This window comes from Streptomyces sp. NPDC018026 (assembly GCF_044327745.1).
In the GTDB taxonomy this organism is placed as follows: domain Bacteria; phylum Actinomycetota; class Actinomycetes; order Streptomycetales; family Streptomycetaceae; genus Streptomyces; species Streptomyces rubrogriseus.
Map to the genome: position 1 here is coordinate 832,837 of NZ_JBIRFY010000002.1, position 57,671 is coordinate 890,507.

The 57,671-nt window shown below is 70.2% G+C and carries 44 protein-coding genes, 1 other RNA gene and 6 pseudogenes (2 of these 51 only partly in view); 32 read left to right on the forward strand and 19 right to left on the reverse strand.

Features of this window, described 5'->3' with window-relative positions:
* Together ACH4D3_RS09345 and ACH4D3_RS09350 are read right to left on the reverse strand one after the other, a co-directional pair.
* Nucleotides 1-468, reverse strand: partial view of an ABC transporter permease gene (locus tag ACH4D3_RS09345; protein ID WP_398318507.1) — the 5' portion only. Its footprint begins 249 nt before the window's first position; 468 of the gene's 717 nt are visible here — the first part of the coding sequence; the start codon lies at nucleotides 466-468; its stop codon lies beyond the left edge, outside the window.
* Nucleotides 465-1,391, reverse strand: coding sequence for an ABC transporter ATP-binding protein (locus ACH4D3_RS09350; RefSeq protein ID WP_398318510.1), 927 nt, complete (start codon nucleotides 1,389-1,391; stop codon nucleotides 465-467). Before ACH4D3_RS09350 ends, ACH4D3_RS09345 begins: the two co-directional genes overlap by 4 nt.
* A gap of 203 nt (nucleotides 1,392-1,594) precedes the next feature.
* Here ACH4D3_RS09350 and ACH4D3_RS09355 point away from each other — a divergent pair, with 203 nt between their 5' ends.
* Nucleotides 1,595-2,461 (forward strand): MaoC/PaaZ C-terminal domain-containing protein, encoded by an 867-nt coding sequence (locus ACH4D3_RS09355; RefSeq protein WP_398318513.1) that lies wholly within the window; start codon nucleotides 1,595-1,597, stop codon nucleotides 2,459-2,461.
* Between the two features lie 160 nt (nucleotides 2,462-2,621).
* On the opposite strand, the gene ACH4D3_RS09360 is transcribed toward ACH4D3_RS09355, so the two are convergent.
* Together ACH4D3_RS09360 and ACH4D3_RS09365 are read right to left on the reverse strand one after the other, a co-directional pair.
* Nucleotides 2,622-2,789, reverse strand: coding sequence for a hypothetical protein (locus tag ACH4D3_RS09360; protein WP_398318516.1), 168 nt, complete (start codon nucleotides 2,787-2,789; stop codon nucleotides 2,622-2,624).
* Between the two features lie 97 nt (nucleotides 2,790-2,886).
* Complete coding sequence (locus ACH4D3_RS09365; RefSeq protein WP_398318519.1) at nucleotides 2,887-4,164, reverse strand: hypothetical protein; 1,278 nt, start codon at nucleotides 4,162-4,164, stop codon at nucleotides 2,887-2,889.
* A gap of 208 nt (nucleotides 4,165-4,372) precedes the next feature.
* Between ACH4D3_RS09365 and ACH4D3_RS09370 the strand changes: the two genes are divergently transcribed.
* The 3 genes from ACH4D3_RS09370 to ACH4D3_RS09380 are packed head-to-tail and all read left to right on the forward strand — an operon-like array spanning nucleotide 4,373 to nucleotide 7,457.
* Entirely contained in the window at nucleotides 4,373-5,242 is an 870-nt protein-coding gene (locus ACH4D3_RS09370) for a Nif3-like dinuclear metal center hexameric protein (protein ID WP_398318522.1), read from the forward strand.
* A complete protein-coding gene (locus tag ACH4D3_RS09375; RefSeq protein WP_398318950.1) occupies nucleotides 5,239-5,982 on the forward strand; it encodes a zinc ribbon domain-containing protein in 744 nt (247 codons plus the stop codon). The genes ACH4D3_RS09370 and ACH4D3_RS09375 overlap by 4 nt, the downstream gene beginning before the upstream one ends.
* Nucleotides 5,983-5,993: 11 nt before the next feature.
* Nucleotides 5,994-7,457: a bifunctional RNase H/acid phosphatase gene (locus ACH4D3_RS09380; protein ID WP_398318524.1), complete on the forward strand. Its 1,464-nt coding sequence runs from the start codon at nucleotides 5,994-5,996 to the stop codon at nucleotides 7,455-7,457.
* Here the strand turns inward: ACH4D3_RS09380 and eda are convergent.
* The 4 genes from eda to ACH4D3_RS09400 form a co-directional block, all read right to left on the reverse strand.
* A complete protein-coding gene (eda, locus tag ACH4D3_RS09385) occupies nucleotides 7,432-8,091 on the reverse strand; it encodes a bifunctional 4-hydroxy-2-oxoglutarate aldolase/2-dehydro-3-deoxy-phosphogluconate aldolase (RefSeq protein ID WP_398318527.1) in 660 nt (219 codons plus the stop codon). The genes ACH4D3_RS09380 and eda overlap by 26 nt on opposite strands.
* Before the next feature lie 73 nt (nucleotides 8,092-8,164).
* Complete coding sequence (yaaA, locus tag ACH4D3_RS09390) at nucleotides 8,165-8,947, reverse strand: peroxide stress protein YaaA (protein ID WP_398318530.1); 783 nt, start codon at nucleotides 8,945-8,947, stop codon at nucleotides 8,165-8,167.
* A 39-nt stretch (nucleotides 8,948-8,986) separates the two neighbouring features.
* A complete protein-coding gene (locus tag ACH4D3_RS09395) occupies nucleotides 8,987-9,601 on the reverse strand; it encodes a hypothetical protein (protein WP_398318533.1) in 615 nt (204 codons plus the stop codon).
* Nucleotides 9,598-10,359 (reverse strand): MerR family transcriptional regulator, encoded by a 762-nt coding sequence (locus tag ACH4D3_RS09400; RefSeq protein WP_398318536.1) that lies wholly within the window; start codon nucleotides 10,357-10,359, stop codon nucleotides 9,598-9,600. The genes ACH4D3_RS09395 and ACH4D3_RS09400 overlap by 4 nt, the downstream gene beginning before the upstream one ends.
* 131 nt (nucleotides 10,360-10,490) lie before the next feature.
* Between ACH4D3_RS09400 and ACH4D3_RS09405 the strand changes: the two genes are divergently transcribed.
* The 12 genes and pseudogenes from ACH4D3_RS09405 to ACH4D3_RS09460 all read left to right on the forward strand — a co-directional run bounded on the left by ACH4D3_RS09405 (nucleotide 10,491) and on the right by ACH4D3_RS09460 (nucleotide 20,169).
* Nucleotides 10,491-11,063 carry a Uma2 family endonuclease gene (locus ACH4D3_RS09405; RefSeq protein ID WP_398318539.1) on the forward strand — a complete coding sequence of 191 codons (573 nt, stop codon included), beginning with the start codon at nucleotides 10,491-10,493 and terminating at the stop codon, nucleotides 11,061-11,063.
* 24 nt (nucleotides 11,064-11,087) lie between these two features.
* Nucleotides 11,088-11,927, forward strand: coding sequence for an AraC family ligand binding domain-containing protein (locus ACH4D3_RS09410; RefSeq protein WP_398318542.1), 840 nt, complete (start codon nucleotides 11,088-11,090; stop codon nucleotides 11,925-11,927).
* A 19-nt stretch (nucleotides 11,928-11,946) separates the two neighbouring features.
* Nucleotides 11,947-12,774: pseudogene (locus ACH4D3_RS09415) on the forward strand (DMT family transporter); the annotation flags it as partial.
* A 67-nt stretch (nucleotides 12,775-12,841) separates the two neighbouring features.
* Nucleotides 12,842-13,245: RNase P RNA component class A (gene rnpB, locus ACH4D3_RS09420), an RNA gene on the forward strand.
* A gap of 199 nt (nucleotides 13,246-13,444) precedes the next feature.
* Nucleotides 13,445-13,849, forward strand: coding sequence for a hypothetical protein (locus ACH4D3_RS09425; RefSeq protein ID WP_398318545.1), 405 nt, complete (start codon nucleotides 13,445-13,447; stop codon nucleotides 13,847-13,849).
* 295 nt (nucleotides 13,850-14,144) lie between these two features.
* Nucleotides 14,145-15,818 carry a DUF262 domain-containing protein gene (locus tag ACH4D3_RS09430; protein WP_398318548.1) on the forward strand — a complete coding sequence of 558 codons (1,674 nt, stop codon included), beginning with the start codon at nucleotides 14,145-14,147 and terminating at the stop codon, nucleotides 15,816-15,818.
* Between the two features lie 415 nt (nucleotides 15,819-16,233).
* Nucleotides 16,234-16,500 (forward strand): annotated as a pseudogene (locus ACH4D3_RS09435) (AAA family ATPase); the annotation flags it as partial.
* A gap of 196 nt (nucleotides 16,501-16,696) precedes the next feature.
* The gene (locus ACH4D3_RS09440) at nucleotides 16,697-18,478 is read left to right on the forward strand and encodes a chromosome segregation protein SMC (protein WP_398318551.1); all 1,782 of its coding nucleotides are present in this window, start codon (nucleotides 16,697-16,699) and stop codon (nucleotides 18,476-18,478) included.
* Entirely contained in the window at nucleotides 18,475-18,936 is a 462-nt protein-coding gene (locus tag ACH4D3_RS09445) for a hypothetical protein (RefSeq protein WP_125632138.1), read from the forward strand. The genes ACH4D3_RS09440 and ACH4D3_RS09445 overlap by 4 nt, the downstream gene beginning before the upstream one ends.
* Before the next feature lie 56 nt (nucleotides 18,937-18,992).
* Entirely contained in the window at nucleotides 18,993-19,322 is a 330-nt protein-coding gene (locus ACH4D3_RS09450; RefSeq protein ID WP_398318554.1) for a plasmid mobilization protein, read from the forward strand.
* Nucleotides 19,319-19,804, forward strand: coding sequence for a hypothetical protein (locus tag ACH4D3_RS09455; protein ID WP_398318557.1), 486 nt, complete (start codon nucleotides 19,319-19,321; stop codon nucleotides 19,802-19,804). Before ACH4D3_RS09450 ends, ACH4D3_RS09455 begins: the two co-directional genes overlap by 4 nt.
* Nucleotides 19,805-19,869: 65 nt before the next feature.
* Nucleotides 19,870-20,169 carry an NIPSNAP family protein gene (locus ACH4D3_RS09460; RefSeq protein ID WP_398318560.1) on the forward strand — a complete coding sequence of 100 codons (300 nt, stop codon included), beginning with the start codon at nucleotides 19,870-19,872 and terminating at the stop codon, nucleotides 20,167-20,169.
* Here ACH4D3_RS09460 and ACH4D3_RS09465 read toward each other — a convergent pair whose 3' ends face one another.
* Together ACH4D3_RS09465 and ACH4D3_RS09470 are read right to left on the reverse strand one after the other, a co-directional pair.
* Entirely contained in the window at nucleotides 20,170-23,709 is a 3,540-nt protein-coding gene (locus tag ACH4D3_RS09465) for an AAA family ATPase (protein ID WP_398318563.1), read from the reverse strand.
* A gap of 200 nt (nucleotides 23,710-23,909) precedes the next feature.
* Nucleotides 23,910-24,368: an ATP-binding protein gene (locus ACH4D3_RS09470; protein ID WP_398318566.1), complete on the reverse strand. Its 459-nt coding sequence runs from the start codon at nucleotides 24,366-24,368 to the stop codon at nucleotides 23,910-23,912.
* A gap of 167 nt (nucleotides 24,369-24,535) precedes the next feature.
* Between ACH4D3_RS09470 and ACH4D3_RS09475 the strand changes: the two genes are divergently transcribed.
* The 6 genes from ACH4D3_RS09475 to ACH4D3_RS09500 all read left to right on the forward strand — a co-directional run bounded on the left by ACH4D3_RS09475 (nucleotide 24,536) and on the right by ACH4D3_RS09500 (nucleotide 33,086).
* Nucleotides 24,536-25,411: a Scr1 family TA system antitoxin-like transcriptional regulator gene (locus tag ACH4D3_RS09475; RefSeq protein ID WP_398318569.1), complete on the forward strand. Its 876-nt coding sequence runs from the start codon at nucleotides 24,536-24,538 to the stop codon at nucleotides 25,409-25,411.
* Nucleotides 25,408-25,602, forward strand: a complete 195-nt coding sequence (locus ACH4D3_RS09480; RefSeq protein ID WP_398318572.1) for a DUF397 domain-containing protein — start codon at nucleotides 25,408-25,410, stop codon at nucleotides 25,600-25,602. Before ACH4D3_RS09475 ends, ACH4D3_RS09480 begins: the two co-directional genes overlap by 4 nt.
* A gap of 404 nt (nucleotides 25,603-26,006) precedes the next feature.
* The gene (locus ACH4D3_RS09485; RefSeq protein ID WP_398318575.1) at nucleotides 26,007-27,500 is read left to right on the forward strand and encodes an N-6 DNA methylase; all 1,494 of its coding nucleotides are present in this window, start codon (nucleotides 26,007-26,009) and stop codon (nucleotides 27,498-27,500) included.
* Complete coding sequence (locus ACH4D3_RS09490) at nucleotides 27,497-29,005, forward strand: N-6 DNA methylase (RefSeq protein ID WP_398318577.1); 1,509 nt, start codon at nucleotides 27,497-27,499, stop codon at nucleotides 29,003-29,005. The genes ACH4D3_RS09485 and ACH4D3_RS09490 overlap by 4 nt, the downstream gene beginning before the upstream one ends.
* Nucleotides 29,002-30,150, forward strand: coding sequence for a restriction endonuclease subunit S (locus ACH4D3_RS09495; RefSeq protein WP_398318580.1), 1,149 nt, complete (start codon nucleotides 29,002-29,004; stop codon nucleotides 30,148-30,150). The genes ACH4D3_RS09490 and ACH4D3_RS09495 overlap by 4 nt, the downstream gene beginning before the upstream one ends.
* Nucleotides 30,147-33,086: a type I restriction endonuclease subunit R gene (locus ACH4D3_RS09500; protein WP_398318583.1), complete on the forward strand. Its 2,940-nt coding sequence runs from the start codon at nucleotides 30,147-30,149 to the stop codon at nucleotides 33,084-33,086. Before ACH4D3_RS09495 ends, ACH4D3_RS09500 begins: the two co-directional genes overlap by 4 nt.
* Before the next feature lie 156 nt (nucleotides 33,087-33,242).
* Here the strand turns inward: ACH4D3_RS09500 and ACH4D3_RS09505 are convergent, their stop codons facing one another.
* From ACH4D3_RS09505 to ACH4D3_RS09520, 4 genes are all read right to left on the reverse strand, one after another.
* On the reverse strand, nucleotides 33,243-34,604 hold the full coding sequence (locus ACH4D3_RS09505; RefSeq protein WP_398318586.1) for an AAA family ATPase: 1,362 nt from the start codon (nucleotides 34,602-34,604) through the stop codon (nucleotides 33,243-33,245).
* On the reverse strand, nucleotides 34,601-36,112 hold the full coding sequence (locus tag ACH4D3_RS09510) for a hypothetical protein (protein WP_398318589.1): 1,512 nt from the start codon (nucleotides 36,110-36,112) through the stop codon (nucleotides 34,601-34,603). The genes ACH4D3_RS09505 and ACH4D3_RS09510 overlap by 4 nt, the downstream gene beginning before the upstream one ends.
* A complete protein-coding gene (locus ACH4D3_RS09515) occupies nucleotides 36,109-37,227 on the reverse strand; it encodes a hypothetical protein (RefSeq protein ID WP_398318591.1) in 1,119 nt (372 codons plus the stop codon). The genes ACH4D3_RS09510 and ACH4D3_RS09515 overlap by 4 nt, the downstream gene beginning before the upstream one ends.
* A 73-nt stretch (nucleotides 37,228-37,300) precedes the next feature.
* A complete protein-coding gene (locus ACH4D3_RS09520; RefSeq protein WP_398318593.1) occupies nucleotides 37,301-38,209 on the reverse strand; it encodes a hypothetical protein in 909 nt (302 codons plus the stop codon).
* 134 nt (nucleotides 38,210-38,343) lie between these two features.
* Between ACH4D3_RS09520 and ACH4D3_RS09525 the strand changes: the two genes are divergently transcribed.
* The 4 genes from ACH4D3_RS09525 to ACH4D3_RS09540 all read left to right on the forward strand — a co-directional run bounded on the left by ACH4D3_RS09525 (nucleotide 38,344) and on the right by ACH4D3_RS09540 (nucleotide 47,544).
* Nucleotides 38,344-39,984 carry a PD-(D/E)XK nuclease family protein gene (locus ACH4D3_RS09525; protein WP_398318596.1) on the forward strand — a complete coding sequence of 547 codons (1,641 nt, stop codon included), beginning with the start codon at nucleotides 38,344-38,346 and terminating at the stop codon, nucleotides 39,982-39,984.
* Entirely contained in the window at nucleotides 39,981-41,156 is a 1,176-nt protein-coding gene (locus ACH4D3_RS09530; protein WP_398318599.1) for a hypothetical protein, read from the forward strand. Before ACH4D3_RS09525 ends, ACH4D3_RS09530 begins: the two co-directional genes overlap by 4 nt.
* A complete protein-coding gene (locus ACH4D3_RS09535; protein WP_398318602.1) occupies nucleotides 41,149-44,589 on the forward strand; it encodes a signal recognition particle in 3,441 nt (1,146 codons plus the stop codon). Before ACH4D3_RS09530 ends, ACH4D3_RS09535 begins: the two co-directional genes overlap by 8 nt.
* An 84-nt stretch (nucleotides 44,590-44,673) precedes the next feature.
* A complete protein-coding gene (locus ACH4D3_RS09540) occupies nucleotides 44,674-47,544 on the forward strand; it encodes a pPIWI_RE module domain-containing protein (protein ID WP_398318605.1) in 2,871 nt (956 codons plus the stop codon).
* Between the two features lie 349 nt (nucleotides 47,545-47,893).
* Here ACH4D3_RS09540 and ACH4D3_RS09545 read toward each other — a convergent pair whose 3' ends face one another.
* From ACH4D3_RS09545 to ACH4D3_RS09560, 4 genes and pseudogenes are all read right to left on the reverse strand, one after another.
* Nucleotides 47,894-48,547 carry a 3-oxoacid CoA-transferase subunit B gene (locus ACH4D3_RS09545; protein WP_398318608.1) on the reverse strand — a complete coding sequence of 218 codons (654 nt, stop codon included), beginning with the start codon at nucleotides 48,545-48,547 and terminating at the stop codon, nucleotides 47,894-47,896.
* Nucleotides 48,548-48,549: 2 nt separating this feature from the next.
* Nucleotides 48,550-49,245 (reverse strand): annotated as a pseudogene (locus ACH4D3_RS09550) (CoA transferase subunit A); the annotation flags it as partial.
* 1 nt (nucleotide 49,246) lies between these two features.
* Nucleotides 49,247-49,654 (reverse strand): annotated as a pseudogene (locus tag ACH4D3_RS09555) (diguanylate phosphodiesterase); the annotation flags it as partial.
* Between the two features lie 114 nt (nucleotides 49,655-49,768).
* Nucleotides 49,769-50,320 (reverse strand): annotated as a pseudogene (locus ACH4D3_RS09560) (MFS transporter); the annotation flags it as partial.
* Here ACH4D3_RS09560 and ACH4D3_RS09565 point away from each other — a divergent pair.
* The 4 genes and pseudogenes from ACH4D3_RS09565 to ACH4D3_RS09580 form a co-directional block, all read left to right on the forward strand.
* Nucleotides 50,319-51,432: pseudogene (locus tag ACH4D3_RS09565) on the forward strand (PHB depolymerase family esterase); the annotation flags it as partial. The pseudogenes ACH4D3_RS09560 and ACH4D3_RS09565 sit on opposite strands and share 2 nt — an antisense overlap.
* Before the next feature lie 466 nt (nucleotides 51,433-51,898).
* On the forward strand, nucleotides 51,899-52,087 hold the full coding sequence (locus ACH4D3_RS09570; protein ID WP_398318611.1) for a hypothetical protein: 189 nt from the start codon (nucleotides 51,899-51,901) through the stop codon (nucleotides 52,085-52,087).
* Between the two features lie 365 nt (nucleotides 52,088-52,452).
* A complete protein-coding gene (locus ACH4D3_RS09575; RefSeq protein ID WP_398318614.1) occupies nucleotides 52,453-53,577 on the forward strand; it encodes an N-6 DNA methylase in 1,125 nt (374 codons plus the stop codon).
* Entirely contained in the window at nucleotides 53,574-54,851 is a 1,278-nt protein-coding gene (locus ACH4D3_RS09580; RefSeq protein WP_398318617.1) for a hypothetical protein, read from the forward strand. Before ACH4D3_RS09575 ends, ACH4D3_RS09580 begins: the two co-directional genes overlap by 4 nt.
* A 38-nt stretch (nucleotides 54,852-54,889) precedes the next feature.
* On the opposite strand, the gene ACH4D3_RS09585 is transcribed toward ACH4D3_RS09580, so the two are convergent.
* Nucleotides 54,890-55,939, reverse strand: a complete 1,050-nt coding sequence (locus tag ACH4D3_RS09585; protein ID WP_398318620.1) for an LLM class flavin-dependent oxidoreductase — start codon at nucleotides 55,937-55,939, stop codon at nucleotides 54,890-54,892.
* Nucleotides 55,940-56,252: 313 nt separating this feature from the next.
* Between ACH4D3_RS09585 and ACH4D3_RS09590 the strand changes: the two genes are divergently transcribed.
* Nucleotides 56,253-57,269, forward strand: a complete 1,017-nt coding sequence (locus ACH4D3_RS09590) for a glycoside hydrolase family 11 protein (RefSeq protein ID WP_398318623.1) — start codon at nucleotides 56,253-56,255, stop codon at nucleotides 57,267-57,269.
* A gap of 31 nt (nucleotides 57,270-57,300) precedes the next feature.
* A protein-coding gene (locus tag ACH4D3_RS09595) for a polysaccharide deacetylase family protein (protein WP_398318626.1) crosses the window boundary here: on the forward strand, nucleotides 57,301-57,671 show its 5' portion. 640 nt of this gene lie beyond the right edge of the window; only the first 371 of its 1,011 coding nucleotides appear in the window; its start codon is at nucleotides 57,301-57,303; its stop codon lies beyond the right edge, outside the window.

Sequence of the window (57,671 nt, forward strand, 5' to 3'; positions counted from 1 at the left end):
GCCCGTGGTCTGCCCGGTCAGCCGGTAGCCGTTGCCCAGCCCCAGCAGCGTGAACGGCACCGACCCGAGCCACAGCAGCAGCGCCAGCGCCGCCCACTGCCAGGCGTGCAGCCGTACGCCGTTGAGCAGGCCGCCCGCGGCGAGCACGGCGGTGATCGCGGGCAGCACGGTGACCGATGCGGTCAGGGCACGGCCCACGACCACCTGGTGCGGGCGCATCGGAGTCACCCGCAACTGCCGCAGCCAGCCGATGGCCCGGTCCTCGGCGACCCCGCCGCCGGTGTTGAGGGCGGAGCCGACCGCGCCGTACGCGGCCATGCCGACCATCGCGCCGGTCTTCCACTCGCCCGCGTCGCCCCCGAGGTTGGTGAACAGCAGGTACATCAGCACCGGCATGGCGATCCCGCCGACGACGAAGCCGGGGTCGCGCAGGGTGCGGCGCGTCTCAAGGATCAGGTAGTCCCTCATCGCACGCTCTCCTTCTCCGGCACCGGTGCCGCGGTCGTCAGGGCCAGGAACGCGTCGTCCAGGGACGCGGGGGCGACCTCCAGGCCGCGTATCGCGCCGAGCCGCGCGAGGGCGATCACGGTCGCGTCGGAGTCCTCGGTGCGCAGCAGCGCGCGGTCCCCGCGCACCTCCATCGAGCGGACCCCGGGCAGCAGCGTCAGGTCCTCGGTGGCCCGCCCGGCCAGGTCGAAGGAGACGCGGCTGCCGCCCGCCGCCCGGCGCAGCTCGTCACCGGTGCCGTCGGCGACGATCCGTCCCCGGTCGACGACCAGGATCCGGTCGGCGTGCGCCTCGGCCTCCTCCAGGTAGTGGGTGGAGAACAGGACCGTGCTGCCGCGCCGGGCGTACGCCCGCATCGACTGCCAGAAGGCGTGCCGGGCCTCCACGTCCAGGGCCGCCGTCGGTTCGTCCAGGACCAGCAGGTCGGGGCGGCCGGCCAGGGCGAGCGCGAACCGCACCCGCTGGGTCTGCCCGCCGGACAGCCGGTCCACGCGCCGCCCGGCCAACCGCTCGATCCCGGCCAGCTCCAGGGCCTGCCCGACCGGCATCGGCGCCGGATAGCGGCCGGCCACGAAGGCCACCAGCTCGCCCACCGTGACCCTGGGCACCGCCCGCGCCTCCTGGAGCATCGCGCCCACCCGGCCGGCTCGCACGGCACGCTCCGGAGATCCGCCGAACAGCTCCACGGTGCCCGCGTCGGGCGGGCACAGCCCGAGCAGCAGCGCGATCGTCGTCGACTTGCCCGCGCCGTTGCGGCCGAGCAGCGCGACCGTCTCGCCGCACCCGATGCGCAGGTCCACGCCGTCGACGGCGCGGACGTCGCCGTAGGCCTTGGCCGCTCCCGTGAAGGCTACGGCGGGGGTGGTGCCCTCTGTCGGTCTCATACCGGTGACGCTACGGAGTCGGCCCGGACGGGCGGCAGATGCGGTTGTCCGGAGTCGGCGATGACAAATGTCATGGGCGGCCGGCGTCCCGTACGGTCGGGGCTGTCCGTGATCGTCGTCGTGCCCGGGGTGGTGTGTCCGGGTCGTCGTGCCCGGGGCGTTGTGTCCGGTTCGTCGTGCCCGGGAGGAGCAGGAGGGACACCATGCCCATCGACGCAGCCGGGGCGCTCGCCGCCGCACCCCGGGTCCGTGAGATCGCCTGGGACCACAAGGACGTCCAGCTCTACCACCTCGGCATCGGCGCCGGACGGCCCGCCACCGACCCGCGCGAGCTGCGCTACACCCTGGAGTCCCGGCTGCACGTCCTGCCGAGCTTCGCGACGGTGGCCGGCGGCGGCGCCCCGGGGGTGATCGGCACCCTGTCCGCACCCGGCGTCGACGTCGACCTCGCCCGCGTCCTGCACGGCGGGCAGCGGCTGCGCCTGCACCGGCCCGTCCCGGTGCGGGGCCGGGCGAGCGCGGCCTCGCGCGTCGTCGCCGTGCACGACAAGGGCACCGCGGCCGTCCTCGTACTGCGCACCGAGGTCACCGACGCGGACGGGCCGCTGTGGACCGACGAGGCCGAGGTCTTCGTACGCGGGGAAGGCGGCTGGGGCGGTGACCGGGGCCCGTCCGGGCGCCCCTCGCCACCGCCCGCCGACCCGCCGGACCAGGTCGTGGAACGGGCCGTACGGGAGGACCAGGCGCTGCTCTACCGGCTCTCCGGCGACTGGAACCCCCTGCACGCCGACCCGGAGTTCGCGGCCCGGGCCGGCTTCGAACGGCCCGTGCTGCACGGCCTGTGCACCTACGGCGCCACACTCAAGGCGGTCGTCGACACGCTGCTGGACGGCGACGTGACCCGGGTGCGCGACTACCGCACGCGGTTCGCCGGGGTGGTGTACCCGGGGGAGACGCTGCGGGTGCGGATGTGGCGGACCGCCGGGACGGGGGAGGCGCGGGTGGCGGTGAGCGCCGTGGAGCGCGACGACGCGCCCGTCCTCGCCGACACGGTCGTCCGGTACGGGTGACGACAACCGGAAGGCCACAACTGGGAGACGGCAACCTGAAGACGGCAACCTGAAGACGACGACGGCCCCGTCCGCCGGATGCGACGAACGGGGCCGGAGCCGCTTGCTTTCGTGTGCGCCTGTGCCTGGGCTGTGCCCGTGCTTGTCCTTGCGCGGGCCGTCAGGCGGCCGTTTCGGACTCCTCACCCGGCTTGCGGTGGCGGCCCTTGGGGGTCACCACGCCCTCCTGGCTGGAGACCGGTCCGCGGTGCTTGCCGTGGCCGGTGTCGGTCTCGGGAACGTCGGCACCGGCGGCCTGCATCGGCTGGGTCGTGCTGGCGTCGTTCATCGGAAGGAATTCACCCCGTCAACATGATCTTTCCTACAGCCGGGCGAGTCTAACCGGCACACCTCGGGTCGAATCCAGGCGGCCACGCCAACCGGCACTACTTCGTTACAAGCCGTGCCAACGGGGCCTGTTGCAGCGGTACGGGGCTGGGTCGCTCGGGTGTGGAGGCGCGCGTCGACGGGTCCGCCGCACCGGGGTCCCCGGACTCGTCCGGACCCGATTCCTCCGCATCCTCCGCATCCTCCGAAGCCGTCACATCCCCAGAGTCCCGCGGGTCTCCCAGGTCCCCCGGGGCTCCCGCATCTCCCGCGTCGTTCGCCTCCTCGGTCCGTCCGCCGCCCGCGTCGGGTGCGGCCAGCCGGGCCACGCCGCACGGCGACTGCGGTGTGGAGCAGGGCAGCCGCAGCTCCCCGTCCGGGGTCCACAGTCCGGCCCCCGTCAACCAGCCCTCGGGGGCGGGCAGATGCCGTACCTGCCGTTCGGCGGGCCGCCACACTCCGACCCAGCTGCCGAACGCGCCGTCCACCCGCAGCGCCACCGCACAGCGTTCCGGGGTGAGCACCTGCCCCGGCTGGATCGCGAACGGCGTCACGACGCAGTCCGGCATGCGCAGGCACTCCGGGAAGCGCACCGGCAGCGTGCTGCCGAGCACGCCCCAGCCGAGCCGCTCGCGCCCAGGCGAGGCGGCGTCCGAGCCGATCAGCACCAGCCCGCTGTCGGGGTCGGCCAGCAGGAGCCGGTCGTCGCTGTCCGCGGCGATCTGCAGCAGCGGCGAGACCTCGCCGCCCCGTTCCAGGTCCACCACGACCGCCTTGGTGCGCCCGCCGGTCTCCCGGTCCACCGCCAGCATCCGGCCCGTGCGGTCCAGCCACACCCCGCCCGAGCAGCGGCCGGGGATCTCGGCCACCCGCTCCGGTCCGAAGGCGCCGCCCGCGACCTGCCACAGCACCGTCGCCCGCGGACCGGCCGCGAGGGCGTACGCCCGCTCGCCGCCCGGGGCCGGCGGCAGCAACCGCAGTCCGGTGGTGTCCGCCGGGCACTCGACCGCGCCGAGCGGCAGCTCGCCGGTGCCGGGCCCGGTCGGGTACAGCAGCGCGAAGACGTGCCGTCCGGCGGCGACGCGGTGCACCAGGACCCGCCCGTCGCCCATCGGCTGCACCTCGGTGCCCGCCTCCTCGGGCTGGTTGCCCGGCAGCGGCACCGCGTACGGCTCGGGGCCGTCCAGGGTCCAGCGCTCCGGGTACCAGGAGTCGCCGTCCTGCCCGCTCCGGGCGAGACGCGCGGCGTAGGCACCCGCCGCGGTGATGCTGCAGCCCGCCCGCGGGGCACCGCTGTTCCCAGGGTCCGCCGAGGGCTCGATCGCACAGGCCGTCATCGTTCGGTCACCTCCGGCGACGAAGCTAGTTTTCGTACGCACGGGCGGGGGACCGGAGCGGCCCCCATCACACATACGTGTGTCACAGGAACGATTCGCCTGAGGGAAGGGCACGGTGTGTGCTGCGCCGGACCGGCCGGTCGCGGGGGCGGGCGGGTAGTGCGTCCGCGGGTACAACGGCGCAGGACCTCCAGGTAGCCTTGCAGGCGTGCCCCGTCTGTCAGAAGTCATCGCCGCGCTGGACAACCTGTGGCCCGCCGAGCGGGCCGAGTCCTGGGACGCGGTCGGCACCGTCGTGGGCGAGCCCGACCAGGAGGTGTCCCGGGTCCTGTTCGCGGTGGACCCCGTCCAGGAGACCGTCGACGAGGCGGTGAAGCTCGGCGCCGACCTGCTCGTCACCCACCACCCGCTGTACCTGCGCGGGACGACCACGGTCGCGGCGTCCACCTTCAAGGGCCGCGTGGTGCACACGCTCATCAAGAACGACATCGCCCTGCACGTCGCCCACACCAACGCCGACACCGCCGATCCGGGCGTCTCCGACGCGCTGGCCGGCGCCCTCGACCTGAACGTCGTACGGCCCCTGGTGCCGGACCCGAGCGACCCCGAGGGGCGCCGGGGCCTGGGCAGGGTGTGCGAGCTGACGCATCCCCTGACGGTCCGCGAGCTGGCCGCCCGCGCCGCCGAGCGGCTGCCCGCCACGGCGCAGGGCATCCGGGTCGCCGGCGACCCGGAGGCGACCGTGCGCACCGTTGCCGTCAGCGGCGGCTCCGGCGACAGCCTCTTCGACCACGTGCGGGCGGCCGGTGTCGACGCCTTCCTCACCGCGGACCTGCGCCACCACCCCGCTTCCGAGTTCTCCGCGGACCGCGCGGCCCGTCGTCCCCTCGCGCTGCTCGACGCGGCGCACTGGGCCACCGAGTGGCCCTGGTGCGAGCTGGGTGCCGCCCAGCTCGACGAGATCTCCGACCGCAACGGCTGGGACCTCAGGGTCCACGTCTCGAAGACGGTCACCGACCCCTGGACCGCCCACGTGGCGTCCGCCCCGACCTCTAGCGCAATGGGAGCCCCCAACTGAAAGCCGCGCCCGCCGACCAGATCCGACTCCTCGACGTCCAGGGCCTCGACACGCGGCTCCAGCAGCTCGCGCACAAGCGCCGGTCCCTGCCCGAGCACGCCGAGATCGAGTCGCTGACCAAGGACCACACCCAGCTGCGCGACCTGCTCGTGGCCGCGCAGACCGAGGAGAGCGACTGCGCCCGCGAGCAGACCAAGGCCGAGCAGGACGTGGACCAGGTGCGCCAGCGCGCCGGCCGCGACCAGCAGCGCCTGGACTCCGGCGCCGTCACCTCCCCGAAGGACCTGGAGAACCTCCAGCGCGAGATCGCCTCCCTCGCCAAGCGCCAGGGCGACCTCGAGGACGTCGTCCTGGAGGTGATGGAGCGCCGCGAGTCCGCGCAGGAGCGGGTCGCCGAGCTGACCGAGCGGGTCGGCGCGGTCCAGGGCAAGATCGACGACGCCACCGCGCGCCGGGACGCGGCCGTCGAGGAGCTGGACGGGGAGGCGGCCTCGGTGACCAAGGAGCGCGAGGTCATCGCGGGCTCCGTCCCGGACGACCTGCTGAAGCTCTACGACAAGCTGCGCGAGCAGCAGGGCGGCGTCGGCGCGGCCAAGCTGTACCAGCGCAGCTGCCAGGGGTGCCGCCAGGAGCTGGCCATCACCGAGCTGAGCGAGATCCGTTCCTCGGCGCCCGACACGGTCGTACGCTGCGAGAACTGCCGACGCATCCTGGTGCGTACGGCCGACTCCGGGCTGTAGGCGGCGGTCCGGTGGCTGACCAGGCGCCGCGTCCCGCGCGGGAGTTCGTCGTCGAGGCCGACGGCGGGTCGCGGGGCAACCCGGGGCCCGCGGGCTACGGCGCGGTGGTCCTCGACCCGGCGACGGGGGAGGCCCTGATGGAGGCCGCCGAGTACCTCGGCGTGGTCACGAACAACGTGGCCGAGTACCGGGGCCTGCTGGCCGGCCTGCGCGCGGCCGCGGCACTGGACCCGGACGCCGCGGTGCACGTCCGCATGGACTCCAAGCTCGTGGTCGAGCAGATGTCGGGGCGCTGGAAGATCAAGCACCCCGACATGAAGCCGCTGGCGGCCGAGGCGGCCCGCGTCTTCCCGCCCGGCCGCGTGACGTACGAGTGGATCCCCCGCGCCAGCAACAAGCACGCCGACCGCCTGGCCAACGAGGCGATGGACGCGGGCGCGCGCGGCGAGGTGTGGTCGCCGTCCGACTCGACGGCGGAACTGGACGCGGCCGCCGCCGCAGACCGCGCCGCACCCGCCGGGACCGAAGGCGGCGACGGGGGCGATGGGGGCGACGGCGGGGACGGTGGGGAGTCCGCCCCGGACGGGGGCGGAGTGGCGGCGGGCGAGCGCCTCGCGCGGGCGGCCCGGGCCGGCGTCGAAGCCGCGTCAACCGATGCGGGACCGCGCGCCCCCATCGGTGCTCCCCCCATCGGTGCTCCCGCCACCGGCGCTCCCCGCACCGGCGCTTCCGGCACCGGGGCTTCCCGCTCCGGGGCTTCCGGCTCCGGTGTCGGCGCCGAGACCTCGGGCGAGGCCGACGTGCGGGCCGCGAAGGCCGTGGCCTCGCCCGGCTGGGGGCCGCCCGACATGGGTGCCCCCGCCACCTTCGTCCTCCTGCGGCACGGGGAGACGCCGCTCACCCCGCAGAAGCGGTTCTCCGGGAGCGGCGGCAGCGATCCGTCCCTGTCGTCCGTCGGCCGGGAGCAGGCCGAGAGGGTCGCCGCGAGCCTCGCCCGGCGCGGCACGATCGAGGCGATCGTCGCCTCGCCCCTGGCCCGCACCCGGGAGACCGCCGGCATCGTCGCCGCCCGCCTGGGTCTGGAGGTGGCGGTCGAGGAGGGGCTGCGCGAGACCGACTTCGGCGTGTGGGAGGGGCTGACCTTCGGCGAGGTGCGCGAGCGCCACCCCGCGGACCTGGACGCCTGGCTGGCCTCCCCGGACGCGGAGCCGACCGGGGGCGGCGAGAGCTTCGCGGCCACCGGCGCCCGGATCGCCGCCACCCGCGACAAGCTCGTCGCGGCGTACGCGGGCCGCACGGTGCTGCTGGTCTCCCACGTGACGCCGATCAAGACGTTCGTGCGGCTCGCCCTGGGCGCCCCGCCCGAGTCGCTGTTCCGGATGGAACTGTCGGCGGCGTCGCTGTCGGCGGTGGCGTACTACGCGGACGGCGGCGCCAGCGTCCGCCTGTTCAACGAGACGTCCCACCTGCGCTGAGCCCGGCCGCCTCGCGGGCCAGAGCCGCCACGCGCGCCCAGTCCCGGTCGGCCACCGCGTCCTTGGGCAGCATCCAACTGCCCCCGACGCAGCCGACGTTGGGCAGTGCCAGGTACTCCGGCGCGGAGGCCGGGGTGATGCCGCCGGTCGGGCAGAAGCGCGCCTGCGGCAACGGCGCGGCGAGCGCCTTGAGATAGGCGGTGCCGCCCGCCGCCTCGGCCGGGAAGAACTTCATCTCCCGCACCCCGCGCTCCAGCAGCGCCACCACCTCCGACGTGGTGGACACCCCCGGCAGGAACGGCACCCCGGACCCCCGCATCGCCTCCAGCAGCGCGGGCGTCCACCCCGGGCTGACCAGGAACCGCGCCCCGGCCGCCACGACCTCGGCGACCTGCTCCGCGGTGACGACCGTGCCCGCGCCGACCACCGCGTCCGGCACCTCGGCGGCGATGGCCCGGATCGCGTCGAGGGCGACCGGCGTCCGCAGCGTCACCTCGATCGCGGGCAGCCCACCGGCGACGAGCGCCCTGGCGAGCGGCACGGCGTCGGCGAGGTCGTCGACGACCACGACGGGCACGACGGGCGCGAGATCCAGCACCGAGGCGGCGGGGGAGGAGGGCAGCGGAGAACTCATGCCCTCATCGTGCCGCCGAAACGCACTCTCTGCAATCACCGTTGCAGTGCACGCAACGGCATCGTTCGACCGCTCAGTGGACCTCGTCCACGAGCACGTCCAGCGACCACGGCCGTCCGGCCCTCGCGGGCGCCTCTGCTTCGACCTCGTACCCCAGGTCCCGCAGCGCCTCCACCAGCTCCGCCGGTCCCTCGGGCGCGGTCCCGGCCGCCAGCAGGCTCCGTACGATCCGCCCCTTGGTCGCCTTGTTGAAGTGGCTGACCACCTTCCGGGTCGGCGCGTGCAGCACCCGCACGGTCGCCGTGCGCGCGGCGACCTCGCCCTTCGGCTTCCAGGCCGCCGCGTACGCCGCCGAACGCAGGTCCAGCACCAGCCCGCCCCCGGCCGCCTCCGGCAGCACCTCGGCCATCGGCGCCCGCCAGTGCGCGCCCAGCGCCCCGAGACCGGGCAGCTTCACACCCATCGAGCACCGGTAGGAGGGGATCCGGTCGGTCACCCGCACGGCACCCCACAGTCCCGAGAACACCAGCAGCGACCTGGCCGCCCGCCGCTTGGCGGCGGCGTCCAGCGAGGCCAGGTCCAGCGCGTCGTACAGCACACCGGTGTAGATCTCCCCGGCCGGACGCGCACCCGCCGTCAGCAGCTCCATGTTCTTGGCGACCTCGCCGCGCAGCCCCTCGCTCAGCCCGAGTACCTCGCGCGCCTTCTCCTCGTCGCCGGCGCACAGCTCCACCAGCTCGCCGAGGACGGCCTCCCGGGCCGCGGTGAGCCCCGGCAGGGACAGCGACCCGGTCTTCAGCGGGGCGCCCCGGCCGGACGCGGCCTTCCCCTCGGACGGCGGCAGCAGGACAAGCACACGTACTCCTTCACATCGGGCCGGCTCCCCAGCCCCCGGTCAGGGTACGGCGTCCCCCGCCCGCGCCCGCTCGACGGCCCGTACCAGGGCCCCGGGGTCGTCGGCGTGACACCGCACCACGCGCACCTCGCGCCGGCGCCCGAAGAAGGAGACGTGGGCGACGGGCTCGGCGAGCTCGACGGTGACGGAGGTCTGGGACCCCACGGCGAGAGCGAGTTCCCCGTCGGCGGGCTCGTGCGTCGTGCGCAGCTCGCGCCGGACGGAGGTGATCCGCTCCAGCGGTATCCGCAGATCGACGTGGAGGGCCCGGCGGATGCGCAGCACGCCCGCACCCGGGTCCAGAACATGCGGCCGGACCACGGACGCGGCGTGCAGCCCGACCACCATCACGACGGTGTACACGTTCAGCACCAGCATCACATGGTGCACGGCGGGCCAGTCCCGCAGCAGCACGGACATCATCACGGACTCGACGACACACACGAACCCGAACCCGGCCATCATCACGCCCTGCCCCCGCGCGTACCCGAAGACGGCCCCGCCGGGCACCACCCCGTGGGCCCGCCGGGCGGCCCACAGCCACAGGCTCGCCCACAGCCGCAGCTCGTGCCGGACCAGCAGGGACGGAAGCGCGGTGAAACCGTTGCCCCTCACGGCCGCCGTCCCCGGGAGGCGATCTCCATGGCCTGCCGGACCGCCTCCGCCTGGGCCGGGGCGAAGTCGGCGTACAGGGCGCGCAGCAGACCGTGGCCGGGGTCGAGGTCGAAGCCCTCCTCAGGCAGCAGCTCGGCGGGCATGCAGTCGGCGAGTACGCGGGCCGCCTCCGCCACGCGGGGGTCGTCGGCGCCGGCGTCGGCCAGCTCGTCGAGCAGCGCATAGGCGCGGCGGGCCCGGGCCGCCGCCTCCGGCGAGTCCAGGGCGCCGCGCATCGCGGCCAGCAGCCCGTCCCGTTCCTCGGGGGCGACGGTGCTCTCCAGCAGCGCCAGCATCTCCCGGTCCCGCAGGGCCATCGGCGAGCCGGACACGTCCCCGATCCCGGCGAACAGCCCGGCCAGCTCGGGCGAGACCGGCCCCTCGGGCGGTACCCCGCCCTCCGCCTCCAGCAGCGCCCGCAACCGCGCCCGACGGTCCCGGATCGCCGCCTCCTGCCGCGCGAGATCCGCGTCCAGCTCCTCCAGCACCTCGGTCAGGTCCTTCCCGGCCTCGTCCGCGAGCACGTCCCGCACCTCCGCGAGCCCGAGCCCCAGCTCGGTCAGCCGCCGGATCCGGGCCAGCACGACGACGTGCCGCAGGGTGTACGTCCGATACCCGTTGGCCAGCCGCTCCGGCTCGGGCAGCAGGCCCTGGTGGTGGTAGTGCCGCACGGTCCGCGTGGTGACGCCGACCACATCGGCGAGTTCTCCGATCCGCATGCCCCCAGTAGAAACGTTGACGTTGCGACAGGGTCAAGCGACCACGATCGAGGGAACCGATCGCCTGCTCGCGGACAGCGGCGGAGTGGCTGCACGATCATGGCCGGCGAGGAACGAAGGGGAGGTCCGCCTTGGCGACGACGCATGATCCGATCTCACAGCGGCTGCTCGTGGAATGGTTCGTCGAGCTGCAAGCTCCCACGGGCTTCCGGGCGGAACTCGTCGAGGGCAAGTTCGCCCTCACACCGCCGCCGGACGGACATCATGAGCACTGCATCAGCCGGATCCTGAGCCAGATGCACAGGCGGTCGCGAGCCGCGCTGCAGTTCTCCGCGCACAAGGGCCTGACCTTGCAGAACGCGGAAGGACAACCCCTGGACCACGTGATCCCGGACGGCACCTTCGTCCCCCGCGAGCTTCGGCTGTTCCGCGGGGCAGCGCCCTGGATGCCGTGCAAAGGCGTCACCCTGGTGCTGGAGGTGACGTCCCCGTGTCGGCGGACCGACCGCGAGACCAAACACCGTGCGTACGCGCGTGGCGGCATTCCGTTCTACCTGCTCGTCGACCGTCAGGAGTCGTCGGTCACGCTGTTCAGCGAACCAGGCCACGACGACTACCAGCAGCACTGCACCGTCGCCTTCGGAAAGCGGCTGACCCTCCCCGCCCCCTTCTCCTTCGACCTGGACACCACCGACTTCCTCTGATCCCGTAGGGGCAGGGGGTGGTCGGTGGTGGACGCGCGAGGCGAGCAAGCACGCTGGACGAGGGCACGGCTAGGGACGGCCGGCCCTCCCCTCGACCTCCTTACCGCTCGCTTCGACCGGCACGTCTACGCTCCGCACGCACACGACGAGTACACGGTCGGCGTCACCGTGGGCGGGCTGGAGGTCATCGCCTACCGGGGCGGGCACATTCACTCGGGGCCGGGCTCCATCGTCGTTCTGGAACCGGGCGAGGTGCACACAGGCGGCCCCGCCGCCCCCGAGGGCTACTCGTACCGAGCCCTGTACGCGGCCCCGAACCTCCTCACCGACGGTGCCCGGCCGGGCACCGCCTTCCCGCACTTCCGTGAACCCGTCCTCGACGACCCGGAACTCGCCGCCGCCCTGCGCGCCGCGCACACGGACCTGGCCCGCTGCCCCGACCCCCTGGAGGCGGAGTCCCGCCTGCCCTGGCTGCTTGCGGCGCTGGCCCGCCGCCACTCCACGGCCCGCGCGGCCGACGACGCGGTCCCCGGCGCCGACCGCGTCGCCCGCGTCGTACGCGACCGCCTCGCCGGCGAACTCCTCGCCCCGCCGTCCCTGGCGGCCCTCGCCACCGACCTCGGCCTGTCCCGCTACCAACTCCTGCGGGCCTTCCGTACGGCGACGGGGATGCCGCCGTACGCCTGGCTCGCCCAGCACCGGGTGGCCAGGGCGCGCGGGCTCCTGGAGACGGGCCTGCGCCCGGCCGAGGTGGCGGCGCTGGTGGGGTTCGCCGACCAGGCGCACCTGACCCGCTGGTTCCGGCGGGTCCTCGGGGTGACCCCGGCGGCGTACCGCAACAGCGTTCAAGACCGCACCGGGTGAGGCGGCCGAGACTCGCCGCATGACTGCACGCGGCTGGTTTCTGTTCTCCCTGATGGGAGTGGTCTGGGGCGTTCCCTACCTGATGATCAAGGTGGCGGTGGACGAGGTGTCCCCGTCCGGCGTGGTGTTCGCGCGGTGCGCGCTCGGCGCGGCCCTCCTGCTCCCCTTCGCCCTGCGCAAGGGAGACCTCCTGGGCACCGTACGGCGCCACTGGAAGCCGATGCTGGCCTTCGCCGTGATCGAGATCATCGGCCCCTGGGGGACCCTGACGGACGCCGAGCGGCACCTGTCCAGCTCCACCGCCGGGCTGCTGATCGCGGGCGTGCCGATCGTCGCCGTCCTCCTGGCCCGCTTCTTCGGCGCCGAGGAACGGGTCGGCGCCCGCCGGATCACCGGCCTCGGCCTCGGCCTCGGAGGCGTCGCCGTCCTCACCGTCCCGCACATCACCGGAGGCGACGCCCACTCGCTGGCCGAGGTGCTGGTGACGGTCGTCGGTTACGCCACCGCCCCCCTGATCGCCGCCCGCCACCTCAAGGACGTCCCCACCCTCCAGCTCATCACCCCCTGCCTCACCCTGGCCGCCGTCGTCTACGCCCCCGCCGCCTTCCTGACCCGGCCCACCACCCTCCCCTCGGGCGAGGCCCTGGCAGCCCTGGCCGGTCTCGGCCTCGTCTGCACCGCGATCGCCTTCGTGGCCTTCCTGGAGCTGATCAAGGAGGTCGGCCCGACCCGGGCCGGCGTCATCACCTACGTCAACCCGGCGGTCGCCGTCGCCGCGGGCGCCCTCCTGCTGGACGAGGAGCTGACCCTCGGCATCGGCGTCGCCTTCACCCTGATCCTGGCCGGCTCGGTCCTCGCGACCGCCGCCGGTCCGAGGCCGGAGGCCCGCCGGGTACCATGGTCGACACGGCAGACGAGCCGGGCGGGCGGCCGCGTGGAGTCCCTCACGGGACTTCCCGAGGAACGTCCGGGCTCCACAGGGCAGGGTGATGGCTAACGGCCACCCGGGGTGACCCGCGGGACAGTGCCACAGAAAACAGACCGCCGGAGGCTTCGGCCCCCGGTAAGGGTGAAACGGTGGTGTAAGAGACCACCAGTGCCCAGGGCGACCTGGGCAGCTAGGTAAACCCCACCCGGAGCAAGGTCAAGAGGAGCGCCGTGAAAAGCGCTCTGCGCGGACGTTCGAGGGCTGCCCGCCCGAGTCCGCGGGTAGACCGCTGGAGGCCGGTGGCAACGCCGGCCCTAGATGGATGGCCGTCGCCGACGGGACCGCGAGGCCCCGTCGGAACAGAACCCGGCGTACAGCCCGACTCGTCTGCCGCCCTTTGCGGCTCTCCGCGTCCTCGTCAACCCATTGCTCTGCTGCACGAGTTGTAGAAGCGAGTGGGTTACCGCGCTTGATTGAGGCGGCATTCAACCTCTGGCGGGACGTCGCCAAGAGAACCCTTCCGTACTGTCTTCGGCGGCGGTACCGCTTGACCAGCGGGCTTCAGCAGCCGCCCCACACGGGAGGAACCATGACCAAGACCAAGTCGTTTGTCGCCTCGATGGCGGCAACTGCCGCCCTCACCGTCGGCTTCTCCGGCCCTGCCGTGGCCACCGACCAAGGCGCCACCACCGCCCAAGGCAGCAAGTGCACCACCCTGAGGACCAGTAACGGCAAGGGCTCCGTCTATGTCTGCTGGTCCTGGCACAAGAGCGCAAGCGGAAAGTCCTACTACGGCAGCTTCTCCGGAAAGTTCTACGATCACGCCAAGGACGGCAAGTGGGTCATTCTCCAGGCCAAGTGGTCGGGCAAGGGCTGGACCCCCATCCGCACCGCCGCCAACGGAGAATCGTTCTCCGGCGACTACAGCGGCCTCAACGGGCTCAACTTCCGCGCTTGCCTGACCGGCGGCTACTGCGGAACACCCGCATGGTGATGCAGGCTCCGTAACTCGCCCGCGGACGATCCGCCAACGGGCCCCGCTACTTCCTGCGGGGGGGGCGGGGCCTCTTGCGTAAAGTCCTGCCGGGTCAGGGGGTAGTCCTCCGACGAGGCTTCGTCTCGGCTGAGCGGGCCAACCGATCGGCTGCACCCCCGCCAGGGTCACCAGCGTGAACGAGCAGGGCAGAACCCGGCGTCCGGCCCGCCTCGTCTGCGCTCTTCTCGCCCGCGGGTAGACGGATATACCTGATCAGGCGTCATGTACCGCGCATCTCGGCCATCATCGGGACATGCAAAAACTCGAGGCGCACGAGACGCCCCTGCACAAAGTCTTCGGCAGCGACTACGACTTCAAGATCCCCGACTATCAACGCCCCTACGCCTGGCAGGAGGAACAGGCGTCCCAGTTGCTGCTGGACCTGCAGGAGGCTCTGGACCGAGGGACGGACGAGCCCTACTTCCTCGGGTCCATCGTGCTCGTCAAGGACGGCGGAGCCCCGAGGGCGGAGGTCATCGACGGCCAGCAGCGCCTCACGACCCTGACCATCCTCCTGTCCGTCCTGCGCGACCTCACGGACGACCCGGACCTGCGCGGCGACCTCGATCGCCTGGTGATGGAGCCGGGAGCCAAGATCCGCGGGCTGCCCCCGAGACCTCGGCTCACCCTGCGGAGCCGCGACGCGGACTTCTTCGAGAAGTACGTGCAGGCCAAGGATGCCGTGGAGACCCTGCTGGCGCTGGAGCCGGAAGGCCTGCGTACCGATGCACAGAGGGCCGTCCTGTGCAATGCGGCCGCTCTGCACCGTCGTCTCAGCGCGTTGCCCGAGGAGCGCCGGCTGGCCCTGGCCCAGATGCTCGCCGAGCGGACGTTCCTGGTTGTGGTCAGCACGCCGGACCTCGACAGCGCCCACCGCATCTTCAGCGTCATGAACTCCCGAGGTCTGGACCTGTCGCCCACCGACATCTTCAAGTCCCGGGTCATCGGTGATCTGGACGAGGAGGCATCCGAGGCATGCGCCACCACCTGGGAGGACGCCGAGGAGTTGCTCGGGCGGGACGACTTCGCGGAACTCTTCCTGCATCTGCGGATGATCTTCGCCAAGAAGCGGGCGGAACAGGAGCTGCTCAAGGAGTTCCCCGAACAGGTGCTCAGCCGCTACCTGCCGGAGCGGGCCGAGGCCTTCGTGCACGACGTCGTCCGGCCCTACGCCGAGGCCTACGCCCAGATCAGGGAGGCTCGCTACGAGTCCGCCTCTGGCGCGGAGTCGGTCAACGCCTGGTTCAGGCGGCTGCAGCAGATCGACAACTACGACTGGCGACCGGCCGCTCTCTGGGCACTGCGCCATCGTGAGAACGACCCCGCGTGGCTCGACGCGTTCATGCGGGCCCTGGAGCGCCTGTCGGCCAGCATGTTCATCCGCCGCGTCTACACGACGCCGCGTGTCACTCGCTATGCCGAACTGCTCCGCCAACTCGACGAAGGGCAGGGTCTCGACTCCCCGGCCTTCGATCTGCGGGACGACGAGAAGCTGGAGACGCGGAATTGGCTCGACGGCGACCTCTATCACGTCCGCAGGATCCGCAAGTACGTCCTTCTACGCCTCGACGAGCTGCTCGCCCGCAGCCAGGGAGTGACGTACGACCACCCGCTCATCACCGTCGAGCACGTCCTGCCGCAGAGCCCGAGCGCCGACTCCGAGTGGGTCGACGTGTTCGACGAGGAGCAGCGCGCACAGTGGACGCACCGTCTGGGCAACCTGGTGCTGCTGAACAGGGCCAAGAACTCCGCGGCCCAGAACTACGACTTCGCAGCCAAGAAGGCCAAGTACTTCACGCGACGCGGGGGAGTGGTCCCCTTCGCGCTGACCAGCCAGGTCCTTCAGCATGCCGGGTGGACCCCCGAGCTGCTCAAGGCCCGGCAGGAGGAACTGCTGGGCATGCTCGCCGAGGAGTGGCGTCTGTGAGTGCTCCCGGCGGCAGGGGCCCCGCGCCCCGGCCGCATCACCCAAGCACATCCAAATAGTCCCAAAGAATTCCATTATTGGCGTCGATTGGGCTATGGTCATCCACAGCGTGCGGCGCACGGCCTGTGAGCCGCCCCGTCACGCCTACGCGCTTCCCATCGCCAACCGGCGCCGGCCCGTCCGGCCCCGTCTGCCCCGCCCGCTACGCAGCCACAGCTTCCACGGGGGTCCTTCCATGCCCGTACCAGCCGATTCCGCACCGGACGCCGCTCCCGCGGGGCCACCCGCCCACGACCCGTCCGCCGGTACCCTCACCCACCTCATCGCCGAACGGCTCACCGCATCGGACCTCGACGCGGAGTCCCGGGCCGTCCTGCTGGCCGCCTTCGAGGACGAGACCCCGCGGCGTGGCCGCATGCCCGGCTGCTACCTCCAGTCGGTCACGGTCAGCGGCTTCCGCGGCATCGGCCGTACCACCCGCCTGCCCCTGCACCCGGGCCCAGGGCTCACCTTGGTCACCGGTCGCAACGGCTCGGGCAAGTCCAGCTTCGCCGAAGCCGTCGAAATCGCGCTGACCGGCGACAACGCCCGCTGGCGCGGCCGCAGTGACATCTGGCGCAAGAGCTGGCGCAACCTCCACCACGGCCAGGACCCGCAGGTCGCCGTGGAGCTGCGCATCGACGGCGACTCCGAACCGGCCACCGCCCTGCGGACCTGGCACGGAGACGACGTGGCCGACTCGACCGCCGAACTCGACCGGCCCGGCCGCACCCCCCGCCCCCCTCCCGGACCTCGGCTGGCAGGACGACCTGGGGACCTACCGCCCCTTCCTGTCGTACTCCGAACTCGGCCAGGTCATCGGCGGCAAACCCAGCGAGATGTACGACGCCGTCGCTTCCATCCTCGGCCTGGAACAACTCGCCGCCGCGGACAAACGGTTGCGCGAGCTGGCCCGCGAGTACGACGCGCCTGCCAAGGCGGCCAAGGCCGAACTCCCCGCCCTCCTCGCTCTGCTGGACGACACCGACGATCCCCGGGCCCAAGCCGCCCACGCCGCACTGAGCGGACGGCGCCCCGATCTGACCCGAGCCGCCGAACTGGCGGCCGGAACCGGCGCGTCCGACGAGTCCCTGCTGTTCGACCTCCGCCGCCGCGCCACTCTGACCGGCCCCGACGTCGAGGCGGTCGCCACGGCAGTGACCCGCCTGCGAGAAGCCGTCGCCTCCTCGGACGACCTGCGAGGGACGTCCGCCGAGGACGCCCTGCGCCGCGCCGAACTCCTCGCCCGCGCCCTCACCCACCACCGAGCCCACCCCGCCCTCGACACCTGCCCGGTCTGCGGCGGCACGGCCCGCCTCGACGAGGCGTGGGCACGGGATGCCGCCGAGCAGGAAAGCCTGCTGCGCGCCGAGGCCGAGCAGGCCCTCACCGCCCGGGGCGAACTCGACGCCGCCGTCCGGGCCGTCCGCGACCTGGCCATGCCACCCCCGGGCTGGCTGCCGGCCGAAATCGCCGAAGCCTGGAACGACTGGCTGCGATGCCGCACCGTCTCCGACCCCGCCGTACTGGCGTCCCTCGCCGTGAACGCCGCACAAACCGCCGCAGACGCCGCACGGATCACCCGTCAGGAGGCCGCCACACGCCTCGCCGACCAGGACGACACCTGGCGTGATGCCGCCCGGGCACTCGCCGCCTGGCTCGACAAGGCCCACGCGGCCGAGCAGGCGGCCCCGCGCCTCGCCCGGGTGAAGGCCGCCCAGAAGTGGCTCAAGTCGGCCCACGAGGAGATCCGCGCCGACCGCATGCGTCCCATCGCCGAGGACGCCCAACGCATCTGGTCCCACCTGCGCCAGCAGAGCAACGTCGCCCTCGGCCCCGTCCGCCTGGGCGGCTCCGGAACCCAGCGCAAGGTCGCCCTCGACGTCACCGTCGACGACATCGACGCCCCCGCCCTCGGCGTGATGAGCCAGGGCGAACTGCACGCCCTCGCCCTGTCCCTCTTCCTGCCACGCACCTTCCTGCCGGAAAACCCCTTCCGGTTCCTCGTCATCGACGACCCGGTGCAGTCCATGGACCCCGCCAAGGTGGACGGCCTCGCCCGCGTCCTCGCCCTGCTCGCCGAACACCGCCAGGTCGTCGTCTTCACCCACGACAGCCGACTGCCGCAGGCCCTGAAGTACCTGCGCCTGCCCGCCACCGTCCTCACCGTCGACCGCCGCGAACACTCCGCCGTACGGGTCCGTTCCGGCGACGACCCCGTCAAGCAGGCCCTCTACGACGCGAAGGCGCTCGCCAAGACCCGCGACCTGCCCGGCGACGTCGTCGCCCGCGTCCTGCCCGGCCTGTGCCGCACCGCACTGGAGGCCGCCCTCCTCGAACCGGCCCGCCGCCGGCTCCTCGGCACAGGCATGCCGCACACCGACATCGAGCGGCACATCGCCAAGGCCCGCAAACTGACCGAGCTGGCCTCCCTCGCCCTCTACGGCGCTGCGGACCGAGGCGGCGAGGCCATGACGGACCTGACCCGCGCCTACGGAGCGGAGGCCACCGACCACATCCGCTGGTGCAACAAGGGCACCCACGAAGCCGTCCCCTTCGCCGACGCGGAGGACATCATCCGACGCACCGCGGACCTCGCGAAGGCGGTACGAGCCCTGTGACCACGACCCACCCGACCGCATCCCCCGTCCCACCACCGCGCCCGCCCCGGGGCGGCCCGGCATTCCCCTCGCCCCCACCACCGTCCGTCTCGACCCCGGCCGACCTGCTCGCAGGAGCGGACCGACTGCTCGGCACGGCCACCGCCTCCACCACGGGCGTCTGGCCACGCGCCGTCGCACTCCTGCTGCGCCACGCCCTGGAAGAGGCCCTGCGCCGCTACTGGCAGGCCCGCAAACCCCAGCTGGCTCGCTGCCCACCCCACGCCCAGGCCCTGTGCCTCGCCTCCTACGCCGACCAGGACACGGCCCGCCGCTGGTCGGCGACCTGGGGCGGCCTGAGCAGGGCCTGCCACTACCACGGGTACGAACTGGAGCCCACGCAGGTCGAGCTGCGGGCATGGCGTGACGAGGTCGAGCGGGTGGTCGGAGCCCTTGAACCCCGGCCCGATGACAGGTGACGACGGTGCCTTCACCGTCACTCGCGCCCTCGTCGTACGCGTATTACGATGACCGTGTGGCGAAGACGCGGATCAGCATCAGCCTGGACCAGACCCAGGCCGAACGCATCAGGCAGCATGCGGAACGGGCGGGCATGGACGTCTCGGCGTACCTGGTGCACGCCGCGACGCGCCAGATGGCCGAGAGCGACGCCATAGAGGAACAGTTCGCCAAGGTGGACGCCCTCATCGCCCGCGCTGAGCAGGCAGCCGACGGCCTGCCGGCAGACCCCGCCCGGGAACCGGCCGCGGAACTGACGGAGCAGGAACGCCGCGAGGTCGAGGAGGCCCTCGGCCTCGCCCACGGCCGTGACCGGCACGGCCACCGCCCGGGAAACGCCGCGTGAGCCCACGGGTCCCGGTCTACGACACCGGCATGCTCATCGCCCTGGCCGACCGCAAGGCGAAGGCGGTGGCCCTCCACGAGGGCCTGCGTACCCTCCCGCACCGCGCGCTGGTGCTCGGCCCGGTCCTCGCCCAGGTATGGCGCCCGCAACCAGCGCTGGTGCACGCCCTGTCCGGGGTACTGAAGGACTGCACCGTCCCTCATGCCCGGACGTCGGAGCCGCCCCTGCGCGAAACGAAGGCGGGCCGTCCGGAATGCCTGGCCTGCGCCACGGGCCCGGACCTCGCGGACTGGCGCCGCATCGGCACCGCCCTGGGCAGCGCGACCCTGCCGGCGAAGAAACGGCCGGACGCGGTGGACGCCTGGGTGGCCCTGGCGGCGGCCCGGCACGGCAGCGCGGTGGTGTTCACCACCGACCCGGGGGACATCCGGGCGTACTTGGCGGTGCTGGCGCCTGTGGATGTGCATGTGGTCGGGGTCTGACGAAGCGGCCACGGAGCTACCTAGGCTGTGTGCCACGACAACCGAGCGCCGGGAGGCCGTCCCTCATGCCCAGAACCACGCAACTGCGTACGTACACCGTTCGTGACGGCATGCTCGACGAGTGGGTCGAGCGCTGGCGGCAGGAGATCGTGCCGCTGCGGCTGAAGTTGGGCTTCACCATCGGCGGGGCGTGGGTGGAGCGGGAGCGCAACCAGTTCGTCTGGCTGATCTCCTACGACGGCCCCGAGACATTCCAGGAGCGCAACGCGCTGTACTGGTCGTCGTCCGAGCGCGAGGCGATGAACCTCAACCCGGACGACTACCTCATCCACACCGACGACCGTACGGTCGAACAGGTCCACTGATCACGGCTGGTCGAGCGGCAGCATGTGGTGCCGTCGCTCCTCCTCCGTGAGCATGCGGAAGACCCGCCCCCTCGCAACCGCCTCCAGCCGGTCGTAGTCAGGCTGCGCGGGCCACACCCGGGCCGTCCCGTCGGCGGACCCGGTCAGCAGTCGGCTGCCGTCGCGGGACCACGCCACCGAGGTCACCTTGTCCTGATGTACGCCGACGACAGAGACCTCCTCGAAGGTGGCCGCGGACCACACGCGTACCGTGCGGTCGTCGCCTCCCGTCGCCACGTACCTCCCGTCGGGCGACCAGGCGACGGCACGGACCCGCCCCTCGTGACCTTTCAGGACGTCGACGCGGCGCCCCGTGGCCGCATCCCACACAGCGGCCGTCCAGTCCCCCGAGGCCGTGGCGACACGTGCCTCGTCCGGGGACCATGCGGCGTCCTCCACGTAGTTGTCGTGCCCCCGCAGGACGGTGAGCTGTCGGCCGTCGCCGGTGTCCCACAGCCGACAGGTCCGGTCGTCGGAACAGCTGGCGAGCAGCAGGCCGCTCGGTGACCAGGCCACGCGGCCCACCCAGTCCTGGTGCTCCTCGAACTTCATCAGTTCCGTCCCGTCCTGCGCCGACAGGACGCGCACGGCGCCGTCATGCCCACCGGTCGCGATCCGCCGACCGTCCGTGGACCAGGCACACCCCTCGACGACCTCCCCGCGCCGCTCGAACAGTGTGCGGCCCGTCCCGTCCAGGACGCGGAACAGTCCGTCGTTGGTACCGAGCGCGAGTCGGTCACCGTGCGGCGCGCACGCCACGCTCCACACACGGTCCTCCAGCCTTGTCACCGCCCCGACGGGAGCGCCCGTCACCGCGTCCCAGCACCGCACGGTGCCGTCGTTGGAGGCGGTGACGACCCTGCCGTCATCGCCCGACCACGCGGCCTCGTTCACCGGACCGTCGTGCCCGTCGACCAGGGTGGTCTCAGCCCCACGCGGACGCAGATCCCACACGATCCCCGAGCCGTCGGAAGAACCGGTGGCGACCTGGGCGCCGGTGGGCGACCAGGCCACTCCCCACACGGTGTCGATGTGTCCGCGCAGCACCGCCAGCACCTTCGCATCCTCGGCGTCGACGATGCGCACGGTCCGGTCGGACGAGGCGGATGCCAGCATCCGGCCGTCCGGCGACCAGGCCAGGTTCCATACGTAGTCGGTGTGTCCGCGCAACAGAAGCCGGAGCTCGCCCGTCTCCGCGTCCCAGACACGGACGGTGTGGTCACCGGAGCCGGTCGCGATACGGCGCCCGTCCGGCGACCAGGCGACACCCTCGACGAAGTCCGTGTGCCCGGTCAGCGTCACGCCTGCCGTTCTCGTCGCACGGTCCCACACGATCACCGTCTGGTCGTGGGAGGCGGAAGCGAGGCGGGCGCCGTCCGGGGACCATGCGACGCCCCAGACGTCGTCGCCGTGCCCGCACAGCGCGTGCACGAGCCGGCCGGTCGAGGGCTCCCAGACGCGTACCACCCGGTCCTTGAACGTGGCCGCGACGTACAGTCCGTCGGGCGACCAGGCCACCTGCCTGCCGATGTCCCCGGCCCCGGTGAGCAGTCGTACGGGCTCACCGGACACGGCGTCCCAGATCCGTACGACCTGGTCCCGGCCCCCGGTGACCACCTGTGCCGAGTCCGGGGACCAGGCGACGGACTCGACCATCGCGCCGTCGGACGGCAAGACCAACACGGGGCGCCCCGATCGGGCGTCGTAGATGCGGGCCGTACCGTCCCGGGACGCCGTTGCCAGCAACCGCCCGTCCGGCGACCAGGCGATGTCGCGCACCGTGTCCGTGTGCCCGTCGAGCCGGGTGCGCGGGTGGCTGGTGGCCAACGCCGCCATCAGCCCTCGCCGTGCCAACGGCGTCGGTGTGCACTCGCCGAGCGCGGCCAGGGACAGCAGCAGCGCCCGCTCGGGTTCGCTCTCCGCGCTGCCGAGCACCGTCCGGCCGATGCCGTCGGACACACGACTCAGGAACGCGACGTCCCGGCGCTGCGACGCCTCGACGAGGGCCCGGCCGCGCGCAGATGCCTGCCCGCTCTCGTCCAGGGCTTCAAGCCATCGCCTGGCCACGGTGAGTCGCTCGCCGACGAGGAGGTAGTCGGTACTGCGCCCTGACCTCTCCCAGTCCTCGGCCCACCGCTCCAGCTCGGCGCGCTCCCGCAGCCGCTCGGCCCGCGTCTCGACCTCCTGCCGCAGCGGCGCCCACTGCCGGAACAGGGCCTCATGCGTCACCTGCGCGTACGGCTCCTGGCCGACGGACGCGTTCCCACGTACGTCGGACCGCAGCAGTCTGGCGTCGATGAACGCGTCCACCACATGCCGCTCACGGTCGGTGAGATCCGAGAGCGGCACATGCCGGCGGGCGACTTCCTGCCCCTCCACGGTGACGAACTTCAGCAGCACCCGCAGGACGAAGTCGATGGTGTCGCCCGCACCGAGATCGGTCACGGTGTTGTCGGCCTGCCGTGCCAGGGCGCCCGGCACACCGCCGAGCCGCTGGTACAGCTCCTCGGTGACCGTGCCGCCCGGCCCGGAGGCGAAGTACAGCTCCTGGAGGAGATAGGCGAGCAGCGGCAGCGCGTCGTCGGTGCCCGTCTCGTCCACGATCGTCTCGACCACGCCAGGCTCGAAGGAGAGGCCCACCAACGCACCGGGCGCCTCCACCACCTCGGCGAGCTGCGCCCTCCCCAGCGTGCCGATCGCGACGGGATGCTGGAAGAGCTCGGCATGACCGGTACCGAGCAGCCTCCCCAACAAATCCACGCGGAGCGTGGCCAGCACCCGTACCGACGAGTCCTGCTCCAGACAGGCACACAACGAGTCGAGGAAGCGGGCTCGTTCGCGTTCGCCCCCGAGGGTGACGAGTTCCTCGAACTGGTCGACGACGAGGAGGGTCCGCCGAAACCGCCCGCCGCGCAACCGGGCCAGCTCGGCCCGCAGGGCGTCCGGACCCTGTCGCAGCCGCCGCAGTACCGCACCGGCCGTCTCCCGCTCCCCGGCGGCGGCCGCGAGTGACGAGGCGAGCGCGCCGAGCGGACTCGCCCCGGGTGAGAACGGCGGAACGACGGTCCAGCGGCGTGCCCGCAGCCGGGGCAGCACCCCGGCCCGCACGAGCGAGGACTTCCCGCTGCCTGACGCCCCGGCCAGCAGCAGGAACCGTTCGGAGGGCCCCGTCGCGGTGGCGTGCAGCCTGCGCGTCAGCTCGGCGGCCTGTGCCTCCCGGCCGAAGTAGACGGCCGCCTCGTCCTCGTCGTACGCGTCCAGACCCGGATACGGGGACCGGTCGCGCGGCCAGTCGACCGGCGGCGGCCCGGGATTCTCCAACCGGTACACCACGACCTGTCCGACCACCATGGCCACCACCAGCAGCCCGATCGCCGGCACCGAGAAGCGCTGGATGACTTGCAACGCCCACGGCGCGTCGTCGGTGCTGGTGGCGTAGTTGGTGGTGATGCCGAGCAGGCAGGCGACCAGCACCAGCACGACCTGAAGCACCACCTGCATCCGATGCCTCATCCGGCACCACTCACGACCGCACCACTGCCCACCGACACGACCCGCCCCCGATCCACCGGCGTCGAAGAACCGGCACCACATCCCCTCGGCTCTCACCGTGCAGCGAGAGACTTGACGACCATCCTCCGGGGCGGGCAGGACTCGATCAACAGGGTGGGCCGAATCCGGCCACAGCGGGCATCGCGGTGTCAGGAGACCGAGGGGCCCGGGGTCTCCAAGTCACACTCTGCCCAGATCGTCTTGCCGCTGGGAGGATACGGCTCGACACCCCACCGGTCGGCGAGGGCGGTCACCAGGAGGAGGCCGCGACCGGACTCGGAGTCCAACGGCGCTTCACAGACGGGGGGCTGTGACGGGAGGCACTCTCCCCGGGCATCGGTGACGGCGACGCGGAGCAGACAGGCCCTGCTGTCGAGGGCGAGGGTGAGCCGGAAGAGACGGCTGTCGACCCGGCCGTGCAGGGCGGCGTTGGCGCTGAGTTCGGCCACGATCTGCTCGGCACGCTCGGTGACGCCGTGCGGCACCGGCCAGGCGCGCAGTTGCTCGACGGTCAGAAGACGGGCCAATCGTGCCCCGCGCCGAGTGGACGAGAAGAACTGGGCGAACGTGAGTACGGCGGGTGCGACCTGGGGAGTGGAGTGGTTCATGAGCCCACGGTGACGGGCGCGCGGAGCGTGTTCCATAGCCTCACTCCGTACGCTGCGTCAGCGTACGGACACATTCCGTGGACGGTGCGACGGTTCATGCGTCACGCTGGGTGTCGTTGGGTGGGGGGCAACGAACCGCGCGGGTGCGGAACCGGAGGTGGCCGCGGATGACCAACGGCAGTGTGGTGGACAGCGACGACAGCATGCCGTGCGGCGAGACGGACCGGGAACCCGACCCCTCCGACAGCCTGCGCACGTTTGGGGCGGTCCTGCAGGCATTGCGCGAGCACGCGGGGTACAGCAGGGCGCAGTTCGCGGACCTGGTGAGTTTCTCCAAACACACCGTCGAGTCGGTGGAACTGGGACGCCGGATGCCCGACGTGACGCTGGTGGAGCGGTCCGAGGAGGCGCTGGGTAACACGGGGGCGCTGCGACGGTCGGCGAAGCACGTCACGCGGGGGCGCGGGGACGTGGGGCTCGCAGCCTGGTTCCGACAGTGGGCTCGGCTGGAGCGGGTGGCGGTGAGCTTGTGCACGTATGAGTGTCGGCTGGTGCCGGGGTTGTTGCAGTCGGAGGGGTATGCGCGGGCTCTGTTCGAGAACCGGATTCCCCTGCTGACGGATGAGCGGTTGGAGGCTCAGGTCGAGGCACGGCTGGAACGGCAGAAGCTGTTGCTTGAGCGGACGACGGTGCCGTTTCACTTCATCGTGGAGGAGGCTGTCCTCCAGCGGAGGCTCGGAGGTGTCGAAGTGCTTGGGGCGCAGCTGGACCTCTTGCTGGAGCGAACGGCACCTCGCAACGTGACGTTGCAGGTCATGCCGTCCGAGGCGGAGTTCCACGCTTGCATGGACGGCCCAGTGCAGCTACTCGAGACGCCAGAGGGGCGGCGGCTGGCGTACTCCGAGGGGCAAGAGAACGGTCGGCTGATCTCCGATCGTAAAGAGGTGCGCCTGCTCTATCAGCGCTATGACACACTGCGCTCGCAGGCCCTGAACCCCAAAGACTCGCGGGTCCTGCTGGAGCGACTCCGAGGAGCACTATGAGCACGACGGCACTCGCCTGGTTCAAGTCCAGCTACAGCGGCAGCTCGGGTGACAGTTGCGTCGAGGTCGCCATCACCGTGCAGGCGGTGTGCGTGCGTGACTCCAAGGATGTTGCGCGCCCTCACCTCGCCGTCGGGTACGAGGAGTGGTCGAGGTTCGTGGGGTTCGCGGCAGACGTTCGAGAGGTATAGGAACGGACATACTGTGACTGGTGTCTTGCAGTAGGTACTGTCCAACCTTGGACCACATCGTCCGCCTCGTTGCGTCCAGGCGCTTGATCACGTTTAGGGCCCCGTGTCGCCGGATGTCGGGCGCCTCTCGAGGGCTGCGGCGTGGCGCGAGAGGGCTATCGAGCCTCGGTCAACGCCTAATTGATCTAGCTAGAGCCGTCTGACCTGCGGAGGAGCGGGTGGGGCGGCTTTTGTCGTCCGCCTAGAATAGGCGATGTTTGACGTGTATCCGGTACAGCTCCGGCGGATCCCGTTACGCTCCGATACGCGGTCGCCAACACAGCGAGCCGACCAGGCAGAGTATGGAAACGAGTAGTGATCGAGTGGGGTCGAGTGCGGTCGGCGTCGGGGAGCAGGAGCTTCCGATGCCGTTGACGTTGGGGGAGCTGAAGTCGTACCTGGCGAAGGCGGCTGATCTGCTGCGGGGCAGCATCGATCAGGCGGACTTCAAGGCGTACATCTTCCCTTTGATGTTCTTCAAGCGGATCAGCGACGTGTACGACGAGGAGTATGCCCGCGCGCTGGACGAGTCAGACGGCGACCACACGTATGCGGCGTTCGAGGAGAACCACCGGTTCACCATCCCCGATGGATGCCACTGGGCAGACGTGCGCGAACGCACCGAGAACGTCGGCGAGGCACTCAAGACCGCCTTCCGAGGGATCGAACAGGCAAACCAAGGCACGCTGTACGGCATCTTCGGCGGCGCGACTTGGACTAACAAGGACAAGTTGCCGGATCCCAAGCTGATCGACCTGATCGAGCACTTCTCGACCAAGACTCTTTCGATCTCCCAGGCCGCGCCCGACATGTTGGGGCAGGCCTACGAGTATCTGATCAAGCGGTTCGCCGACCAGTCCAACAAGAAGGCCGGTGAGTACTACACCCCACGCGAGGTGGTCGCGCTCCTGGTCAACATCCTCGACCCACAGGAGGGGGAGACGGTCTACGACCCGGCCTGCGGCACCGGCGGCATGCTGATCGAGGTCATTCAGCACATCAAGGAGCGCGGCGGCGACCCGAAGACCGTGCTCGGCAAGCTGTACGGTCAGGAGAAGGTGCTCACCACCTCCGCGATCGCCCGGATGAACCTGCTCCTGCACGGCATGGAGGATTTCCACATCGAGCGCGGTGACACACTGCGCGACCCGGCTTATTTCGATCACGGTCGGCTGGCGAGGTTCGACTGCGTAATCGCCAATCCACCGTTCTCTTTGAAGAACTGGGGTCACGAAAAGTGGGCCTCCGATTCATGGGGTCGTAATGAGCTGGGCGGGGTTCCACCGAAGGGGTACGCCGACTGGGCCTGGGTCCAGCACATGCTCACCTCTGCCGCACCTTCCGGAGGGAGAGTCGCGGTCGTCCTCCCGCAGGGCGCCCTGTTCCGTCAGGGCGCTGAGGGCCGCATCCGCGAGCACATCCTCAAGGCCAGATCCGTGGAGGCCGTCATCGGCCTGGCGCCTAACCTCTTCTACGGCACCGGACTGGCCGCCTGCGTCCTGATCCTTCGCCGTCAGCGCCCCGCAGAACAGCAGGACAAGGTGCTCTTCGTCAACGGAGAAACGCTCTTCAAGCGCGGCCGCAATCAGAACACTCTTGAGCCCGACCACGCCGAGGCCCTCCTGAAGGCATACCGACAGTACGCAGACCAGCCCGGCCTGGCCGCGGTCGCCACCCTGGACGGCATCAACGCCAACGGCTGGAGCCTGAACATCCCGCTCTACGTCGAGCCAGAAGACACCGGCGAGCAGATCACCCTGGAGCAAGCTTTGGCCGACCTGGAGACCGCGCACACAAAAACCCGCGAGACTCGCGCAGCGCTGGAGGCCGAGTTGGCAAAGTGGGGGCTGGGCGCATGACGACGACAAGCTCGAAGCGGATCACCCAGCGGGAACTGGAGTCCTACCTGTGGGGTGCGGCGGTGCTGCTGCGGGGTCTGATCGACGCCGGCGACTACAAGCAGTACATCTTCCCCATGGTCTTCCTCAAGCGCCTCTCCGACGTTTACGACGAGGAGCATGCGGCTGCCCTTGAGGAGTACGGAGACGAGAAGCTGGCCGACCTTCGGGAGAATCACCGCTTCGCTATCCCGGACAACGCTCACTGGGTCGATCTGCGCAAGGTCACCAGCAACGTTGGGACCGCGCTCAAGGCCGCGATGCGGGCTATCGAGTCCGCTAACTCTGACATCCTGGCCGGTGTCTTCGGTGACGGCGAGTGGACCAACAAGGACCTGCTCCCCGACGCGACCCTCTCGGATCTGATCGAGCACTTCTCGACCAAAACGCTGTCGGTGGCGAACCTGCCCGAGGACGAGCTCGGGCAGGGGTACGAGTACCTGATTAAGAAGTTCGCCGACGATTCCGGCCACACTGCCCAGGAGTTCTACACCAACCGCACCCTGGTGCACCTGATGACCATGATGCTGGAACCTCAGCCGGGGGAGTCGGTCTACGACCCCACCTGCGGCACCGGCGGCATGCTCATTTCCACCGTTGCCGAGCTCAAGCGCCAGGGCAAGGAGTGGCGCAACCTGCACTTGTACGGTCAGGAGCTCAACTACGGCACCTCGGCGATCGCGAAGATGAACCTCTTCCTCCACGGAATCGTCGACGGCCACATCACCCATGGCGATACCCTCGCCAAGCCTGCCTTCCTCGACCCCCACGGCCGACTGCGGACCTTCGACGTCGTCCTGGCCAACCCGCCCTACTCCATCAAGAGCTGGAATCAGACTGCTTTCACCAAGGACCGCTACGGCCGCAACATGTGGGGCGTACCGCCACAGAACGCTGCGGACTATGCCTTCATCCAGCACATCGAAGCGAGCCTCGACCCCGAGACCGGTCGTGCTGCAATCCTGCTGCCTCACGGGGTCCTGAACCGGATCGGGGAGGCGACAGTTCGCAAGGCCATGATCGACGCCGATGCAGTCGAGGCGGTGATCGGCCTAGCCCACGGGCTCTTCTACAACTCGAGTATGGAAGCAATCGTCTTGGTCCTCCGGAAGCAGAAGCCGGCTGACCGCAAGCACAAAGTGCTCTTCATCGACGGGAAGAAAGAGTTCTACCGAGCAGGAGTCCAGTCGTTCCTCTCTGAGACGCATCAGCAGAGGATTCTGCATGCGTACCAGAACTTTGCCGACGTTCCCGGCTTCGCCCAAGTCGCCACCATCGACGAGATCCGTGCCAACAACGGCAACATGGCCATCCCGCAATACGTCACCCCTGCCGCGCCAGGTCGCGACTCGACGCCCACTGACGCGGTCGCAGCGGCGCTCGTAGGTTGGCGCAAGGCTGCGGCAGCGGCGGACGGCGCGGTCGAGGACGTTCTCCGTCTGCTGCGCGCGGGGGATGCCCGGTGAGTCTCAACCTCGACAAGACCACCTGGAAGCGAGTGCGACTGGGCGACGTCATCCGTCGATCGCGCGCCCAAGCTGACCCGGCGAACGGTGACGTCGATCGCTATGTTGCCGGCGGTCACATCGACGGCGACAGCCGCACCATCGAGCGCTTTGGAGACGTCGACGACGGTCAGATGGGCTCGACGTTCACTTACCTCTTCCAGCCCGGTCAAGTTCTCTTCGTCTCGGCGAGTTACTATCTTCGCAAGTCCGGGATCGTGAACTTCTCGGGTGTCGTCGCCGACAAGACCTACGTTCTCGACGCCGTCCCTGAGAACGGGCTGCTACAGGAATTCCTGCCCTTCGTCCTCGCCTCCGACCACTTCATCGCCTACGCGACCGCCGAGGCGACTGGTTCGATGAATTCTCGCTTGCTCTGGGGACAGATGCAGCGTTACGAGTTCGACCTCCCACCCCTCGACGAACAGCAGCGCCTCGCCAACCTCCTCTGGGCGCTGGAGAGGCACCGGTTGAGCATCCAGGAGCGAGTCGACCGTGCTCGGGATGCCGCGGCCGTGGTGCTTCATCATGCGTGGGAGGCTGAACGCAAGGTTACCGTCAGAGACATCGGGGAGTGCGTCACGGGTTCAACGCCTTCGAAGGCGAACGCCGACTACTGGAATAGTGAGGATGTTCCTTTCTACACGCCATCCGAGATCGATGGTGAGTTCATCGCGTCCGCTAGGCAGCGAGTGAGTCTCGCTGGCGCGAAAGCGGGCCGGATGCTGCCGAAGAACGCAGTTGCTGTCGCGTGCATCGGTGGTGATCTTGGCAAGTCTGCGGTTGTTGTCGAGCCGGGCATCTCAAACCAGCAGATCACGTCCGTCATCGGTCTACCGGCCGACGACGCTGAACTTCTGCAAGCCGTCCTCGCCCATCCACTTGGCCGTGCGGCGCTGAAGGCTCGGGAGACCACGACAATCGTGCGTAAGCTCAACAAGGGCGATCTCATGAAGGTCAAGGTTCCGTGGCCTGCGGATCGCACGACTCTGCACGCGGTGATCCGGGCAAGGCGCATCGCAATCGTGAGTGCCAATCTTGAGGCGTTTCGACTCGCCAGCCTTCAAAGTGGGCTCACCGTCGAGATCTTCGGGGGTGCTCAGTGACCTTCAACGAGGCGAACACGGTGCGCGACTTCGTCCGGGACCTGGTGCAGTCGGTCGATGTGCGGTTTGTGCCGGGAAGCCACCTGCCGCGGCCCACCGATGAGGTCATGCTGCAACAGCAGGTTCGGGAGGCGTTGATCCGTCTCAATCCGACCATCGAGGCGGATCCGCGTCTGGCCGATGAGGTGATCTACAAGCTGCGGGCGATCCTGATCTCCGCGCGCAACACGGCGAATCCGGTGGTGGCGAACGAGGAGTTCGCTGAATGGCTAACAGGGCAGAAGTCGATGCCGTTCGGGCCCGATGGTGAGCATGTGACCGTCAAACTGATCGACTTCGACCGCCCCGGCGAGCACAGTGCGAACGACTGGATCGTCTCCACCGAGGTGACCTACGGAGCCGGGCGGCTAGAGCGGCGCTTCGACCTGGTGATCTGGTGCAACGGCTTCCCGCTGGTCGTGGGGGAGGCGAAGTCGCCGGTGCGGCCGGCGTACTCTTGGATCGATGCGGCCGCGCAGGTCAAGGAGGACTACGAGGTCAACGTCCCGGCGTTCTTCGTGCCGAACGTGCTCAACTTCGCCACCGAGGGCAAGGACTTCCGCTACGGGTCGGTCGGGATGCCGGTAGAGCTGTGGGGGCCGTGGCGGGCGGACGAGTCCGGTGACGACCACACGCCGGTGAAGATGGGTCTCGCGGCGGTCAAGGAGGCGGTCGAGGGCGTTCTGGGCCCAGGTTCGATCTTGGACTTCCTGCGGTTCTTCACGCTGTTCGCGACCGACAAGAAGCACCGCAAGATCAAGGTGATCGCGCGGTTCCAGCAGCTCCAGGCGACCAACCTGATTGTGGAGCGGGTGCTGCACGGGCGGATTAAGAAGGGGCTGATCTGGCACTTCCAAGGGTCGGGGAAGTCGCTGCTGATGGTGTTCACCGCGCAGAAGCTGCGTGCGATGGCGGGGCTGACCTCGCCGACGGTGATCATCGTGGTCGACCGGATCGATCTGGACACCCAGATCACCGCGACGTTCAATGCCTCCGACGTACCGAACCTGGTCTCCACCGAATCCCGCAGGGAGCTACAGGAGCTCCTGGCCGCGGGAGCGCGGAAGATCATCATCACCACGATCCACAAGTTCGGTGAAGCATCCGGTGTGCTGGATGCGCGCGACAACATCATCGTGATGGTCGACGAGGCCCACCGCTCCCAAGAGGGCGACTACGGGCGCAAAATGCGCGAGGCGCTGCCCAATGCGTTCCTGTTCGGGCTGACCGGAACGCCGATCAACAAGCGCGACCGCAACACGTTCATGTGGTTCGGCGCCGAAGCCGACGAGCACGGTTACCTCTCGCGCTACTCCTTCTCCGACTCCATCCGTGACGGCGCCACTCTGCCGCTGCACTTCGAGCCACGCCTGTCAGAGATCCACCTGGACGAGGAGGCGATCAAGACGGCCTTCGACGAACTCGCCGACCGCCACAGGCTTAGCGAGGAGGACCGCAGCGCCCTGTCGAAAAAGGCCGCTTCCCTGGAGGCGCTGATCAAGGCCCCCGGTCGAGTCCACAAGATCGCCGCTGACATCGCCGAACACTTCACTGCCAAGGTCGATCCGCAGGGCTTCAAGGCGCAGGTCGTGGTCTACGACAAGGCCACCTGCGTAGCGTACAAGGAAGTGCTCGACGGCCTGCTCGGTCCGGACGTGTCCACGATCGTGATGTCCGCCGGTCGAGGTGACAAGCGGGAGTGGAAGCCTTGGACCCCAGGCAGGGAGGAGCTGGAGCGGATCACCGCCCGCTTCAACGACCCGGCCGACCCGCTGAAGATCATCATTGTGACCGCGAAGCTGCTCACCGGCTTCGACGCCTCGATCCTCTACGCGCAGTACATCGATAAGCCCCTGCGCGAGCACACTCTGCTCCAGGCGATCTGTCGCACCAATCGGGTCTACCCGCCCGCGAAGACCCACGGCCTGATAGTGGACTACCTCGGCATCTTCGACGACGTGGCCCAGGCCTTCGAGTTCGACGACAAGTCCGTCCAGCAGGTCATCTCCAACATCGCGGTCCTCCGCGAGCAGCTCGGCCCTGCGATCGACGCTGCCCTGGCATTCTTCCCGGGCGTCGACCGCACCGTCGGCGGCTACGAGGGGCTGATCCAGGCGCAGACCGCGATCGACTCCGACGAGTCCCGCGACGCCTTCGGAGCTGCGTACAGCGTCGTCGCTCAGCTGTGGGAAACCCTTTCCCCTGACCCGGTCCTGTCCGAGTACGAGTCGGACTACCGATGGCTGACCGACGTCTACCAGTCCGTGCAGCCCACCGACGTCACCGGCCGGCTGGTCTGGCACACGCTGGGCGCCAAGACTCTTGAGCTCATAAACGAGCACGTCACCGTCGAGGTCCCCCGCACCGACCTGGAGACCATCGTCCTCGACGCTCAGGTCATCGAGGACTTGATGACTGGAAAGCGCAAGGATGTCGACCCCGTCGAGGTCGAGAAGTGGATCACGGCCCGTATCGCCAAGCACGTCGGCAACCCGACGTTCGTCGAGCTCGGCCAGCGGTTGAATGCTCTGCGGGAGAAGTACGCCCACTCCCAGCAGGCATCGTTGGAGTTCCTCAAGGAGCTCTTCGCGCTGGCACGCGACACGGTCGCGGCGGAGAAGGCCGCCGCCGAGGTACCTCGCGAGGAGCGTGGCAAGGCTGCCCTGACCGAGCTTTTCGAGTCGCTAAAGGGCGAGGAGACCCCGATCATCGCCGAGAAGGTCGTGGACGAGGTCGACTCCGTCGTCCGTGCCGTTCGTTTCGACGGCTGGCAGGACACCAGCGAAGGCGATCGTCTCGTCCAGCAGGCACTCCGCAAGGTGCTCTACATCAAGTTCAAGATCCGTGACCAGGATGTCTTCGGGAAGGCGCTGGGATACATCCGGGAGTACTACTGAAGTCGCCGAAGCTTCGGGAGTCTCGGCGTTGGCGTTCCCGTCAGCGTGAACCGCCAACGCAGCGAGTCGGGTCGTCTATGACAGGCCAACCCAATACGCGGCTGGGGAGAGTGGCTGCGTCCGGTCACCAGACCCCGGAAGCTTCAGGCAGGGGATTCAAGCCCGCACCCGATGCTCCCCCCGCTCCAACCGCCCCATAACCACCTGATGTGCCCGCCACCCATCCGGAAACTTCGGCGGCACATCCAGGTACACCGGACTGTTCCGCGGATGCCGATCGAGTAGATCCCGGATGCCGGCGCGGGCCACCACCACGCACGCGAACCGGTGCCGGGAGAGCAGGACGCACAGGCGCCCCGTCTCCAGGTGGAAGGCGGAGGCGTCCTGGCGGCCGGAGAGGGGGTGCCAGACGAGGGTGACGTCGAACTCGCGGCCCTGGAGGCGGTTGGCGGTGTCCACGGTGACGCCGGTCACGCCGTGGGCGTCGAGGCGAGCCCGTACCGCCTCCACCTGGACCGTACGCGCCGCGCCGATCGCGATGCGGGAGGCGGTCAACGGTTCGCCGTTGACCAGCGCCCCGCGCTGCAGCAGCCGGGCAGCCGTCGCCGCGAGGGCCTCCGCGACCTCGGGATCCTGGTCCAGGGTGTGGCGGGCGGGGAGTTCCAGGTGACCCCAGCCGGTGTCGGCGGCCCTGGCGAGGATGTCGTCCAGGGGGCTGGAGCCGTGCGGCAGGCTGCTGTACGACAGCACACGTTCCTGCGCGGTCGTGCCGGGGACGAAGCGGTAGAAGGGGTAGAAGGCCTGCTCGACCAGGGGTGCCGCCGTTTCCGGGAGGCGCCAGGAGACCGGGAGTTGGTGGCGGGCCAGGTCGGGGTTGTGGGCGAGGGTGACGTCGACCGCGTTGCGCAGGGGGTCCCAGGTCAGGCCGTGCCAGCGGTCGGTCTCCACGGTGGCGAAGGGGTCCAGCTGGCCGGGGTCGCCGACGAAGAGGACCTGTGAGTCGTCCTGGGCGAACAACGGAGCCGTCGCGAGCAGCGCGTCCGAGCGCATCTGGTAGGCCTCGTCCACGATGGCCCACTGCCACGGCGCGCACTTGTCCGGGGTGACGAACGACCACTTCTTCGCGGTGGACACCACGACGGGCAGGTCGCGCAGGTCCGTCGCCTGGGTGCTGCCGGTGACGTTCGCGTGGCTGGTGACACGGGGAGGGAGAACGTGGCTGCTCGCGTGGAGGCGGCCGATCTCCAGGCCGGGGTGCTCGCGCGCGATGCGGTCCACGAGGTCGTCGACCTGTTCGTTGGTCTGGGCGACGATCATGAGCTGGTGACCCGCGGACGTCAGGTGTCCGGTGGCCCGCACCACCAACGTGGACTTCCCGGCTCCGGGAGGCGAGTCCACGACCACGCCCCGGCCGGTAGCCGTGTCGAGGCCGGCCAGGATGCCGGACACCGCTTGGTCCGCGCGTTCGCCGGGGGTGAGGGCTTCGGGGTTCCCGGTGCCGGGGAGGACGGCGGTCATTCCCAGGTCTCCTCTGCGTCCTCGTCGGTGGGTTCGTACGGGCGTGGCGGGCCGCCGTGGGTCCAGGGGGTGTCCTCCTCGCCGGGGAGGGCAGAGGGCACGGCGGCCGGGTTGAGCGTCGTGTACGTCAGCTCCTCGCCGGTCTCGGCGAGCGTGCCGGCCGGGGCCGGAGGCTTGCGCTTGTTCGCGAAGCCTCCCTTGAGCTGGAGGACCACGACGTGGCCGCCGTCCTCCTCCTGACGTACGTCGAGGATGTGTGCCTGCTGGCCGGGGCGGGCCGGGGACTTCACCTCCGTGCCGACTGACAGGCCGACCGCGGTTTCGGTGCGCAGCGTGATCGTGGGGCGCCATACCTGTGAGCTGGGTTTGGCGCCGGGGAGGAAGCGGTCCTCGTCCCTGTCCGTCACCGTCCCCGTGAACGCCTCGCCGGTCAGTTCGTACTCCGCCATAACCAGCGGGTCGTCGTAGGCGCGCTCCGCTTCGAAGCGGGTGATCGCGTCCTCCAGCCTGGCCAGGCGGCGGGCGGCTCCCACGGCGTGGTCGCGGCGGGCCTGTGGGCGGCCGTCGGCGTCCAGATACTCGGCGTAGTCGGAGAACCAGCGGCGGTCCCAGGCCCAGCGTCCGGGGACATGGGCGCCCTCGGGCAGGTCGCGGAGCAGCTCCACCCCGCGCCACATCAGACGCCAGGTGGGCAGCATCTGGTCGCGCAACTCGGCGTCGATCTGGCGGCCCACCGCTTCCCGACCGTGTTCGTCGGACGCCTCGTCGTAGCGCGTCATCAGCTCGTGCAGGGTGCGGTCGAAGACCGGGTCGGTGGAGGGGCCGGCGGGCGGCCACGTCGTGGGGTCCTCCGCCTCGCGTGCCGCTCGTGCGCCGTCGTTGCCGTCCGGTGGGTCTATCCAGGCGACCAGCGACGCGAGGTGGGAGTCCTCGGAGGAGCTCTGGCCCGTGGCCCAGTGCGCGGAGAGCAGCCGGGTCATCGCGAGCAGCACGCCGGAGTTCGGGAACTCGGCCAGTTCCGCGAACCAGGTGAGCCATTTGCCCAGGGTGGGGACGGACGGGGCGACCGCGTACGGGCCCTCGGTGGCCCGCAGTCGCGTCAGGCGGCCGAGCAGGCGTACGTACGCGATGGTCTCGCCGTTCGGGACAAGGAGCTGCGGGGCTCGCAGGTGGCGCCGGCGTTCCTCCTTCTCCCTGCCGCGGCCCACGGTGTAGGGCTCCGTCTCCGTCCGGCACGCGTTGATGTGGGCGAGGAGGAGTGTGGCGAGGCGTTCGGCGAAGCGGAAGCGTTCGGCGCGGTTGCGGGGCTGGCGGACGGTGAGAAGGGTCGGGTGCTCGGGGTCCGTACCGGCCAGCGCGGCCAGGGGTGCGCACGCCTCCCCGGCGAGTGTGAGCGGTACCAGGACGAACGGCTTCTCGTCCAGGTGCTGGTGGCGGACGGTCGTCAGCGGTTCGGCGTGGCCGGTGCGGGACGCCGTGAGGGCGGCGACGGTGGACAGGACGCTCACGCGGCCCCCTGGCGGAGTCGGCGCAGCCGGTCGGCGGCGCGCAGGAGTGCGGCGGCTTCCGCCTCGGCGTCCCCGGGTGCGGCGACGCCGTCCAGGTAGTCGAGGGCGGTGCGGGTGGAGTCGATGCCCGGCAGGTCGTTGCGCACGCCGCTGCCCAGGCGGGCCGGCGAGGCGCAGCCGTCGGCTTCGTCGCGGCAGTACCGGGCCATCTCGCAGAAGGACAGGCAGGTGGGGGTGTACGAGGCGTCCAACGCGTCTATCGAGGCGGTGAGTTCGTCCGTGGTGCGGGTCGTGTCGAGGGTCGCCGACTCCGGGAGCCGTGCCGCGAGGTCGTCGGCGCGGCGCAGGCGGGAGAGCTGGAAACGCAGCGCGTCGAGTTCCTGCCGGAGGTCGATCAGGCTGCCGTAGGGGCGGTTGGAGAAGTCCTTGGGGCAGATGAGCAGGAACTCGTGGGAGATCTGCTCGGTGGGCAGGCCGGCGGTCTCGAAGGCGCGGCGCAGGGCGAGGACGTACACCGCGGCCTGCTTGGCCGCCTCCGCGACGGCCTTCGGGTTGGCCTGGCCGTCGATCGCCGCGAAGGAGCGGATCAGGACGACGTAGAACTTCCCGCCGATACGGTGGGTGAGCGCGTCCGGCTCCAAGTACGCCTTCTGGCCGGCGACTTCGAGGGTGAGCACGGGCCGGTCGAGGATCAGGCGCACGTCCTGGCCGGAGGCCACGTGGGCGATGAGGCGGCGGGTCTCCCGTTCGCGAACGGGCAGGGTCGTGTTGCCGCCGACCTCGTTGAGGTCGGTGACGTGGGCCTCGGCCACGGGGACGGAGGGTCGCTCGCGCAGGAGCCGGATGAGTTCGGCGTACGCGCCCCACTTCACGAGGTCGTGGAAGGCCCGCTCACGGGCGAGGGCGAAGGGGGACTGGCCGAACCGCGGTTCGTATCCGACCTGCTGGGCGAGCAGCGCCTTGTCCACCCCGGCCGCGTCGAGGACGGCGCGGCGGGAGCAGGCGGGGTTGGCGGTCAGTGCGGTGATCTTGCGGGCGGTGTACGGCTGAGGGGGCTGGGGGCCGCGCAGCCGAGCGAGGCGGTCGTCGGGAGGTGCGGACTGCTGCGAGGGCATCGTCTCTACTTCGGGAACGTCTTCGGGGCTCGCCGCGGCGCGGGGCGTCCGGCGGGGGCACCGCAGGGAAGGGTCAGGGCAGGGTTCCGCTCGCGTCGCGCAGGGCGTCACGCATGGGTGGGGCGCCAAACAGCTGTTGTACGTCGGCGAGTTGAGAACGGGCGCGTTGGGCGGCCGTCCGCCGTTGCTGGTCGTCCTCCTGCTGGTGGACGGCCGCTTCGGCATGGGCGGCGGAGATCACGCGGGCGGGGTCCGGCTCCGACGCGGCGGCGTCGAAGGCGCCGGGGATGGTGAGGGCGAACCGGCGCAGGAGCCGCCAGGCCGCGTCCGGGGCCGGATGCCCTGCCTTGGAGAGCCGTTGGAGCTGCTCGGCGGTTCCCACCGCGTGGGTGAGGAAGTCCGCGCGCGGGCTGAGCGGTCCGATGATCCGCCGTTCCACGGGCCAGGTGGACAGGGCCAGGAGTCCGCGGGCGGGCACGAGGCGGTCGTGGGTGAGCGCCGCGCAGATGTAGTACGGGCGGGCGTAACCCTGCGCCGAGAAGGACCGCTCCTCGTCGCGGCGGAGGGAGGCGAGTTTGGTGGCGACCAGTGGCTCGGTGAAGAACGCCTCGTACGTGGACGAGATGAGCTTCGGGGAGGCGGGGGCGCCAAGCAGCGTGAGTGACTGGTGGACCTGCTCGCGGACCGGGATGGGGCTCTGCGTCGGACGCGTCCTGCGGGTGCGTGGTTGGCCCGCGGTCGTCGGCGCCGCTGGGGGCGGGGGCTCGGCCAGGGGTGTCCCGGCGGTCACTCCGGCGTCGGCTCCGGATTCGTCTTCGTGTCCGGTTTCGGCTTCGAGGGCCTGTTCCCAAGTCGCCTCGGCCTCGCGCAGCGCGCGGCGGATGCGTGCCGTCTCCGCCTTGTCCCGTGCGCGCACGGCACCGCGCAGCTCGGTGCGCAGGTGGGACAGGCGCTGCTCGAGCTCCTCCAGTGATGCCGCCATGGAGGGCAGCCTAGCGTAGGAACCAACCTGTGCCAATAACTTCCAAGGATTTCCAAAGTCTCTGCTACGGTCGAAAGAGACGGCGCACCCGGCTCGGCCGAGGGCGTCAGGTGTTCCAGGACGAGGGGGAGGCAATGAGCCGCAGCACCGCATGGCACCGGCCGGCCTGGCTGACCGGAGACGAGGGCCTCGTGCGCGTAGGGCCCGGCACAGGCGGGAGCGAGGAGCACACCTGCCCCTCGCACGCCGCAGCCAAGGCGCGGCCCGGTCTGCGGCCCGCCCGGCGTCTCGGGCTGCCGAAGCCGGAAGTCGAGACGTTCACCCTCGGGCCGGTCATGGACGCCGTCGACCAGGTCGAGTTCCACGGTGAGACGCCGGAGCAGGCTCTGACGGGACTCCGCTCGCGTACCCCGGCACTGCACCCCGGTCACCTGACGTACGTCGAGCACGCCGTCCGGTCGTACCTGGACGCGTGCGCCGACGACGCGGAGCACGAGCTGCGGCCGGTCCACCCGTACTGGGTGGCGCAACGCGAGAACGGCAAGTTCTGGGAGATGTACGCCTGGTGGCGCAGGTACGAGTCGGCCGACGGCCGGTTGCGCGAGTACCGGCGACTGCGGCACGGCGAGGCGAAGACGTCCGAGCCCGGCGAGATCGCCATCGCCGTGTACGTGGCCGTCAACGGACGCCGGGCGGCCTGGCCCCGGAAGTGGGCGCGTGCCTTCCAACCGGACGGGCCCGCCGCCCGGCCGGACCGGGTCCGCGTCGTTGAGGTCGGACTGGCCGACGGACGGCCGCGGGTGCAGTTCGACGGCACGGCCGACGAGGCCGAGGCGTACTACGCCGAACACGGGCACGCGTACGTGGCCCGTGTCGTGTCCGGTGGCAGGCCCACGCCCGGCTCCTCCTGCGTCGAGTGCAAGCAGTTCACGGGATGCGAGGCCATTCCCCGCAGGCCTGGCGTCCTTGGACTCTCCTCGCGGGCCGCGCCGTTGCGGAAGGTGTCCGTGAGCGACCTGCGTTACCACCGGGCTTGCCCCGCGCAGGGGTTCCTCCGGGCCCTGCACCTGCCCAAGTTCGACGAGTACGGCAGTGCCGCCAGGCTCGGTCAGGCCGTGCACGGCTGGATCGAGAAGCTGCACCGGCGGCCGGGATGGCCACCGTGCACGGTCGGTGACATGCCGCACGAGGGCGAGAACTGGACAGAGGGACGCTGGCGGGTCGGCGACGAGGATGCCGCCACCGGCAGGTACATGCTGCTGCACCACGTCGACGCCTGTCCCTTCCAGGACGCCGCCCTGGTTCAGCGGGTCGAGCCCGAAGCACTCAGGGTCGTCCACGACACCGCGGCGCAGGCGGTGGTCCTCGCCAAACCCGACCTGCTGTACCTGGAGGACGGCTCGTGGGTGTGGCGGGAGCTCAAGACGACGCGGAAGCGGCGTGGCCGCCACGAGGATCTTCTCGACACCTACCCCCAACTCGCCCTGGCGGTAACGCTTCTGGCGCACGGCGCGCTGGGCGGCGATCCGGGCGGTTCGCGCGTCGAGGTGGAGGTTCTCCGGCCGGACGGTTCAGACCCGCACGTGATCGACCCGGCGGACCCCGGCCGTCAGCGCAAGGCGCTCTCGGTTCTGCAGCGGTACGCCGGCCCGTGGCGGGAGGACGAGACGTGGGACGCCCGACCCGGACCGCATTGTCAGACCTGTCCGGTATCACGGTGGTGCCCGAGCAACCCGGCGAACGACGACGCCAGAGCGGAAGAGGGGGAGGCATGACCTTGACCCGCAGCACAGACGAACGGTCCGAGGAAGCCCGCGGGACGGACGAAGCGCTGCTCCGCCAGATCACCAGTGCCCTGGCGACTCTGTCCCGGCAGCGGAGCGTGTCCAACCCGGTCTACCCGGCCAAGGTGCAGAACGCGTACAACCGCCTCGTGCTGCACTGCCTGCGGCGCGGCACGGAGCCACCGGGCAGCGTGCCGCAGATGGTCCGCTGGGCATGCGAGCGCCCCCTGGAAGAGTGGCCGTTGGAGCTGCCGCGGGAGAACTTCCCGGGTGCTGCCCTGCTAGTCGACCCGGAGACGCGGCTGCCGTACCAACTGTGCATGGAGTGGGAGGTGAACGCGGCCGACCCGGCCGCCGAGCTCTTCGAGAACGAACGCATCCTCGAGGCACTCGCCGTGTGTCGTGCGGCCAAGGCGCCTCAGGCGTACACCGCGTTCCGGGCTCTGCTCACTTCCAGGCCCGTCCTGACCGGTGCCGAACTCGCACTGCTGGGCGGCGACCCCGACTGCGGGATGCTGCTGCACGACGTGATCAGACGCTGCTACGAGTCCGTGCCCGCCGCCTATCTGCGGCACGGCACCTACCGGCAGTGCGCTCGCTGCCGCTGTCTCATGGTGCCGCTGCTGCTCGGAGGGTACCGGTGCGAACTGGACCGGTGCCGCCGCGACGGCGTCCCGGACGACGGCACGCCGCTGCGTGCCGACAAGGGCGGGGTGTTCCAGCTCAGCCGTCCCTTGCGGATGTTCGTCACCAGCCCCGGGCTGGCGGAGACCGATCTGCAAGCCGCACTGGCGAAGAGGTTCGGGATCAGTGCCGAGATGTGGCCCAACTACGACGCGTACGACCTGCGCGTCCCGCTGCCGGGGAGACGGCACTGGGCGGTGGACGTCAAGGACCGGGTGAATCCCGTCCTCCTGGCGCGTTCCCTCACGCCGTTCAGGAACGAGCCACCCTACGACCGGGCTTTTCTCGTCGTGCCCCGGTACCGCTTCCGTGACAACGAAGCGTATGGACGGCAGTTCCGCCGCAATCTGCCGGAGGACCTGGTCGACCGGGTCATCCTGCTGGACGACCAGGCCTTCCTGAGGTTGGTCGCCGATGAGATCTCCGCCGCGCGTGACAAGACGGAGGACCTGCGTACCGAAGGAGGACGCCGTGCGTGACCGAAGGGGATGGCACCGGCGCTGTTCACCGCAGCAGCTCAACGAGGTGTGGCCGGAGCATCTCGGAAGCTTCCGCCCGGGCGACCTTCTCGACGTCGAACTTGGTCTGTATCTGCTGCAGGACGTGACACCCACCCGGACGGCCGCAGACGTCTGGCCACTGCTAGGCGGTTACCCGTACAGCGAGGTGTTCGGCGACGTCCGCACCGAGGAACAGCGACTGCGCGTGATGCGCGCCCGCCACTATCTGTGGGACATGCGGCGCCGCCACGCCTGGCGGGAAGCGCTGGCCGACTACCTGAAGGTCCCGCAGCACCTGCGCGGGTACGACCTCGACATGCCCACTGCCGTACCACGCCGTCGCGAGACGTCACGTGCCGGACGCCGTTTCGAGGTCTTCGAGGAACTGCTCAGCACCCCGCCACGGTTCGCGACACGGTCCATTCCGTTCGCCGAGGTGGGGGAGCACACCTTCCGGGTGCAGGACCGCACCCACTCCGTGGTGTTCGACGAGGAACTGCTGACGGAAACCCTGCCGCGGGCCCACGCCCTCGACGCACCACCGGCCGGTGACGGAGAGCCCATCGACGTCTCCTGGGAAGAGTTCGAGAAGGCCGCCGACGAGATGGATGCCATCGAGGCAGTGGTGCCGGATGGGCCGCGAAACGGCTGGGCCGGACGACTCCAGCGGGTGAAACTGCTCGTCCGTGACACAGAGCTCGGCCGTTTCACCCAACGGGGCCGACTGAAGATCAACCGGCTCCTGCATCTGGTGGGGATGGTGGGAGCCGGCAAGTCCACCCTCCGCGACATCCTGACCTACCACATCGTGTCCCGGTCAGCCCGCCGGGTGACCATCGTCGTCGGCGACGTCGCCGAGATGCTCGCCGTAGTTGACCAGTTCGACCGGCTCGGGGTGCGGGTGGCGCCGATCCTGGGGCACTCCACCCGAGAACGCAACATCAACCGGCTGCACCGACGCACCGCGACGGCGGGCGCCGCCACCATGCTCGGGCACGACCACCCGGGCTTCGCCCACCTGAGCAGCGCCTGCCCGGTCGACGTACTGCGCGGCCTGGAAGCTCGACGCCCGCTCGGCGTCCGCGAGGCACCGTGCAGCACGCTGTACACCGTCCCCGAGCGGGAGAGCACAGACGGCGACGCCTTCCTGGACGACGACAGCGGCAGCACGCGGCCCGGTGTCCGTGGCCCGAAGCCTCAGCGGAGACTGTGCCCGTTGTGGAACCGCTGCCCGCGTCACCGTGCGTCGCGTGACCTGGTCGATGCTCAGGTGTGGGTCGCCACCCCCGCCGGCCTCGTACACAGCTCCGTCCCGCTGCACCAGCACCAGGAGCAGATCCGCTACCTCGAACTCGCGTGCAGACTCAGCGACCTGGTCATCGTGGACGAGGCGGACCGGGTGCAGATGCAGCTCGACACGGCCTTCGCCCCGGCCAGCACCCTGGTGGGCAGAGCCCCCAATTCATGGTTCGACGAAGTAGCGGTTCACAAGTTCCAGCAGATGGCCCGGGACGGCCGGCTCCGGCTGTCCGCCCGCGACGTCGACGACTGGACCAACGCGGTCAACACGGTCAGCGCCGCCACCGACCGCCTCTTCGCCCTGCTCGTCAAGGACGACAAACTCAGGCGGTGGATCAGCGTCGACTACTTCAGCGCCTTCACCCTGCACAACCTGCTGCTGGACAGCTGGTTCCCGGGGCGGAAGGAAGGCGAGAGCCCGATCGCGGCGGCCCGGACGCTGGACGGCGCGCTAGGCCGGTTCCGCGACGATCCGCTGCACGAGCAGCTGAGCGAAGGCTCCGACGACGAAGTGACGCCCTTGGTGAACACCTTCGTCCACCTCACCCTGGAACTCCTGCACGCGCCCCAGGGAGCACGGACGCGAGAAAGGCTGCGTGACACACTTACCGGCATCGTCGGAGACGAGAGTACGGTGCTGGCGGACGCAGACCTCCAAGCCCGCCGTTTCGAGTTCACCCTTCTCCTCGCCGCCTTGCACAGCCGTCTCGACTTCATGACCACGCTGTGGCCCCGCGTCGAGGCGGCACTCAGTCTCGAGAGCACCTCGAACGTACTCTCCCGCAGGCCTCCGAAGGACTACGAGGCGGTCATCCCCGAGTCGCCCATGGGGAACGTGCTCGGCTTCCAGTTCCGTCACGATGATCGTGAGCGCGACGGCGACCGCAGCGGTGAGCTGCGCTTCTTCCACTGCAACGGTGTGGGCCGCGAGCTGCTCATGCGACTCGGCGACCTCTCGGCAGTGGACGGCCGACCGGGCCCGAACGTCCTGCTCATGTCCGCGACGAGCTGGGCGGGCACCTCGAGCAGGTACCACGTGCACGCCGAGGTCGGCGCGATCCTGCGCCCGCACGACGAGGAAGTCGAAGCCGTACTGGGCAGCGAGTTCCGCAAGGAGTTCCTGTACTGGCCCGGAAACGACCGGCCCAGACCACTGCGCCTGTCTGGATGCGACGCCGAAGAACGGCCGCAGGCTCTCCTCCACATGCTGGACCAGCTCGCGGTGCCGGACCGCAGCCTGCCCGACGCCGAGAGCATGCTGGACACGGAGCTGAAGGAGATCGACGATCCCGACCGTCGCCGCATCCTCCTGCTCGTCGGCAGTTACGACGAGGCACGACGAGCCGCCGAATACCTCAACCAGATCCCCGAGTGGAACGGCCGTGTCACCCGGCTGGTCTCCGACGACGCGGACTCCGACACGTCCTGGGTCCGATTGCCGGAGAACGCCGCCGCCCGGACACTGCCCCGGGGCGACGTGAAAGCCTTTCCCTCGGTGGGCGGGGACGTTCTCGTCGCTCCGCTCCTCGCCGTGGAGCGAGGACACAACATCGTCCTGCGTGGCGGCAAGGCGGCCATCGGCACGGTCTACTTCCTGGCTCGACCTCACCCGCGCCCCGACGACATCTCGCTCGCCATTCAGTCCATCAACGACTGGGCCGTGCGCCAGCTCCGAGACGCCGACGGCTCTTTCAGGCAGAGCGCGCTCGCCGCGAGCACCCCTGACCAAGCGGCGGTGGCGTTCCGCAGCCGCGCACGGCACCGGTGGAATCGCTTCCTCACGCGGCGCCTGGCCTGGTCGAGCCTGCGAGAAGAGGAGAAGGAGGCGTTCACCTGGGATCAGCTCGTCGTCATGTGGCAGGTCATCGGTCGCCTGGTGCGCGGCGGTGTGCCCGCCCGGGTGGTCTTCGTCGACGCGGCCTTCTCCCCCCGGGAAGCCGGGTTCCAGGATGCGGACACCCCCGACACCAGCCTGCTGGCGAGCATGCGCGAGGTGCTCGCCCCCTACTTCGGGGACGGGACGACGGCGGGCAGCGACCCCGCCCCTATTGACAAGTCCCTTGTCCGTGAGTTGTACGAACCGCTCTACCACGCCCTGGTCGACATGGGCTGACGGCGTCCGCCACAGCACGCACGTATCCGTGACGTGTCGGCGTCTCGTCACAGTCTTCGCGCCTTCCCAAGGAGAACCGGTCTCATGGCCCAGTACCAGTACAACCGCCCGGCCGCATACCTGCCCGACCCGGTACAGGGACCCTTCGTCGTCCCGATGCACGCGCTCTCCCTGCCCTCCCACTGGGAGGAACCACTACTGCGCCTCTACCACGGTGGAATGGCCAAGGAACAGGCTCAGCGACGGCGTCGCGTCCCCACGGCGGCGTTCAACCAGCTGTTGCGTGCCACCGCGCCGGACATCGTCGCGATCGACTCCACGGCACGGTTCGGCTCGGAGAACCCCTGGCTGTACTGCCAGGAGGCGTACCCGACGGCGGTGACGAACCTCTACCTCGCCGCCTGGCTCAGGAGCCTTCAGAGCGATACCGAGGATCCCGAGAGTGCGGCCTTGCTGACGGGCTGCTTCCGCGACCTGGACACCGCGGCTCTCGGCTGGCAGCCCGGTGCGGTCGACCTCCTCGAACAGAAGCTGTCGCCCGCCGGCACCGCTGTGCCCGCACCTCGCGTATACCGGTTGCTTCCCGATGTCCTCGCCGAACGGATCGCGCGCCAGGCACCGTACGAGCACCACGGGCGGCAGTTGTCGTTCCGGCAAGTCGCGGGTCGCACCGGTGCCCGGGGACAAGGCAGCGGGGGAGCCGAGCTGATGTCGGACCTGATCGAGTACGTACCCGCGCGGCGTGCCGGCGGCGGTGACGGCAAGCCGGCCTACTACGCGGCTACCCTCCGCATCACCGTGCGCACCGTACCCTTCTCACCCGTGCCCCGTGTTCACGTGGCCGCCGGGGTACGTCGGTTCGTCACCGGCAAGGTCTACATGCCCTACGGCAAGGGTGTGTCTGCGTACTTGCTCCCGGACGGTTCCCTCGTTCACGACGGTCCTCAGTCGCAGCGCTTCGCCGTCGCCATGCTGGAGTGGAAGAACGGCACTACGAACTGGCGCCAGGGCGGAGCGGAAGGCATGCTCGCCCGGATCAGCGCACTCGACGCACTGCCGTCCCCGGACCGCATGGTAAAGGAGGCCGACCACTGGATCCACGGTCGGGACGGCATCCAGATCGCGGTCGGGCACCAGGCGGCCATGGGCAGGCACGCGATCGGCACCGGTCTGATGCCCAGCGAGCGTCGACGACTGATCGAGTGGGCGGAGCAGGGGATCGCCCCCGAGTTCGTTCCCGTTCCGCGCCTCAAGCGCAGTGCGTACACGCGACCGCCGGGCAAGCAGCTCAAGAAGCTGCCGTCCGTCCCCAAGAACAAGGAGAAGAAGGATCCCGAGGAGCTGGCCGCCATCATGGAGGAGCGTGAGCTGAACGCGGCCCACAATGCCAAGGTCATGCGGGCACGACTGGCCGAGGCACTCGAAGGGGAGGATCTCACCGCAGTCGTGCTCCACCAGAACGACGTCATTCGCGATCAGATGATCAGGGCGGCCGAGTCCAGCCTGGGGCTGGCAGCGCACCGGCGTGCGCAGGGCCCCGACACCTGGGTGTGGGAGACGGAGGAGCTGACCGTCCGGCTGCATGCGCTGCCCCTGGGTGCTCTCGGCGCACCACTGGGAGGCGACAACGTGCCGCGTCGCGGTCAGGAACACGACAAGGCCATCGAGGAGCGTCGCACCGGTGTGGCGCGAGCCATGACAGCTCTGCGTGAAACGGTTCCCGGAGTGCGACTGGCCTTCGTGGAACTAGACGGCCGAGACGCCTTCCGCCACGCCAAGCGACGCGCCGACCCCAAGCACGCGATCCGCCTCGGTTGCGCCGACGCGGGACTGGTGACTCAGTTCATCCGTCCTCCGGACCCGGATGTCGACACGGAGGAGGCTCTCACCGATGCGCGTCTGCGGGCCGCCGCGGCATGGTCGGACGGCTTGCGCCAGACCGGTGTGCGGCTGGTGCCGCGGCACGCGCTCGGTGACGAGCTCATCCCCCCGAACCTGAGTCAGGTGGCCTTCCACCTCGTGGAACGTCGACTCGACGGCCCCACGGGCAAGCAGCAGTTCACGCCGATCGCGGTACTCATCCGGCCGGGCGCGAAATGTGTGCTGGGCAAGTCTGTCGACATGCACACCTGGGTGCCGTACCCCGAACTCCTCAAGTCGTTGACGGGACGGGTCGAAGGCAAGAGGAACAGCGGGGAGCAGTCGGCACTCACGGCGGCCTTCGTGAAGAAGACGCTCGCCCAGCTACGCAGTGCTCCGACGCTTGTCCTGGTGCATGCCCAGGATGTCCGGAAGCGCTGGTCGTGGCTGAAGAACGACGGTTTGGAACAGGACAGGCTCGGACTCGACGGCGGTCCCGTTCAGCGGGTCGGTCTGTACGGCAAGCAGCTTCGCATCGTCCGTGTTGCCGACGGCAGCCGGGACGAGACGGCACAGTGCTGGGCCGAAGGTGAGGAGCTGCATCCCGAACTGGAGGGCAAACAGAGCGGGGGTATCGCGATGGGGCTGTGGCGGCCGCAGGCGCAGGGCGACTCCGACCGGGTCTTCTACAGCACGATCGGCAAGTCGGGCACGCAGTCCAAGCTCACCAACGACGACGCCAAGCTGACGCCACACACCAATCCGTCGGGACGGAACGCCTACCGGCCGACGGCGAACGCCTGGAACCCGAACCTTCTCGAACTGACTGCGGCGTGCCTCCAGCCCGGTGACGACGCGGAGGCATGGGCGGTGTTCGTCCACCTGCAGCGCTTCAGCGAGGACTATCGCGCTGGTCGTGATGGCTTGGCTCTGCCCCTGATCCTGCACCTCGCACGCCTCGCCGACGACTACGCCCTGCCCCATGAATTGGACGACGCGCTCGATCCGACGGCAACTGCGCCAGTTGTCTTGCCGGATCGTGCTGTACCGGATCAACTTGCGTTCGCTTTCGAGGAGGAAGACGAGCAGGAGTGAGCCCTCCCGTCCCTTGGTCGGCGAGAGCGGTTGGGGCGATCGGTCGAACCACTCCCATCAGTCGCCGCGGCCAGGCCCAACACGCCGTCGCAGGCCACGAGTACAGAGGTGAAGAACACCATCGTCTTCGGGTTGGCCGCGCCGACCGCGAACCCCTCCTACAGCGTGCGGGCGCCCCGTATGTTTCCCACGAGCGCGGTCAGCGCGGCCCTGGGCCAGGGCCCGTCCGATCACGAAGAGCGTGCTGGGGACCGGGATCTCGATCGGCGGGAAGGACATCGAAGCGAAGGCGAGCAACCACTTGAAAGACACCACGCGCCGTCCGTCGAATACCGGCGTGGGCGTTCCCTCAGCCCGTCTTCGCGGAGGTGTCAGGAAGCAGCAGCTCCGTCCCCGACGCCTCGCGGACCTCGTCCACCGAGACGTCCGGCGCCGTCTCCACCAGGCGCAGGCCCTCGGGGGTGACGTCGAGGACGGCCAGGTCGGTGACGATGCGGTCGACGACCCGGCGGCCCGTGGCGGGCAGGGTCAGCTCTTCCACGATCTTGGGGGAGCCGTCCCTCGCCGTGTGCTCCATGACGACGATCAGGCGGCGGGCGCCGTGGACCAGGTCCATCGCGCCGCCCATGCCCTTGACCATCCGGCCGGGGATCATCCAGTTCGCCAGGTCGCCGCGGGCCGAGACCTGCATGGCGCCGAGGACGGACACGTCGATGCGGCCAGCGCGGATCATGCCGAAGGAGAACGCCGAGTCGAAGTAGGCGGTGCCGGGGACGGTGGTCACCGTCTCCTTGCCGGCCTTGATCAGGTCGGGGTGTTCCTCACCGGCGTACAGGTAGGGGACGACGCCCAGGATGCCGTTCTCCGAGTGCAGCACCACGTGCACCCCGTCGGGGAGGTGGTTGGGGATGAGCGTGGGCAGGCCGATGCCCAGGTTGACGTACTGGCCGTCGCGCAGTTCACGGGCCGCGCGGGCGGCGAGTCGGTCGCGGTCCAGCGGCATGGTCAGATCTCCTCGGCGACAGCGGTGGTGGCGGTGCGCGGGTCGCGGACCGTGCGGCGTTCGACGCGCTTGTCCAGGGACGGGTCGGCGGCGACCACCCGGTCCACGTACACGCCCGGCAGGTGGACGGCGTCCGGGGAGAGCTCGCCGGGCTCCACGATGCGCTCGGCCTCGACGACCGTGACGCGGCCCGCCGTCGCGCACAGCGGGTTGAAGTTGCGTGCCGCCGCGTGGAAGACGCAGTTGCCGTGCCGGTCCGCGACCGCCGCCCGTACCAGCGCGAAGTCGGCGGTGGTGGCCTCCTCCAGCAGATAGCGGCGCTCGCCGAACTCCTGGACTCTCTTGGGCGGTGAGGCCACCGCGACGCCGCCGTCGGCGGAGTAGCGCCAGGGCAGGCCGCCCTCCTCGACCTGGGTGCCGACCCCCGCCGGGGTGTAGAACGCCGGGATGCCCGCGCCGCCGGCCCGCAGCCGTTCGGCGAGGGTGCCTGCGGGGTCAGCTCCACCTCCAGCTCACCGGCGAGGTACCAGCGGGCGAGCTCCTTGTTCTCGCCCACGTAGGAGACGTCATCCGGGCGATCCGGCCCGCCGCAAGCAGCAGGCCCAGGCCCCAGTCGTCGACCCGCAGTTGTTGGACACCACCCGCAGCCCGCTCGCCCCGCCTTGAGCGAGGGCGCCGATCAGGGTCGAGGGGATGCCGCCGCAGATTCTGGGACAGCACCGACACGGAGCCGTCGGTGACCCGCATGAAGGTGTCGCCCGCCTCCTCGTCGGGGAGCGTCAGGTACGCCGTGTCGGTGCCGAGCAGCATCCTGGCGCGGCGCACGATGGGCCGCAGGACCGCGTCCAGGTCGCGCAGCGCCGCGAGGTCGCCCGCGGTGTCGAACAGGGCGGTGAGTTCCGCCTCCCGGCGCTGGTGCTGGCGCAGGGCGCTGTGCACGCGCAGCGCCCCCTGGGTGGCCTGCTCGATCTCCGCCAGGTCGTCGGCGCCGGCGCCGACGCGTCGCGCCTCGGTGGCGACGGCGCTGAAGTCCTCGGCGGGGGCGCCGGCGGCGAGGAGTTCGAGCAGACGGCGCAGGTGGGCGGCGACGGACGTGTTCTTGGGCATGGGCGGACCATTGTGTGGAAGACGGGAGGCCCCCGCAAGGGCGACAGCGTGAGAGTCATGGCAGGAGGGGGGCGGGAAACCCGTCCCCCTCCTGCCTGCCGCGCTCAGCGCCGGTCACCTGGAGGCGATCTTCTTCGGGTCGGCGGCCGCACGAGCCGTCGCCGCGGGTCCGGCCGGCTCGACGGCGGCCAGGTCCGTGCCGCAGGTCTCCCGGGCGGCGACCACCGCGATCACGGTGACCATGGCGGACAGCTCGACGTACACCGAGATTGGCGTGGAGGAGCCGTACGAGGCGAGGAGCGCCGTGGCGATCAGCGGAGCCGGGGTGCCGACCGCGACCGAGGAGAGCTGGGCGCCGATGGAGGCGCCGGTGTACCGCATTCGGGTGGCGAACAGCTCGGAGAAGAACGCGGCCTGCGGGGCGTACATCGCGCTGTGGAAGACCAGTCCGACGGCGACCGCCAGCACCAGCGCCGGGAAGGATCGGGTGTCCAGCAGGCCGAAGAGCGCCCAGGACCAGGCACCCACACCGAGCGCGCCCACCAGGTAGACCCGCTTGCGGCCGACCCGGTCGGAGAGTGCCCCGAACAGCGGGATCAGGCAGAACTGCACGGCCGAGCCGATCAGTACCGCGTTCAGCGCCGGCTGCTTCTCGATGTCCAGGTGGTTCGACCCCGCCGAGGACACCCGCGGCAGGGGCGAGGCCGCCTCGGTCGTGCAGATGGTCGAGCACGCGGCGGCGCAGTACGGCACCGACCGCGACCCCGTCTTCGTCGCCGGCCTGTCCGCGGGCGGCGGCATGACGTCCAACCTGCTCGCGGCCTACCCCGACGTGTTCGCGGGCGGTGCGGTGAACTCTGGCCTGCCCGCGCAGTGCGCGACGAGCCTGGCCGCCGCCTCGGGCTGCCAGTACAGCGACCAGCGCCTCACCCCGGAGCAGTGGGGGCGACAAGGTCCGCGGCTCCTACCCGGGTACACCGGCCCGTGGCCCCGGGTCGCGATCTGGCAGGGCACCGCCGACCGGACCGTCGCCCCCGTCAACGGCACCGAGCTGCGCGACCAGTGGACCGACGTCCGGGGCATCGGCCAGACCGCCTCCGGCACGCGGACCCTGCCCGCGGCACCACGGAGACCACCTACGACGACTCCACCGGCCGCCCCGCCGTGGCCCTCTTCTCGGTCGTCGGCATGGCGCAAGGCCTCGTGGTGAGCCCCGGCTCGGGCGCCGACCAGTGCGGGAGCACCGGCGCGTACTACCTCGCCTCCATCTGCTCCAGCTACTACACCGGCAAGTTCTGGGGCCTGGACGGCGCCCCCGACGACGGTGAAGGCGGCGCACCCTGCCGGCCCCGGCCGGACTCACGGTCACCGGCACGACCGACACGGGCGCGGCACTGTCCTGGGGCGCGGTGAGCGGCGCCGCCTCGTACGCCGTCTACCGCGACGGCACCCAGGTCGGCTCCCCGACGGGCACGTCCTTCTCCGACACCGGCCTGAGCGCGGGCACCGCCTACCGCTACACGGTCGCCGCGATCGTGGCGTCCGGTGCCGAGGGAGCGTGCTCGGGGGCGGTCACGGCGACGACCACGGGCGCCGTACCCAAGTGCTACACGGCGACCAACTACCACCACGTCACCGCGGGCCGCGCCCACCACAGCGGCGGCTACACCTACGCGAACGGCTCCGGCCAGAACATGGGCCTGTACAACGTCGCCATCACCCACACCCTGAAGGAGACGTCCCCCGGGTACTTCGTACTCGCGGACGGGGGGTGCTGACCGGCCGCACCGGGACGGTTCGATACCGCGGCCCAGCTGTCGTGCTCGGGCTGGGGAAGGGCGCTCCGAACGTCTTGGACCGCAGGCAGGTCCTGCTGTTCGAACCGTCTGCGATCCGTCGGCCGACAACCAGACCTGCCGCGGGCCCTTTGGCATCGGCTCGACGGAAGGGCCGAAGGGATGCCGGGGTTCCGGGGGGAGCGGTGACCGGCTCCACCCAGCCGCGTGACCAGAGCAGGAGATCACGACGGGTCGATGCGACGGGCCGGACCGATGGGCGTTACGGGTGGCGCATTCAAATTTTCCAAGCTTGAATTCACATCCAACCTCCCGCTTCCGATTGGACTGCTGTTGCTGCCAAACCGACTGCTGTCATAGAGTATGCGGTGTAGCGGCGATGTGGGCACCCTTGTGGTCCGCCAGTTTGTTGCGCTTTGTCGGCTTGTATGGGGATGGGAGTACGCACATGGGTGGGAAGCGCGGTACGACGGTGGCGCTCGCGGTGGCGGCGGCGATGGTACTGGGGCTGCTGGTCGCCTTCTGGCGCTTGGCACGTACGGAGAACGTGGACCTGGCCGTCATGGCCGGTGGGGCGGCGTTCGTGGCGGCATTCGGAATGGCCTTCGCCGTCCTGACCTACGTGCGGGGGGGATGAAGTTCCGCCAGGCATGATGGGAGACCCGGGCCCGCAGCCCGGCGCTACGAGGTACGTGGATGGGAGCCAGGGTGGAGAGAGCGTCCGAGGGACAGTCGATTCGGCGCGTGCTGGATGCCCTGAGCGAGGTGCTGGCACCCCAGGACGCACTCCTCACCGTGATGGCCCTGGTTCTTCTCCGGTGTGAGGCGGACAGGGCCGACGAGTGGGGCGACGGCACGCAGGCCCGCGCGGAATGGGGGACCCTCCGGAACGGAGGGCGCTGGCGAGAGGGAGGACACGGACTTGCCGAGGCCCTTCATCGTGGGCTCAGGGACCGGGAGAAGGACTTCCCTGTGCGCCTGACGCTGCCGAACCTGGGAAGCGTGCGAGACCGTGAAGCGGAGCTTCTCATCGACTGGGTGGCGAGAGCCGAAGACCCGAAGGATCTCTTCGACGCCTGCCTGGACCAGGCGTCAACCCAGGGCAAGGGCGGCTACTACTACACCCCGTCGGACGTCACTCACCTCTTCATCAGCCTGATGGAACCGGCGGAGGACGAGGCGGTCTACGATCCCGTCTGCGGCTCCGGCGGGTTTCTCCTGAGGGCTCGCGAGTATGTCGAGGCCCATGGCGGCCGACCCGAGGAGCTGGCTCTGTACGGCCAGGACGTGAGCCGAACCGCGCTGATGGCCGCCGCCTTGAATCTCTCCGTGCACAACACTGACGCCCGGCTGGCCGGTCCCGCGTCCACGCTGGCCGACGACCGATTCGCCGATCTCCAATTCGACGTGGTGGTGGCCAACCCTCCCTTCAACCAATCGGGGTGGGACGAACACGGCTTCCTCCGCGAGGGCCCGTTCTGGCCGTACGGGCTCCCGCCCGCGGGAAATGCGAACTTCGCCTGGGCCCAGCACGTGGTGCGGAAGATGTCGCCGACCGGACGGGGCGCGCTCCTCCTGCCCACAGGAGCTGCCTCCACCACCAAGGGCGCGGAGAGTCAGATCCGCGCTGCTCTCGTCGACAAGGACGTCCTGACCGGTGTCGTGGAGCTGCCCGCCGGTCTGATTCCCCATGTGCGCAATCCGGTGAGTCTTTGGCTTTTCAGCAAGACCAAGAAGCCGTATCGCAAGTGGGGGCACAACGACCGGTCGGGGCAGTTCCTCGTGATCGACGCGCGTGACAGCGCCGCGAACGTGAAGCGCGGACGGCGAGCCGTCCCCGATGAAGCGAGGGAGCGCATCGCCGCCACCTTCGCCGCCTGGCGCGGAGCACCCGGCCACGGGCCGTACGAGGACGTACCGGGCTGGTGCAGATCGCTGTCCCGCGACGAGGTCGCGGAAACGAAGTACGACGTACTGCCCTCGCACCACGTTGCGCCCCCTCTCGCCCCATCCGTCCTTCCCGACGCCCCCGAGCGTGCCGCCGACCTGACCGACGAACTGCTCGGTCTGTTCGAGACGTCGCGTCGGCTCGAGGACGAACTGCGTGACCTGCTGGGGGAGCTGTGACGGGGGAGGACCTGGAAGGCCGACTGCGGAGCCTGCCCGGTGGCTGGGACGTGGGACGGCTGGGCGATCTGCCGACCGCACAGGTCATCGGGTACGGCGTCACCCGCCCCGGGGCACACACCGCGGCCGGTGTGCCGATGATCCGCGCGGCCGACATCCAAGACGGACGACTGCGCGGCGACGAACCCAGGCGGATCGACCCCAGGGTCCATGAAGCGAACAGGCGCAGTCGGCTGGAGATCGGCGACGTCGTCGTGATCCTGGTGGGACGCGTGGGTGAAGCGGCGGTTGTGCAAGCGGAGTTCCAGCACTGGAACGCGTCGCGGACCGTCGCCGTCATCCGCACGAGCGAACCCGACGAGGCGGCCTGGCTGAATCTGTGGCTCGGATCGCCGGCGGTGCGCGCGTGGTGCGAGCGCCAGGCCACCGGCTCGACCCTGCAACGCACGCTCAGCGTGACGGCGCTGCGAAAGCTCCCCGTACCGATCCCCCCGGCCGGACTCAGGGCGCATCTGCTCCGAGCGATGCGGCTTCTGGAGGAGAAAGCAGCGACGAACGCACGTATCACCGAGTGCGCCATGAAGCTGAGCGAAGCACAATTCGTGCGCGAGGCGAGCGACGGGATGCCCTGGCCCGAACGGCCCCTTGCCGGCCTCGCCCACCTCACCGCCGGAAAGCCACCACCGAAGCCGGACGACGAAGGTGCGCCGTCTGAGCCTGGTACGGCCTTCGTCACACCCGCGGACATCCTGCAGAGCAAGTCACCCCACCTGTACGTCACGGAGCGACGACTGCCCTCGGGCAAAGAGGGCCGCGTGTGCGCTCCGGGCTCCCTCCTCGTCGCATCGAGGGAAGACGGTGTGCGGGCTGTGATGAACCACGTGCCCGCCGCCGTCGGTCGCAACGTGCTCGCGCTGGAACCGGAGTCGGTGTCCGACGCGTACTGGTTGCTGCACGAGGTCTGCTCGCGCGGTGCCGAACTGGTCGCGACCACGCAAGGATCCGCCGGCCGCGAACTCAGCCGGAAGGCATTCGCCGAGATCTCGGTCAGATGGCCTTCACGAGAGGTGCGCGAGCAGTTCGCGCGCCTTGCCGGACGTCTTCATGAACGGGCGCGCCTCGCGGAGAACGAGAGCGTAAGGCTGCGCGAGCTGCGGGGTCGGTTGTTGGACGGCTTCCTGTCCGGGACCTTCCCGAAGGGACCGCTCCTTGACCATCAGGGAGCGCAACCGGCGGGTGGGCCCGCACTGTCAGGCCCGCAGGGCATCAGCTGAGCCGAGAGCGTGGCAGTCCTGGATTCCGGCCCGCTATTTTACCCGAACCCCGGCATCACACGCTCCGCGATCAGCCGCAGCTGGGTGTTCACGTCGGCCGCCCCCGCGAGGTCGCGTCCCGTGAAGGCCCGCACCAGGGCGCGGTCGGTGATCGCGCAGATCATGTGGTTGACGCCGCTGGGCGCGATGTCCCGTTCGATCTTCTCCCGGCACTCCTCCGGCGTGCCCGCGACCGAGAGGCGCTCGGCCACCTCCGGGGTGGTCAGTTCGATGCCGCGGGCCAGGTCGCCGGCGCCGATCGCGTCGATGACCGGCTTCAGTTCCGCCGGGTCGACGCCGTTGCGGCGCAGTTGCTCCTCGGGCATCGAGGAGGCGTAGATGCCGACCATGCTGCGCGCCGCCTCCTTGGCGGCCGCCGAGTCGGGGCCCGTGGCGAAGACCACCCAGGCCCCGATGTCCAGCGAGCGCCAGTCCTTGCCGGCCCGCTCCGCGCCCGCCCTGATGTGCCGCACCGCGTAGTCGTAGGCCTCGCGGGTGTAGCTCAGGGCGTGGTGGCAGCCGTCCGACAACTCCCCGGCCGCCTCGAAGGACTTCGGTCCGCGCATCGCGCCGAGCTTCAGCGGCAGGCGGTCCTGGACGGGCCGGGCGAACGTGAACAGGCCGTCGTAGGAGAAGAACTCGCCCTCGTGCGTGATGGCGCCCTCGTCGAGGAACGTGCGCATCACGTGCAGGGCTTCCTTGACCCGGGACAGCGGCCTGGTGCGGGCCCAGTCGATGCGGTACTGGGCCAGCAGGCCGAAGTTGCCGCTGGACAGGACGCCCTCGGCCCGGCCGCCCGAGAGCTCGTCGAGCGTGGCGAGGGCCTGGGCGATCAGGGTCGGCTCGCGCAGCGTCACCGGGGAGACGCTGGGGCCCAGGCGGATGCGGTTCGTGCGGCCGGCCGCCGCGGCGAAGAGGAGCCAGAGGTCCTTGTGCCAGGTCTCGTCGGCGGCGTAGCAGGCGTGGAAGCCGAGTTCGTCGGCGAGCCGGATCGACTCCAGGGACTCGGCCAGGGGGTAGTCGGGGAGCATCGCGTAGCTGAACCTCACGAGCGCCAACCTCCGTTGTGGGGAACGGTGCTCTGCCGCTACCGAGGATGTGAGTCCGTGCTGCCGCTGTCCAGAGGCCGGGGCTTCGAAATTTTCGGAAGTCTGATCCATTCTTTCCGGCGGGCATGGTGAGTGGAATTTGAGTGCCGCGTGTCGCCGCGGATGTGATGGTGGGTGAGCTGCAACTTCCCTTGTCGGAAGGCATCCTCTGGAACGTCGAAGGTTTCGAAACTTCTACCGAAACTGTTGACGCTTGATGGGTGCAGGTCAACACTGTCGCCGTTGTCCGAACCCGCAGGAGAGGAACCCCCCCATGAACCTGCTCGTCCAGCCGAGACGCCGCAGACGTGGTCCCGTCACGTTTCTCATCAGGAGCGCGTGGGCCGTCGCGCTGGCGGCGCTCGCCGCGCTGATGCTGCCGGGCACCGCCCAGGCCGACACGGTCGTCACGACCAACCAGGAGGGCACCAACAACGGCTACTACTACTCGTTCTGGACCGACAGCCAGGGCACCGTCTCCATGAACATGGGCTCCGGCGGCCAGTACAGCACCTCGTGGCGCAACACCGGCAACTTCGTCGCGGGCAAGGGCTGGAGCAACGGCGGGCGCAGGACCGTGCAGTACTCGGGCAGCTTCAACCCGTCCGGCAACGCGTACCTGGCGCTCTACGGGTGGACGTCGAACCCGCTCGTCGAGTACTACATCGTCGACAACTGGGGCACCTACCGGCCGACGGGCGAGTACAAGGGCACCGTCACCAGCGACGGCGGCACCTACGACATCTACAAGACGACCCGCGTCAACAAGCCCTCCGTCGAGGGCACCCGCACCTTCGACCAGTACTGGAGCGTCAGGCAGTCGAAGCGGACCGGCGGCACCATCACCACCGGCAACCACTTCGACGCGTGGGCACGGGCCGGAATGCCGCTCGGCAACTTCAGCTACTACATGATCATGGCCACCGAGGGCTACCAGAGCAGCGGCAGCTCCAACATCAACGTCGGAGGGACCGGCGGCGGTGACGACGGCGGCGGCGACGACGGAGGCGGCGACAACGGGGGCGGCGGGTGCACCGCCACGCTGTCCGCCGGGCAGAAGTGGGGCGACCGGTACAACCTCAACGTCTCCGTCAGCGGTGCCAGCGACTGGACGGTGACGATGAACGTGCCGTCCCCGGCGAAGGTCATGTCGACCTGGAACATCAACGCGACCTATCCCAGCGCGCAGACGCTGACCGCCAGATCGAACGGCAGCGGCAACAACTGGGGTGCCACCATCCAGGCCAACGGCAACTGGACCTGGCCCAGCGTGTCCTGCAGCGCGGGCTGACCCACCACAGCGGAGAGGAGGAACCACGCGTATGCGCACCAGACCACGTCCCTCGTCGCGTCCCCTGCACAGCCTGGTCACCGGCGTCGCCGTCACCGCGCTCGCCGCCGCGGGCACGGTGGCGGCCGGCGCCGCCCCGTCCCAGGCCGCGGCCTGCAACGGCTACGTCGGGCTCACCTTCGACGACGGCCCCTCCGGCACCACCCAGTCCCTGCTCAACGCGCTCAGGCAGAACGGGCTGCGGGCCACCATGTTCAACCAGGGGCAGTACGCCGCCCAGAATCCCTCGCTCGTCCGGGCCCAGGTCGACGCCGGGATGTGGGTCGCCAACCACAGCTACACCCACCCGCACATGACCCAGCTCAGCCAGGCCCAGATGGACTCGGAGATCTCCCGGACCCA

Excerpts from the sequence above, each read along its gene's own strand:
- ACH4D3_RS09350 (WP_398318510.1), bottom strand. The coding sequence starts at position 1,391 with ATGAGACCGACAGAGGGCACCACCCCCGCCGTAGCCTTCACGGGAGCG.
- ACH4D3_RS09355 (WP_398318513.1), top strand. The coding sequence starts at position 1,595 with ATGCCCATCGACGCAGCCGGGGCGCTCGCCGCCGCACCCCGGGTCCGT.
- ACH4D3_RS09360 (WP_398318516.1), bottom strand. The coding sequence starts at position 2,789 with ATGAACGACGCCAGCACGACCCAGCCGATGCAGGCCGCCGGTGCCGAC.
- ACH4D3_RS09365 (WP_398318519.1), bottom strand. The coding sequence starts at position 4,164 with ATGACGGCCTGTGCGATCGAGCCCTCGGCGGACCCTGGGAACAGCGGT.
- eda (WP_398318527.1), bottom strand. The coding sequence starts at position 8,091 with ATGAGTTCTCCGCTGCCCTCCTCCCCCGCCGCCTCGGTGCTGGATCTC.
- ACH4D3_RS09400 (WP_398318536.1), bottom strand. The coding sequence starts at position 10,359 with ATGCGGATCGGAGAACTCGCCGATGTGGTCGGCGTCACCACGCGGACC.
- ACH4D3_RS09425 (WP_398318545.1), top strand. The coding sequence starts at position 13,445 with ATGACCAAGACCAAGTCGTTTGTCGCCTCGATGGCGGCAACTGCCGCC.
- ACH4D3_RS09430 (WP_398318548.1), top strand. The coding sequence starts at position 14,145 with ATGCAAAAACTCGAGGCGCACGAGACGCCCCTGCACAAAGTCTTCGGC.
- ACH4D3_RS09440 (WP_398318551.1), top strand. The coding sequence starts at position 16,697 with ATGTACGACGCCGTCGCTTCCATCCTCGGCCTGGAACAACTCGCCGCC.
- ACH4D3_RS09460 (WP_398318560.1), top strand. The coding sequence starts at position 19,870 with ATGCCCAGAACCACGCAACTGCGTACGTACACCGTTCGTGACGGCATG.
- ACH4D3_RS09465 (WP_398318563.1), bottom strand. The coding sequence starts at position 23,709 with ATGCAGGTGGTGCTTCAGGTCGTGCTGGTGCTGGTCGCCTGCCTGCTC.
- ACH4D3_RS09470 (WP_398318566.1), bottom strand. The coding sequence starts at position 24,368 with ATGAACCACTCCACTCCCCAGGTCGCACCCGCCGTACTCACGTTCGCC.
- ACH4D3_RS09475 (WP_398318569.1), top strand. The coding sequence starts at position 24,536 with ATGACCAACGGCAGTGTGGTGGACAGCGACGACAGCATGCCGTGCGGC.
- ACH4D3_RS09480 (WP_398318572.1), top strand. The coding sequence starts at position 25,408 with ATGAGCACGACGGCACTCGCCTGGTTCAAGTCCAGCTACAGCGGCAGC.
- ACH4D3_RS09485 (WP_398318575.1), top strand. The coding sequence starts at position 26,007 with ATGCCGTTGACGTTGGGGGAGCTGAAGTCGTACCTGGCGAAGGCGGCT.
- ACH4D3_RS09490 (WP_398318577.1), top strand. The coding sequence starts at position 27,497 with ATGACGACGACAAGCTCGAAGCGGATCACCCAGCGGGAACTGGAGTCC.
- ACH4D3_RS09505 (WP_398318586.1), bottom strand. The coding sequence starts at position 34,604 with ATGACCGCCGTCCTCCCCGGCACCGGGAACCCCGAAGCCCTCACCCCC.
- ACH4D3_RS09515 (WP_398318591.1), bottom strand. The coding sequence starts at position 37,227 with ATGCCCTCGCAGCAGTCCGCACCTCCCGACGACCGCCTCGCTCGGCTG.
- ACH4D3_RS09520 (WP_398318593.1), bottom strand. The coding sequence starts at position 38,209 with ATGGCGGCATCACTGGAGGAGCTCGAGCAGCGCCTGTCCCACCTGCGC.
- ACH4D3_RS09525 (WP_398318596.1), top strand. The coding sequence starts at position 38,344 with ATGAGCCGCAGCACCGCATGGCACCGGCCGGCCTGGCTGACCGGAGAC.
- ACH4D3_RS09530 (WP_398318599.1), top strand. The coding sequence starts at position 39,981 with ATGACCTTGACCCGCAGCACAGACGAACGGTCCGAGGAAGCCCGCGGG.
- ACH4D3_RS09540 (WP_398318605.1), top strand. The coding sequence starts at position 44,674 with ATGGCCCAGTACCAGTACAACCGCCCGGCCGCATACCTGCCCGACCCG.
- ACH4D3_RS09545 (WP_398318608.1), bottom strand. The coding sequence starts at position 48,547 with ATGCCGCTGGACCGCGACCGACTCGCCGCCCGCGCGGCCCGTGAACTG.
- ACH4D3_RS09570 (WP_398318611.1), top strand. The coding sequence starts at position 51,899 with ATGGGTGGGAAGCGCGGTACGACGGTGGCGCTCGCGGTGGCGGCGGCG.
- ACH4D3_RS09590 (WP_398318623.1), top strand. The coding sequence starts at position 56,253 with ATGAACCTGCTCGTCCAGCCGAGACGCCGCAGACGTGGTCCCGTCACG.